Below are 55,421 nucleotides of genomic sequence, written 5' to 3' on the forward strand. Positions count from 1 at the left end.
TGGCACCTCACCGAGTAACCCTGACGAAGCGTCACCGTCGGAATGAGCGCGCTGCCGGCCAACCTTGGCGAACTCGACAGGACTGGCGCGCTGAGGCAGCTCGACGACGATACCGCGAGCGCGCTGAGCAGCACCGGACTCGTCGAGGTGCATCCCGAGGGCGGCGGTTGGTGGCGCCTGCTGCCGACTGGCAAGGTCGGCGCGGTCCGGATCGGTGGACTCGACGTCCAGGTGCAGCCAAAGGTGGGGATCGCCCGACTGCTGTTCCTGCTTGGCTACGCCCTGGATCCGGGGTTCCGACCAGAAGACGTCACCGCGATACCCGAACCAGATCTGTGGCCGGCGCTGTCCGAGTCGCTGATCCGGCAGGCTGAACGCGCGCTCGCCCCAGGCGTCCTACAGGGGTACGTGTCGGTCGACGAGTCGCTGCCGCTGGTCCGCGGGCGGATCCGGTTCGCGGATCAGTTCGCCCGCCGTCCCGGCGTACCGCTGCCGATCGAGGTCCGCTTTGACGAGTACGCCGCGGACATTGCCGAGAACCAGATCCTGCGCACTGCTCTGCGGCGCATGATGGCGGTTCCCCGGTTGCCGGCCGGCGCGCGAGCCCGCCTCGCCCATCTGGACGGTCGACTCGACGGCGTGCGGGTGCTTCCGTATGGAGCGCCCCTACCGGCCTGGCGTACGAGTCGGCTGAACGCGCGGTACGCGCCCGCGCTCAGGTTGGCCCAGCTGGTCCTCCGCTACCAGTCCGCAGAGCCTGGGCCTGGCGACGTCACCATGGCCGCGTTCGTCGTGAACATGGCCAAGGTCTTCGAGGACTTCGTCACCACCGCCCTGCGCGAGGCGCTGGCCCCGTATCCGGGGCACACCGATGGCCAGTACCCGGCGCACCTCGACGTTGACCGGACTATCCCCATCCGGCCCGATGTTGTCCACGTCGTCAACGACCGGCCCGTCGCGGTCTTCGACGCGAAGTACAAGCTTGAAGGCGCCAGCTCCGGCTACCCAAACGCTGACGCCTACCAGATGCTCGCGTACTGCACGGCGCTGAAGCTGCGCCTTGGGTGGCTCATCTACGCTCAGGGCACGTCGGAGCCCGGCCGCCGCCGGATCCGCAACACCGAAATCGACGTCGTGCATCACCCGCTCGACCTAGGCGCGCCGCCGCGCCACATTCTCGTAGACATCGACGTCCTGGCACAAAAGGCTATGCACGAATACGCGGATACGCAGAGCCGCTGATTGCTCACGAGAGCTCAGGACCGCGTCGGTCGAATCCGACCGACGAGTCATGGCTCAGTCCCCGCGTTCCCCGACGGATACGGCGAGGGAACGTGGCACGCCGAGGCCGAGGCGGCAGGCGTACTTGGACGGGCGGTGCGCAGCCGCTAGATCGGCGCCGGTGTCCCCGACGACCCATGAGTCTTCTGGTCGAATGCGATGGCTTCCGATCGCTTCCTCGAAAGGGGAGGTTGGGGCTTGCGGCACGAGCAGGCAGCGCCGATATCGTGCGGGCAGACGTAGACGGGTATAGGCGGGCTCCGTGAAACGCGGCTTGCTGTATGAATTCTGCACACATCAAATGGAAGTACTCGATCGTGAAGAGTCCGTGGCTGATCCTTCCTTGGTTTGTGATTATTGGGCAGATGTAGTTTGAGGCCGCAAGGTCGGCGAGAGCCTTGAATGTCCGCGTTTGGCAGCGGCGAGATGGCTCGTTCCCCTCGATCACCGATGGGCTCGGCAGGAGCCGTTGAGGTCGCAGAAGACGGCTCGCATGCTGCCGAGGATAGACTGTCCGGGCGGGTGGCGCGAAGAAGGAACGCGGGAGTATTCGGTGACGGGTGCCGAGGATCTTCAGTTAGTTCGAAAGGTAGTCCAGGCAGGCATGCAGGACCTCTGATTGCGGCTTGTTCGTATCGATGACGAGTTTGGGGCCCGGGATGGGGTGGGCTTGGGCCTTGAGGGTGCTGTGGAGGCTCGGGTCCCGGTTGGCGGCAGGGTGGTTGTCGGCGGTGCGGTCGCGCCGGAGCCGGTTGCGAGCGGTTGTGTCGTCGCAGCGACACTCGATGATCTTGAGGGGCTGACGGAGGCTCGTTGCGAGACGACGAACAGCCTCAACCTGGTAGGTCTGGCTGTAGGTTCGGCCGTCGAGGATGACGGTTCGGGTGGGATCTTCGGCGAGGAGTCGCGCGGTTGTTCGGTAGATGATCCCGACGACGAAGTCGTCTTGACCTCTCGTGTAGGTGGTGCCTTCAAACCCGAAGAGTGCGGCGCGGATGTGATCTTTGTCGAGCACCCGTGCGTGCAGGGCCTTGGCGAGTTGCCTTGCGAGGGTGCTCTTGCCGGTTCCAGGAAGTCCCGTGATGGCGATGATCATGATTGGTTGCCGTACAGCAGGGTGGCCAAGTCGTCGGCAACGTGGGGTGCCGGCGGCCCGATTTGGGGGTCAAGTTTCAATGCGTTGGTGATGTTCGATCCCATGGCCCTGTCGAGGCGACGGAATACCCAGTCGGCTTGGGATCGCGCATTGTGGTCGACGATTACTTGGCGGGCAGCATCGGCCTCGCCGGCTTGGATTGCGTGGTGCCAGAGCCGTAGAAGGTCCGCGCAGGAGAGCAGGGTGAGTTGGCGCGACCGGTGTGCCTTGTCCCAGAGGGCGATGGTGGCGTATGCGGCGTGGACAGCTCGTTGGGGCACGGAGAGGAGGACATCGGGAGATCCTGGGATTGGTTGTGCGGTGCGTCGGCGTACCATCTCTGCCATAAAAGGGGCGTAGTCGACCGCGACTTCGTTGAGCTGGTGGGTGAGGTCGACGACGATCCGGGGCACGAGCGGGTCGGCCAGGGTTCGGGTGTACGGGCCGACGCTGCGGCGGCGTGTTTGGCCGATTGGCTGGTATCCAAGCTTGGTCAGGACAGTGTCCGCAGCGGCCAACCGGGAGTGCTCGATGACGAGGTCGATGTCGCTGAGGGGCCGCTCGCCGCGGCCGTAGTACAGGGTTGATTCGACAGCGATGCCGGAAACGGCGGCATAGGGGATGCTCGCGTCAGTGAATGCCTGCGCGATTCGGGCGGCTTCGCGGCGGTGGTAGTGCAGGGTGTATTGATTGAGCCGGAGTTGGCGTGCGAGGAATCGGGCGCGGTGCGGTTTCTGCTCATGGAGCAGTCCGGTATGGGTGAGATAATCGGCAAGAAGGCAGAGCACCTTGTGGTCGACCGCCAGTTCGATTAGCCCTCCCCACCGCAGGTGCGGATGACTCAGGGTGAGGCTGGCGAGCGGATACGTCTGCTCGTAAGGAGTGGGTAGACAAACGAGTTCGAGCAGCGCGATCTCAGGATTGGCGGGCTGCTCAGGGCGTGGTGATGGGCTGGTGGGGACCATCGTTTACTCGGTCGAATCCGGCAAGTCGAGATGTCGACCTATCAGCCTCATCAGGTCGTCGATCGTGCGGGCTGTTCCGCCCCCGAGGGCGTAGTCGATCATGAGGTTGTTGGAGTCGGTGCCTCCGAAGCGGCGTGAGTCGGTTTGGAGGCCGAAGCAGGGCTTGTCCCAGGCGTATGCCATGCCGAGTTCCACGCAGCCTCCTTCGTCGGGTACGCGGCCGTCGAGGATGAATACCAGGAGGTCGCAGTCGCGGACGGCGGCGACGTCCCCCGCGAAGAGGCGGCTGCGAACGGTGTGCTCGTCAAGGCCCTGGCGGACGAGGGGGGCGGCCTCGCCTCCATCGCGTTGTGGCAGGTAGGTGCGTAGTCCGGCGTCGCGGAGCGCTTGGTCGACGGCGAGGTTGAACGCCTTCTCGGCGTCGTTGAACAGGGGGGCGGCGATGTAGGCGCTGGGCGTTGCCACGATTGCTCTCCTGGGGTGGTTCGGGTCGAGCGGCCGGTCAGGGGCGGATGCCGACGGTGGCGAGGGCGGAGACCAGCTCTGCGGCGCGGTGCTCGGGGTAGCGGCCAGCGCGCATGGCTGGCAGGTAGTAGTCGGTGACGCGGTGCCACTGCCAGGGCGGCGAGGCGAACTCTGCGGTGGTGATGTTGTTGTTGGCCAGGGCAATCCATCGCCGGAGACAACTCGGGCAGGTGCCGCAGTGCACGCTGGCGTTGCCGGACTCGGTGCACGAGAAGGTGAGTAAGAGGTTGTCGGCGGGCAGTCCTTGGGCGAGGTACCAGGCGACGATGTCGGTCTTGGTCATGTCCCAGAACGGGCTGGCGATGGTGATGGGTCGACCGGCGAAGGAGCTGAGGGACTGTGACATTTGCTCGAAGGCGTCGGGCGACTTGTCGAGGGTGTGGTCGCCCTTGACGCCGATGCACCAGATCGCGTCAGCGTGCCGTGAGGCGATCATGGCGAGGAAGACGTTGCGCATGGGGATGATCACGTCGTCGCCGTGCCAGGCGGACAGGTCGAGTTCGGTGCTGATGGTGAGGTTGATACCGCACCGGTCGGCGAGGGCGGCGATGGCCTGTAGCTCGGGTGCGCGGTAGCGATGGCGGATGTCGACGTATAGGGCGGGTGGTTGGCCGAGGTAGTGCCAGGCGGGAAAGCTGTCGAGGCCAGCAGAGAAGAGCAGGAGCTGTCGGTCGGTCATGGGGCTGGTCCTCATTCGGCGGGTACCTTCAGGAGGTGGCGGGCGTACTGGGCGGCTTTGCAGGCGACATCGTCGGCGTCGCGCAGGCCGACGGTGATGCGACGGACCGACCCGGGACGCTCGGCTAGGACGCGCTGGTAGTTCTCGGCCAAGGCGGGCAGGAAGAGCAGGCGCTCGACGGCGGCGGGGTTGCCGTCGCCCCTGCCGCGGGCGATGGCGCGTTCCCGGGCCAGGGGCCAGGGCACGTCGAGGTGGATGGCGAGGTCGGGGTGTAGCCACCACAGGTCGGTGCACGCGCGAAGTTGGGGCAGCAGGGTGTGTTGGGGTACGTCGGGGTTCCGCTCGGCGAGGATGGTCAGGTAGTAGGCCATCTTGAGGTAGACGCCGTGGTCGATGATTACTACCTGGTTCTCCCGGCATGCGGCCTGGTAGACCCGGGTCTGGTGGTCGGCTTCTCGGCACAGCCGCAGGAACAGGTCGATGATGGCGTGGTGCGGTACGGTGAAGCCGCCGATGCCGGTGCGGCTGCGTAGCGGGTGGTGTTCGAGGAAGTCGGAGAGGTCCGCGAGGACACCGTGGCGGGCGCCGTAGGCGACCACGCGGGTGGTGAACCCGAGTGAAGCGAGGTGTTCGCCGAGCCGGCGGGCGCAGGTGGTCTTGCCTGCACCCCATACGCCCTCGATCGTGATGACCGCGGCACGTTGTTGGACCGTCGTCCGGTCCCGCGTGCTTCTGGTATTGGCGGTTGACATCGTGGTCACTGGATCTCACTCCCGCTTGGATGTGGCCCTACCAGTCGACCAGTGGCTCGCGGCGGGGTGAAGGCTGGAGAGGCGTGAAAGTTGTGAATGTTGCCCGTGTATCGGGTGGTCGACCGGCTTGGGCGAGAAGACTGGTCGCGTGGATGTGCCAGACCAGGTGATACAAGCGGGCCGATCCCGTGAGGGGCATGATCTGGATGCGTGGTTGGCGGTGGCGCGCGCAGCGGTGGCGTGCGCGGCTGCCTACGTGCGCGACCACTTGCCGGGGGCGGTTGCGGCGAAGGGTGATCGGGATCTCGTGTCCGACGTCGATCTCGCGGTCGAGCGGCTGGTGCGGGACTTCCTTCATCAGCACGCACCTGGCGTGGCGTTCGGCGGCGAGGAGTACGGCTTCCCGCCGGGTGTGGTGGATGAGCAGTGGGTGCTGGATCCGGTGGACGGCACGGTGAACTTCGTCCACGGAATTCCGCTGTGCGCGGTCTCGCTGGCGCTTCGGCGCGGTGACCGGGCGGTGCTCGGGGTCATCGCGGCGCCGTTCCTGGGCACCAGTTACTGGGCGGCGGAGGGGCGGGGCGCGTTCCGCAATGGGCAACCGATCATGGCCTCTCGCCGGCATGCACTGGATCAGGCTGTTGTCGCGGTCGGTGACTACGGCACGGGGGCGGGGGCAGCGTCCCGGAACCGTGCGGCGGTGTCGTTGCATCGTCGCCTGGCGGACCAGGTCCAGCGGGTGCGGATGCTGGGGTCGGCGGCAATGGATCTGGTGTGGGTTGCCGAGGGTGCACTCGACGCGAGTATCACGCTTGGTAATCGGGTGTGGGACATGGCGGCGGGTGTGGTGATCGCGCGGGAAGCCGGGGCGGTGGTGGTCGACGTCGATGGATCGCCGCACGACTGCACCTCGGCGATCACGATCGCCGTGGCCGAACCCTTGGCTCTGCCAGTCACGGAGCTGGTGCGGGCGGCGATGCGAGAGGGCGGGCATCTGCCGGCCTGATTCCTTACCCGGTGGCACGCCAGATCACCTCGGCGAGTCCAGCCGCCGTGCCGGCAGGACTCGGTCCCACAGGGAGGCGGAAGCAGGGCACCGTATTTGCGACAGCTTCCGCCGCTGCCCGGATGTGCGCGTTCCGGTCCGATTCCGGCTGTGGGATGAGCCAGTGGTTGATGCGGGCGGCGTACCCGCGAGCCCGGTCGACGGTGAAGAACCGGGTGCCGATGAGGGTTGCGCGTACCTCTTCCGGCTCCACAGGCTCAGCGGCCCCAGGCGTTGGCTGATCGAGTGTCAGGGTCGGCCACAGCATGACCGTGAGGTGGCAGGCGTTGCGGATGCTGCCCGAGGTCAACAGGCCGGGGATGTCGGGTGGTTCGACCGTGGCTTTCGTGTCGGACGTGGCGGCGAGCGCGGTGAAGTCGGAGTAAGCGTGCAGCGTCCCGGCGCCGATGTGGAGCCGATGGGGCCATGCGTGTCCGACGAGCGTCTTGCCGTCGGTGTGCAGGAGGAGCCGGTCGTTGGTGACGAAGTCGGCGCCGAGGTGTCGTAGGGCGGCGATCAGTGTGGTGGTCTTGCCCGCACCCTTGAGCCCGGCGACGGCGATGCCCTGCCCGCGGTAGATGAACGCGGCAGCGTGGGCGTAAACGACGCCTTGTCGGAGTAGTTGGGCGGTCATAGCCTGCCGGGTCAGCCGGGTGGACCAGTCACGAGCGGCATCGGGCGGGCAGTTGACCAGGATGAGGCGGCGGCGGGGGTCGAGCCGGATGAGGCTCGACCGGTCCGGTATCCACCACACATCGAGCCCGAATAGCGCGAGCTTCCTCGCGGAGACGTTGGGGCCGATGTCGCGGGTGATGGTGCCGGCAAACGCGCAGTCCCACGCGGCGGGATTCGTGGGCGGTTCGGCGACGATGACGATCTGCCAGGCGGCGGGTCCGGCAGGATGGGTCGTGTACGAGTAGAGGGTGCTGGTCGCGGCTGTCAGCGCGGTGGGCAGGTCGCAGGTCAGGGCTACCGATGCCGTGTGCTGTCGGAAGACGATGGTGGTGGGGCTGGCCCCGGGGGCGGGAAGCTGCGAGATCGCGGCACGGAGCGGATCGGTCATCCGAAGGGCCAATCCTGGTTCTTCCAGGCCGTGTCGGCGGCGGTCATGAGTTGCTCCAGCAGTCCGACAGATCGGGTGATGTACAGCTCGCACAGCGACTTCTCTGGACCGAGGTTGTGGCTGAGCCAGTGCGGGATGCCGTCGCAGGGCTGCGGCCTACCCCACGGCGTGAGGTCGGGCCCTTCAAGGCATAGTCCGCCGTCGCGGTTGCGCATCGCGATACGGAGAGGATCGCGGCGCCCGTACTTGAACTGGCTGTCCTTGCCGGCGGCGCGGCTGCTGGGTCCGCGTGCGGGGCGGAGCCGATCGGCGTAGATGTTGAACACGGCGGTGGGGGCGTCGAGCACGTAGGTGAGGTGCCAGGCACCGAAGGGCACGACCACCAGGTCACCTGGCCCCGAGGTGTGCTGGTAGAGATAGCGGCTGCCGTCCGGCCGCCACCCACTGACGATCATGAGGTTGCGTCCGGCAAGGGTTTGAAAGATCTCCAACTGGTTCGCGCCGTTCCAGTGGCCTGTTGAGCGGATCGGCTCGCCGGTTGCGAGGACACCGGCCGGGTAGATCACCAGGTCGGCCGACCAGCCCTCGCCTATTTCCGCGTCGGTGCAGGCGGGTCGCTGCGGCAGGATGTCCCGGTAGGCGTCGTACATGACCGGGTTGTCTCCGGTCCGGACCGCCTGATGGAGTGCGGGGACGTCGAGGAAGTAGGGGCCGCCCGGTGGCCGGAGCATGTCGGCGAGGCGACGCGTGGTGCCGGCGTACGGTCGGCCGTTGAGGCGCAACCCGTGGCCGGGCTGGTAGGTGGCGTGGTGGAAGCCCCAGCCGAGCGGAAGAGCGGCGCGGAGGTCTGTGCCACGGCTGAAATTGGTAGCGGCAGTCACGAGATCGGGCCTCCTGCGACCTTCCGGGTGGGTCGGCGTGGGAATGGGGCGCTGTCGGGAGCGGTGGAGGGCAGGTCGAGCAGGGGCACGAGCATGTCGAACCGGGCGATGTCCTGGACGACTGCCATTGCCGGTGCCGTTGCGCCGGCAGGGTTGAACCAGACGGCCTGCCATCCGGCCTCGGTGGCGCCCCGCACGTCGGTACGCCAGTCATCGCCAAGGTGCAGGATCTCCGTCGGATCAGCGTGTACCTCATCGGCGACAGCGCGGAAGTAACTGGGATGCGGCTTGGCCACGCCCAGCTCGTCGGAGAAGTACACGCCGTCGACGAGGTCCGCAAGTCCCCGGTATTCGAGGATCGAGCGTACGACCTTTCCGACGCTGGTCAGCGTGTTCGAGCTGACCACGACCCGGCGGCCCGAATCGTGGAGCTGCCGCAGCACCTCATGGGCGCCCGGCGCCGGTTCCGGACAGGCCCGCAGGACGGCGTGTGTGTGAACGACGACCAGCACGTCCAGCAAGTCATCCCGGAACGGCACGTCCAGCCGGGCCAACACGTCGGCAATCTGGGCGCGCGGAGCGAGCTGTTCGCCGTGGTGCCGTTGACGACGCAGGTGCTCTCGGTGCGCGTCGTCGGTCGCTTCCTGTAGTGCTCCGGCGTCCACGGGATGGCCGAACTCCTCTAGGACGAGCGCGAACTCGCGCAGTCGCCACGCGCGGGCAGCGTCCCGGTCGCCCATGTCGATGAGGGTGCCCCACAGATCGAGGCTGACCACGCGGATCATGAGCCGGCCGCCCACAGACCGGCGGCACGCAACCAGTCAACCGTGTCGGCGGGATCGGGTGCCTCGAACACGAGCGAGCCGGCCACGACGGCGTGCACGCCGGCCTCAGCGAAGCGGGGAACGGTGTGCCGGCGGATTCCGCCGTCAGCGACGATCCGGATCGCGGCGCGGCGTGGGTGCTGGCTGATCAGGTGCCGCAGGGCCTGTATCCGCGCTGGCATTTCGGAGCTGGCGTCGGTGCCCTTGCTGCCCAGCGGGGTGCAGATCGCGACAACGGCGTCCACCTGGGCCAAGTGGTCGACGATGGTGGCGGGGTCGGTGTCGAGCCGCAGTGCCAGCCCCGCTGCCTTGCCGTGACTTCGGATCACGTTGATCGCCTGCGATACGTGCTCGGTTTCGGCGTGCACGGTGATGAGGTCGGCGCCGGCCTCGGCGAACGCCGGGGCGATGCGGGCAGGATTGTCGACCATGAGGTGGACATGCATTGGTGTGCTCGTCAGACGCCGCAGCGCCGCGACCACGTCGGGGAAGAACAGCAACTGGTCCACGAAGTGCCCGTCCGCGACGTCGATGTGGAACAGGTCGGCGAACGGGGCGGTGCGTCGGACGTCTGTGGCGAGGTCGGTCAGGTCAGCGGACCACAGCGACAGGTCGACCAGCAGGCGGTTGGAGGGGAAACGATTCCAGAACGACATCAGCGATACCTCATGAATGGGGCGGTACCTGGGTGCCTGGTCAGGCAGGGATGTACGGGGTGCAGTGGGCCACCGAGCTGAGCAGCGTGGCGCGCACCTGGTCGTCGTCGTCCTCGAACCGGGGGTAGATCTCCAGCATCACCGGGATGTCGGCCAGCCCAGCGACGTCCAGGCGGGCGGCGAAATCGGCGACGTCGAAGCGACCCCGCTCGTGCGGCCAGCCCCAGTGCGGGTCACCCTGACGGTCGGTGTTGTCGAGGTGAATCAGCTTGGTGTCGCTGGCGAGAGCGTCGAGCCAGTCCCCGACGTTCGCGTTCGGCCCGTACAGCGGCTCGTACACGGTGTGGCCGGTGTCCACGGCGAAGCCGAACGGCACCCCGCGCTCGTGCAGGTCGGCGGCGAGTTGCTTGCACTGGGCGACGTTGTGGGGGATCTCCCGGGCAATCGGGGTGGGTTCGATGAGCAAGTGGTCGAGTCCGGCCTGTCGCACCTGCCCGCCGATGACGTCGAGGGCGTCCAGCAGGTCCCGGTAGCGCTGCTCACGGTGGACGAAATCGGCGGCGTCACGCACGCTCATTGTGCCGAGGGGGCCACCCACGGCGGTGGCGCCCAGCTCGCCGGCCATGAACGCGGCTCGGGTCCACCACGTGATAGCCAGCCGACGGGCGTCCGGGTCCGGGTCCAGCAGTCCGGCGGGCACGTAGTGAGCCAGTCCGACGAACGCCGAGTGGATGGTGAGCTGCCAGTCGTCGGCAGCCTTACGGACCTGCTCGACGATCCGGGCACGGTCGTCGGCAGGCCACCACGGGTCGGCCAGGTCGAAGGTGAACTGCACGACGCTGAGGCCGAGGTCTTCCCGGACGAACCGGGCCCAGGCGTGCGGTTCGAGGTAGCGCTTGACGGCGAAGCACAGGTTGATACCGAGCACGAGAGGGTCCTCTCCAGGGTTGGTACCGCAACGGGGTCAGGGCAGGTCGGTGAACAGGTGCCGGACGCGGGTGAGTTGAGTGCCGAACTCCGCGGCTCGCTGGTCGCGTTGCTTCCAGAGCACGGCGAGCCAGCGCAGCGCGCAGGTGCGCTGGCAGGCGCGGAATCGTTGTTGTTCCTGTGGCGCGACGCCCAGCTCGGGTAGGAGCGCCTGCCAGATGTCGTCGGGGATCAGTCGGCCGCTGATGTGCTCGATCAGGTCCGCGGCGTCGAACACCAGGTCGCTGTGGCCGCAGAACTCGAAGTCGACCACCCGGATGGTGTGACCGTCCCACAGCCAGTTGATCAGGTTCGCGTCGCCGCGTGAGAAGGTGCGGGGTCGCCACTCGCAGGCCACGTCACCATCGCCGCTGCGGCGCCATCGGCCGAGCAGGCCACGCAATTCGATGGTCAGCTCGTCCCGCTCGTGCTGGAGCAGTTGCACCGCCCATGTGCGGTTGATCCGCTCGACGTAGTGCTCGGCAGAGTCGATACGGGGCAGCCGGGAGAATCCGGCCGTCAGCGGTGCGGCGTGGATGCGGCGGAGCAGGTCCGGCATCGCGGTGACCGCCGGTACCGGATCAGGCAGGTCGGGAACCGATGTTCCGGGCAGGAGCGTCATGCCGATCACCGGCATGGCAGGGTCATCGAGGCACCACAGCGGGCGGGGAATGCCGTCAACGCCCGCGCTGGCGAGCAGCGTGAGAGCGTTCCACTCCCGCTCCAGGCGGCGTCGTTCGTCGACCCGGTAGACCTTCACGCAGATCGGTGTGGCGTCGGCGTCCGACCACTGGTAGACGTCGTTGTTACGGCCGCCGGCGACGGGATCCAGGCCGAGGTCGCGCAACGCCTGCGCCTGATGCTCAGGCTGGTTGATACGTGCGTCGCGCAGCCCGCCCAGTAGCCGCCTTGCTCGGGCGGCTCGGGCTTGCTCACCCTGGGCGGTTACCAGGTTGTCGATCATGGCAATCTCCGACACAGCTCTTGGTAGACGTGCTCGTGCACCTGCTCGGGGCCGAGGTCGCGGACATCGACCGGAATGATGGAGGGGTCGTTCGCGGTGAGCTGTTCGTAGGCGCGGTCGACGTAGCTCAGGTACGACATCTGCTCACCGCTATAACCCAGGCCAGAGCGTAGGGTCGCGCGGCGGACCGCCGTGGCGACCGGCGGTCGCAGCCACACCACGATGTCGGCCCGTGGGCCGGCGAGCTCCCCCACCGAGCGCAGCCACGACTCCACGCGAGGTGCGTCGAGGTCCGGATAATCCCGCAGCGCGGTCGCGAGGCTGTAGGCGTACATGGTGTGCACGCCCCGGTCCTCGATGATCACGTCGTAGTCCGCCCGCGCCGGCTCGATGGTGGTAGCGACGATCTCAGCGCGGATGGCGGCAGCAAGGAAGCTGTCAGTGAGCAAGTCGCCGTGGCGGCGGAACGGGTCACCCGAGGACGCGAACAGGGCGTTCAACCGGTCGCCCACGCTGTCGAGTGACAAGGTGGCCAGGTCGGGCACGAGCGCTACCCGCAGTCCTCGCCGGGTGAGCCGATCGGCCAGCAGGGAACTCTGTGTGGACTTGCCGGAACCTGGAAGTCCTTCGAGGCTAAGCAACATCACGGACACCCCGGTTGCTCGCTACAGGTCGGTGCGGCGGAACGCTGGGCGTCGTGATGGTGCCTGTACGAAGCCGTGGCTGGGCGCCGATGACCTGTTCCAGATCGGCGATGGCATCTGCCACGGCAGGTGTACGTGCCTGCCGGATCAGATACTCGCGCAGGTGCCGCCGGAGGCGCTCGCACCGGCCGGATCGAACCGTGACCAGCAGCGGAGAAACGGCTCGCACAGTAGTTGCGGCTTCGTCGACAGCGTCAGTCATGATCTGCGCCTCTGCCAGCACCAGCCCGTAAAACAGCCGCTCCCGGGCGCTCAGCGATGAATTCGGGCAGACACGACTCAGCACATCCACGGCACTCCCAAGGAATTCGGCGGCATCGGGGTTCCGGCGTGCCAGCAGAGTCGCCGCGTGGGCCGACTCGACAGTGAGTCGGTTGCGCTCCGGATGGTCATCGACCATCCGGAGGTGACCAGAAATTACCTGAGCCATCGCAGAGAAATCACGCACATCACCATTGGCTGCTGCCGCCATAGCGGCACGGGTAAGAAGCCGCGCACGCAGCAGTGTCTCGCCACGTGGACACAGGCCGATGGCGCGGGTGGCTAGTTTCCTGGCTGCCTCTGGCTGTGGTCCATTGCAGACCACTTCGGCCAACGTGCCCAGCGTGGCAGCGATCCCTACGTGATCGGCGGCGGCATACCTGAGCCGAAGCGCGGACAACAGGTATCGCTCGGCGAACCCGTTTCTACCCGCATCAAACTCCATCTCACCAAGCAGGTGAGCGAGGTCAGCAACGACGACCAGTGTGTCGCTTGCTGGCACCTCAGCGGCGACGGCTGCAAGAGCGGACAACTCGGCCCCGGCGTAGTGCCGCGTGACCCGGTCACTGCCAACCGTTCCGAAAAGCTCACGCAGCCCAGAGGTGTGGGCGGCTACCAGCGGCAGCAACGGTGTGCTGTCCTCCTGCTCCTCACCAGGCCGCTCCTTCCAGCCCTCACCTGCTGCGGCCTCCACCGCAACGGCCAGCTCCATTGAGGTACTCATCCGCAGATGCCCAGCCCGGGAAGCCGCAGCCGCCGTTAGCTCACGAAGCGTCTGGGCCTCACCCTTCACGGATCTAGCTACGGCCACCATCGGTAGTCTCTCCAGCCGCCCCCCGACCTCGATATCAGGCCAGAGCTGTGACGCGGTGATCGGGACCCCGAGATGGTCGGAAAGCACGGCCGCTGCCGCGTATGCCGTGATCGGTCTGGGCCGCCGCCCTTCGCGTAACCACGAATACGGTGTCGTCTGGTGAATCCTGTCCCGCGCCAGTCCCTGCGCGGACATCCACTCATTGATCTTTGTGGCGAACTGCCGGGGTGTGATCGCCGCCCGGTGAAACGCATCCGCCAGGCCATTCACCTCAGCGTCCACGTTCGTCTCCCCACAGCAGGATGTGCAGGCGAGGAGTCAGGTTCCACCCACGCTGAATCACCGGCGCCGCAAGCGCCCGCAGGCGTTCCAATACCAGCTCGCCCGTGGTGCCCTCGGGCATCACCCAGACCGGCCCACCCCAGCCATCACTCCCTGCGCCGATCTGCGTAAGCAACTCGGACACCTCATCCAGATCGGGTGGGCCGGTAACCACGAACTTCCACACGACCTTGCCGGTATCCCGCAGCGCCCACAGCGGCTTCGGTCGGACTCGCCGGTGCTCTGCTAGGCCCGAATGCGCCAGCTTCGGCGAGACGTTGAACACCGTCACCAGCTCCACCAGATCCGCTCGCGGCTCCAACGTGCCCGACGTCTCTACCTCGACCCGGCAGCCACCCCCTTCGGCGGCCAACCGCTGCAGAAAGTTGACCAGCGCCGGCTGTTGAAGCAGCGGCTCCCCGCCGGTGACCACCACCAGGTCAGCCCGCTGCTCCAAAAACGTACTGACCAAGTCGTCAACGTCGACCGCACGCCGCTCGGCTGCGAGGTCGAACCGCCCCTTGTCCCACGTGTACGGGGTGTCGCACCAGACGCACGACAAATGGCAGCCGGAAAGCCGAACGAACAAGGCACGGCGCCCAAGGCTAGGCCCCTCGCCCTGAACACTTACGAACGTCTCAGCGACCCACAACGTCCGGTCGCCTGTTCGTGGCAGCAGATCCGTCACGACAGGTCCTTGCGTCGGTATTCAGCCCACGTCGAGGGCGTCTCCGAGACGCGGACCGCAGCCAATCGTACCTTCGGCAGATGCTCCTCACACCACGCGAACAGATGCTGCGCGAGATTCTCACTCGTGGGCGGGACCGGAAACCACTCGTTCAGATAGCGGTAGTTGAACCCTTCCTTAAGATAGTTATCCAGGGGAATCAGCATTTCGTCCGCGAAAGCGGTGCCGACATCAGGCGACTCGTCCGGGATGGCAAAGACCTGGTAGGTATGTCCGTGAACCCGCGAACACTTGTGTGCGTCCCCGAGGCCGGGAAGGTGATGGGCGGCCTCGAATCGTCGTCGCCAGGAGGTCAGAGGAACATCCTCCCAGCCCGTCCCTCCTTCGGAGACCACCACGCCCGCAAGGGTTACCCCATCCGGCAATTCGAGGTTGGACCTGCACCAACCCAACAAGTGAGTGGCGACATCTCTGCCGGCCGACATTTCCCCCAGGACCTCGTTGAGATTGCGGTGGTCGAGGGTCGCGTCGATGTAACGTGCGATGACCTTCAACGCACCGAAATCAACGACGAATCCCGGCGCGCGTAAGCGGTCGGCCTTGAGACGCGTCACGGCTGTAAACGTGTGGCCGTGCAGTCCGCGGGCAACCGCCGAGACGAGATGGGCTGCGTCGAATCGGTGGATCACTCCTATCGAATACACCGTTCTGCCTCCTTTTTCAAGCAGCGAGGGTACCGTCGGCACCAGTTCCGGCCAGCTCCAGTGATCTCAGACTCCGGTAGCGGCATGGGTCCGGCGAATGTAGTAGGGCGGCGGGGTAGGTGCCGCACGGATGAAGCCGGGCGTGTTAGGGGGTGGCCGGATATTCGGGGTCGACTGCGCTGGCTATATACGCAAGTGCGATCAATATGAGGAATAAGGCCAGCCCGGCGGTCAGGAGTCGGGCGAGACGCAGCCGAAACAGCGCCCATGTCACGGAGGAGGCGCCGGCCCTGGCTAGTGCGGCGACCAGCAACAGGACGCCGACAATGGCTGACAGTTCGCTCAACGTCTAATCCTTGTCTGAACGCGAAGAGATGCACCGGGGGTAGGGCTCGCGGTTTACGAGGTTCACCAGTTCAAGCGGGATCACTGTGGCGCGAGCGCCGTGAACATCGAAGATCCAGGGAGTTCGTCTGGGTGGCCTGCTTGGGTGAGAGTTGACGGGCGTTTGGGCGGTGGCGGACCCGCCCAGAGGGCACCGACGGGGCGGGTCCGCCACCTGGGGGTTAGGGCCGTGTCGCCCAGTGGAGGGCGGGTCATGCGGTGGACGACCGGACCGGGTTACCGCTGCTGGTTGCTGCAGGGACCTTGTGCGTCCGGCGCCGTTTGGGTTGGGCGCCACATCGGCGCGATCTGTCCCGCGTCGTCGGGTAGCGCGACGGGGTCTCGGCCGACGAAGCCGTGTTTGGTGAGCAGGCGGATGCCGGCTGGGCTGATGGCCTGGCTCCAGGCCGGCAGGCTGCCGGGCTCGTGGTGGCGCAGCAACGTGTTCGCGTGGCCCGCGCCCTGGTGGTCGGGGTGGGTGGCGAGGAAGACGAGGTGGTGGTGTGGCTCGGTGGGACGGGTGCTGTCGAGTAGTTCGTCCAGGATCTGGAAGCGGTGCAGGTGGGGGCCGCAGGCGTTGGTGAGCCGACGCTGGTAGTCGACTGGTGCGATGGTCGTGCGGTTGTGGGTGAGCCATACCGCGACGGCGGTGCGGGTGTCGTGGAGGTGGATGTGGCCCCAGAGGAAGGCGTGCTCGGTCCAGATCCGCGCCCATGCAGTCAGTACAGGTCCGCGGTGGTGCTCGTCGGGGACGAGCCAGGCGCCGAGCGGTTGTGGGTGGAGGGCGGCGGCGATGAGCGCTGCCGCGTCGCGGATCTCGATGGCACTGGCCCGCACGATCGGCAATACGGTGGTCACCGTCCGGCTCCTTCCTCGCCTGCCGCTGCTGGGTGCAGGTGCATGGGCCAGATCGGTGGGCCGTTCTCGGGCAGGTGGACCGGCCCGTCGGTGCGGTAGCCGTGTCGCAGGTACAGGTCCCGGTTCCTGCTGTTGCTGGCCTCGAGGTAGGCCGGCAAGCCGTGGGTGGCGAGGTAGGCGTGGTGGTAGTCGAGCAGGGCGCTGCCGATTCCCTGCCTCTGCCGGCCTGGGGTGACGGCCAGGAACGCCAGGTAGTAGTGCGGCAAGGTCGGGTGGTGCTCGGCGAAGATGTCGCCGAGCAGGTCGAACCGGCGCCACCACCGGCCGCAGGCGGCGGCGAGACGCCCGCCCTCGCCCGGTTCCGGTATCGGGTCGCGCATGTCGTACCACAGCGCCACCCCGGCAACGTCCTCGCCGAGCTTGACGGTGTCGACGATGCCGTACTGGAGCGCGTGCTCGGTCCAGATGTGGAAGTAGTCGCGGTAGACGGTGCGGCGGGCGGTCTCGTTGGGGACGAGCCAGTCCGCGACCGGACCGGGAAAGAATGCCTCGGCCAGCAGCTTGACGAGCTGACCGTGGTCGTCGCGGGTGGCGCGGCGGATCACCAGCGGCGGCGCGGTGTTGGTCATCGGAACGGGTACCTCTCAGGTCAGGCGTGGGTCGGGTCGACAAGTGGAGGACGGGTGGCGCCGAACGTGGCGCCGCTGTGCACGCCGAGGCCGATCGCCTCGTAGACGGCAGGGTTGGAGGCGCGGAGGATCAACGCCCAGCCGACCCCGACCAGCGCGGCGACCGCGTAGACGGCGGGAAATATCCAGCGCAGCGGCGAGGCTGGGGCGACGCCGAGGAGGGTGGAGAACTCGGCCAGGGTCACCCACACCACAACACCCAGAAGGGCCGTCGCCAGGGCGGGGGCGATGCGCCGGCGCCAGACGCTCTCGCCATGCCGCTCCCGGTTGAAGTAGCCGAGGACTGCGGCGGAGGTGCCGGTCATCAGGATCAACACGCCGAGGCCGCCGGTGACGGTCACCCAGAAGAACAGGTGGACGATCGGGTCCGCCCCGAGTGCCGCGTAGACGATCAGCGCCACGAGGGCGAGCAGGGTTTGGATGAGCGAGCCGGCGGCCGGGGCACCGCTGCGGCGGCTGGTCCGTCCCAGCCAGGCCGGTAGGACACCCTCGCGGCCGAGCGCGAAGCTGTAGCGGGCCACGGTGTTGTGGAAGCTCAGCAACGCAGCGAACAGGCTGGTGATGAACAGGACGTGCCCGCCGGTCACCATGCCCTGTCCGACGTGTGGGAGGACGAGGTTGAAGACCAGCTCGGTGCCGTCCTCGGTGGCTGCGGTGACGATCCGGTCCGGCCCAGTGGCCACCGACATCGCCCAGGCCGACAGGCCGTAGAGCAGGCCGGTGACGACGACGGCGATGTAGGTAGCGCGGGCAATCGTCCGCTTCGGGTCGCGGGTCTCCTCGGAGAAGACCACGGTGGCCTCAAAGCCCACGAAACCGGTGATCGCGGTGACCAGGGCGGCGCCGATGCCGGCCGTGACCAGGTGGTGCGGGGACAGCGTGGCCAGGCTCAGCCCGGCATCGGCCGGGTGGCTGACCATGACAGCGTCGAAGACGACCGCGACCAGGATTTCGGCGGTGAGCATCACCGCCAGGACCAGGCCGTTGAGGTCGACCCGCGATACCCCGAGGACGGCCACGATCGCCCAGGCGACGAGCGCGTACACCCACCAGCCGAGATCCAGTCCGAGGCGGGGGTTGAAGAAATCCGAGGTGACGGCGCCGAATCCGCCATAGAGGCCGATCTGCATCGCGTTGTACGCCAGGAGAGCGACCATCGCTCCGGCCACGCCGGCGGGTTTGCCGAGTCCGCGGCTGATGTAGGTGTAGAACGCTCCGGCGTTGAGGATGTGGCGGGACATGGCGACGTAGCCGACGGCGAACAAGGCGAGGATCGCGGCCGTAGCCAGGTACGCCACCGGGATGCCGGTCACCCCGGTGATCGCGTAGCCGGTGGTGGCGCCGCCTGCGACGACGGTCAGCGGCGCGGCGGCGGACATCACGAAGAACACGACGGCGGGAACGCCGAGCCTGCCGGCGGCGAGGGTGGCGGTGACGGTGCTGACTCTGGTCGGGGGGCTGGTCACAGGACAACTCCGGGAGAGGTGAGGGGTGATCGCAACAGCGGGTGAGGTTCAGGTGCGCTGAGCGAGGACCGCGTCGCCGATGGTCGCCTCGGTGTGCGCCAGCAGTTCTCGCATCGGGGGCCACAAATGCGCGGCCACGTACTGGAGATACTCAGAGGCTGCGGGTGGGGCGCCTTCCAGCACCCATTTGTCCAGGCCAGTCGCCAGAATGAACCCGGCCAGGCACGCGCCCGGGAAGTCCAGCTTGTGTCTCTCGCGTAGCCGCCAGGACAGCGAGAGCCAGGGCCAGGCCGCCTTGTTCATGTCGGTGGGGACGTATCTGGTAATTACCGGGCCCAGGAGACGGCGCGAGGTCACTGCCTGGAGGTCGCCGGAGCGCACCAGGCGTCTAGCCACGTGCGTCCGCGCATCCTTCTCTAGGTAGAGCAGCCAAGTACGTACGCTGTGTCGCTCCAGCTCCGCAAGGACGCTGTCCAGCACGGTGTGCGCTACCGCGTCCGTCGGCGGCGTGCGGTTCGCCGCCACCAGCTCGCCATCACGGATTTCCAGGTGGCGAGTGACGAGCAATTCCGCGATCAATGCGGCGGCCAAGCCGATATCGACTGCGCGGGCATGCAACCGGCGGCGGCCGTTAACATCGTGATGGGCCAATCGGAAAAAGTCATCAGCGAGCACAGCCCTCACATCCTTTCGCGGGCGAATGACGGTCGAATCGACTACTTCTGCCCGTCGCCAACTCCCACCTATTGCGGGACAGTGACGGACCTAAACATCAGATCCGCCAGACGCAGATAAGTTCGCTCGGCAGCGCTCCAATTCGGACGGCCACCAGTGTCCGCACGAACAACCATCCCCATTTCGCTTCCGGAACACCGTCGACCGGGACAAGGCCACGCCGATCGATTGCGTCGTAGGTCAGGCGTTCGACCTCGGCTGCGGAGACCGGGCTTAGCCGACAGCCACACGGCGAGCGGTAACAGCGCCCGTCAACCGTCGCCAGCGGACACAGACGCCGATCGCAACCATCGCAGACCAGCAATCCCCACAGGGGGTATGGACGATCTGAGCCAGGTACGCTGATCTCCATCGCGGTGAGGATCTTCGCAGAATAAAGCCGGCAACGGCACTCCGGGTGCCCGCAGGAGCACCCGTCCGCCGTTGGCTGATGCGCCTGGTAGACCGCGACCGCCATCCCTGCCATTGACGAACGCCGACTGGCAAGGGACCTCCTGGTGGCGAGCCTGTCGACCTGTCCTGTCGACCTGGTTGCAGACGTAACCCGAGTGCGGACCAGGGTTCGGCTTGCGGCGTTCACGTCGCCTCCTCCGCACCTCGTTGCTGGGGTGTGCCGCGATCCCATCGGATCGCTACGGCAGACAGAGATGTCCGCGTTTGAGTGACCTATGGCCCTTGCTCGGTGCGACGAAGGGCACTAACTCACAATCGGGCATAGCCAGCATCGGCGGGAATCCCGACCTACGGTTCGACCTTGTGTTCCGACCTACGGACCTACCAGCGCCTGACCTGCGGCTATGTGGAGTCGGGGCAGGGCAGCGAAGATCCACTGGCACGGAAGGCGGGGTACAGTCGTCCTACTCGATTAGCCCGGTGTCCACCGCGGCTCATGGATGTGCGGGAGGCTGCCGGTGACCGGCCCGAGTCCGTTCGTTCGACGCCGCTGGCTCGGACAGGAGATCCGTCGGCTCCGCGCCGAGCACGACATGAGCGCCGAGCAACTCGCCCGAGCCCTTGGCTTTCCTCGCCAACAGCTCAGTGCGCTCGAAAACGGCCACCGCGGACCCGACATCGATCTCGTGGACGGAATTTGCGACTACCTACGTGTGGGGGCGAAGCGGCGCGAGGAAATCATCGCCGCCGCGACCGACGGCTGGGCAATCGGATGGTGGGAGCCGGACGCGGCGAAGATGGGACATCGGCAGGCCCGATACGCCGACCTGGAAAGCGGCACCCAGTCGATCAGCGAGTACGCCTTGGCGTTGATTCCTGGCCTCCTTCAAACCCCGGAGTTCACCGACGCGCGCAACCGAGCCGACCCCGCACGTCAGCCCGACACGTTCGACCCCATGACATCGGTCCGCGCGCGGACACGCCGCCAGCAACTACTCCTCGCCCCTAGCGGACCTGTCTACGACCTTGTCCTCGACGAGATCGCCGTGCGCCGCTGCGCGGCCGAACCACCCATCGTCGCAGCCCAACTTCGACACATCGCCGACCTGTGCGCCACGCATCAAAACATCTCGGTGCGTGTCCTACCCGTTGATGCCGCCATCAAAGGCCACAGCGCACCGCGCTCCGCCTACTCGCTCTACCGATATCGCGATGCTAACGCCACGTTCGCCGTCGCCGTTGACACCCTCACCAGCGATCTCGTGCTCACCATGCCGGATGAAGTAGACGCATACCGGCAGTTGCACAGCCGACTGAAGGTCGTCACACTCACCCCGGAAGCAAGCCTGCGAATGCTACAGGACGTAGCGGAGCAGTTGGGACGAAAAGAAGGAGCACCATGATCCGGAATCTTCGGTGGCGCAAGTCGCGCCGCAGCGACGCGGGTGACAACTGTGTTGAGGTGGCCATCCCATCCCAGTCTGGGCTCATCGTGCGAGACTCCAAGGATCCCGGCGGCGGAACGCTCTCCTTCAGCAACAACTCCTGGAAGAAGTTTCTTGACGGTATTCGCTGCGGCACATTCATTCAATAGCGATACGGAGAGCTGATCCTGGTAAACCGCCAACAGCAGACACTGGCCAGGTATTGGAATAGGAAGCTTATCGGAGATGGAGCGGGGGCTCTGGGTGATTGGCCCGGGGCCCGCTCATTATAGGAGCCCGAAATCTTGTTCAACCTGTGGCGCCGACCGGCGCAGCCGCAGCCGCACTTCTGCACTCCGGGGCGAAGTGTCGAGCAACTCGAACCCCGCCGACGAGAGGGCTGGGATGACTGCCGCCAGGGCATCTGGTGGCGAGCTTCTCCGCACCGCAATAACAATCTCGTCGACACAGTCCAGATTGTCGTGGAGCAGGCCGGCATGACCATATCCTGTGAGGAGAACGCTCCGTGCTCCTGACGCATAGCAGGCTGACAACCATTGCCGCAGGTCGTTTTCCAGGGGGCCGGCTAGTATAAAGTGGGCGGAGGCGTGGCCACCGGGGACACCCTCCTCGGTCACCTTGTTCGCAAGTACGAGATCTGCTCCGCTGCGCAGGTCAGCGGCGAGTTGCTCACCAACGTGGTGGTCATCTTTCTCGTCGACGACGTAGGCCCACGTCAGGTACGGTCGGCGTCGCCGGGTTGCGATGAGCCAGGGGCCGAGAACAGCGAGCGTTTCGCCAGGCAGGACGTTGGTTTCGACATCGATGCCGTTGGCGGCGAGCACCGCGGCGCCCCCTTCGCCTCTGGACGTGGGGTCGATCACGCTGATGACGACACGGGATATGCCGGCGTTGATCAACTCTTGGCGGCAGGCCGGACTGACACCGACATGGTTGCAGGGTTCGAGCGTGACAACGGCAGTGCCACCTCGTGCCTCGGCGCCAGCTGCGGCGAGGGCGTGTACCTCGGCGTGCGACTCTCCTTTGCGTCGGTGGTAGCCAGCTCCGACGGCTATTCCATGGCGGTCGAGGATGACGCATCCAACGGGCGGGTTCGGGCTGGTGGTGCCCAGTCCGAGCGACGACAGCGTGATGGCTTGTCGCATCGCGCTCAGCTCGACTTTGGATGCCATCAGGCGGTCTCCTTGAGATCTTCGAGGAAGGCGCGAACGTCGGGGAGGTGACGATGCCCGCTGACCGCCGTGCCCAGTTGGGCGAGTTGCTGCACGAGTCGGCGTGACCCTGCCCGGCGGGCGATAGGCAGCGCGGTGTGCGCGGTGGCGGCAGCGAGGTCGGGCTGACTTGCTGCGGCGTGTGCTGTGGCTTTGTTCAGGAGTGCCGAGGCGAAGTCCTGGCGGTGTAGCGGCGGAATCATGGGCAGGGCATCGTCAAGCACAGTGATTGCCTCGTGTGGCCGCTGCGCCAATTGCAGACACGCCCCCCGGTGGACCTCGATGTACCCGCTGGTGCAGTAGGAGCCGTGCTCGCCCTCGGGCTTCCCAGGGTGGCGGTCCGCTGCCCAGCGATGCGCCTCGTCGAGCAGCCGCAGCGCCTCGCGGTGCCGGCCATTTGCGGCGAGGGCGTGAGCATGCTGGACGCGCAGCGCCGCCCGCATCGGTCCCGGCAACTTCTGGTCGTAGCGCAGCGCTGCTTCGGCCTGCTCAAGGGCTCGGACAGGGTCCCCGCTCGTCAACCACTGCTGGCTGCCGCGATAGGTCGCCCATGCAGTCATGGCCGGATCAGCAACCTGGTCCGACCAGTTGAGTGCTTTTCGGGTCCAGTGGTGTCCTGCGGAGTAGTCGTTCAGGGACTGGTTCAGCCAGGCCGCAGACTCGGCGTACTGGGCGGCCAGACGCACGAGGGCGGGCCGGAGCGCTTGTGGCACGTCGCGTAGGAAGCCACCTATGACCGTCAACTGACTGGTCACGCCGACGAGCGCGTACTCCGGGCCGAGTATCTTGTCGTTCTGGACCAAGAGGTGCCACTGTCCGCGCAGCAGGTAGATGGTCTCGTCCCAACTACCCGGCTGAGGATGGCTTGGATTGCCGGCAACCTGCTTGCTGTCGGTGCGACGAGGGCTGTAGAGGTCAAGGTCCGTATCAGTGGCCGTGCCGAGAACCTGGCGCAGCGCGGCGCGACGCGCAGCGCTGGGCCACCGGTGTTCGCCGCGCTCAAGTTTGCCCACCCAGCGGAAGTCGACGTAGTGGGCGGTGACGTCCCGGCCCAGGTAGATCCGGTCGAGAGCCGCGTTGATGGCATCCGCCAGTTCGCTACGGGACATGGACTGCCCGGAACGCTTGGGCGACGGCAACCGCTGGCGAGCGCCGCTGAGTACGGTATTCGGCGTGATCATCGCATCCGGATGGCGAGGCACGGTCTCTCCTCTCGGCCCACGTTCCGTTTCGCTGACTATGCCACCAGCTGTCTAGATCATTCAGCTGGCAGGGTCCTGGCAGGAGATGCGACACGCCTGCCGGATTGCGAAGTCGGACCACAAGTCGGTATTCCCTGTACGCCTACCTCCGGCAATCATGTGAGGCGAGCTCGCGCCGAGCGTGCCCTCGCGTCTGCTTGAGTCCAGTTTGGCCAGCTGAGAGGAGGGCCCGTGCCTCGTCATCCAGAGACGCTGATCACGCCGAACACGGCTCTCTCCGAGGGACGTGCGCGGTTGCCGTCGCCCCGGCGACCTGGGCAGCGCATGTCCCGGACGGAGCTGGCGGATGCTGTCAACGCCGCCCTGGATCGGCTCTACCCGGGCCGGGACCTTGCCGCCCACTACGTCGACCACCGCTGGGTCGGCAAACTGGAACGTGGCGAACACCGGTGGCCCAGCTGCGAACGCCGTACCGCCTTACGGCACGTCCTCGGCGTCACCACTGATACGGATCTTGGCCTCTACAGCCCACGGCGCTCCCGCAGTAGTCCGACAGCCGCCGTTGATCGGTGGCAAATGGCCCACTCCGGTCCACGGCCCGGCCTGCGTCCGGCCGGCGATCTGCTCCAATTCGGGAGTTCCACCACCGGGAAACAACTGCTGCCGAGCAGTGATCAATCGTGGTTCCGAGCGGTCTCGGCGCCGGGAGGAGAGCACTTCCCCGGAGCGGAGATCGACGTTGAGGTGTACCCGGCAACGGACGACGGCCGCGTCCTCGCCACCATCGGGCATGTGGATGCGGGACAGAGATGGCGCCGGCCCGTTCAGCGGCGGCTCGTCCTCGGACATGTTGACGCACCTGATGGTGTCGAGGTCTTTGCGCTGGACTCCCGGCAGGCGTACTGGTGCCTGGTCGCAGCCGGGCGGGGCGCCCGGCTGCTCATCCCTCGCGTGTACCAGCTCGATGCGATTACCACCGGGGTCCTGTGGGCAGTGGCGAACCTCGACCTGTCGCTCCTGCTGGACGACGCCCGGTTGGACGCTGCCCAGGCCGCTGCATCCCCGTACCGAGGCATGGCCAGATCCGCCGCCAGCCGCGACATCACCGAGGATCTGGACTCGGTGTCACGGTTGTGGATCGGCTCCGCGTTCTGCGCCGACTACATCCGTAGCCACTACGACATCCTGTCCGACGTACCGATCTACTGGACCCGGGAGCAACGCGGCGAGGAAGCGAGCACATGGCTGCTCTTCAGCCACAAGCTGCGGTACCTGCGCGAAACCGCCGAACAGTTCCGCAGCACCTCCCAGCCAATGACCAGGATGTTCTGCCTCCCCGAGCAAGCGGTGGCGACGTCATCAGTGCCTGAACGGATCCTGCTGCTGCTCGCCATGGCCTTGATGGAGTCCCTCGGGATCCAGACCGCAGTCACCGATGATCCGGAGTACATCGCGCTGCCTGGACTCGTCCTGGACCAGCGGCACATGATCATGGCCACCTGGATCCGAGCCGACGACGCATGGCACGTTGACGTCAGCGACCAACCTCACACTGTCGCCGCCTACCGCGACGCTCTCGGCCATGTCCAGGCCCACTCCGTGACCGCCGACGACACACCCGGCGGACGGCTACGGCACCTAGCCGACTACCTGAGCCTCGACTGGCACCGGCTGCAAGGTCGCTGTGCCGACCTCGGCCAGTATGGCTTCGCCGGCCTCGCCGAGCCCCGCAGCCGTCTGCTCTCCCTCGATGGCGTCAACCAAGCATGCCGCTTCATCGGCACCCTGCCGTAATAGGCTTCTGCGCACCACCCAGCGCGACTGTTGGAAGGAACTGCTGTGTCCTCGACCCCAGCCACACCCCCACCGCGGGTGGTGGTGTTCGGACTCGGCGGCACGATCGCCATGACCAGCGGCACCGGCGAAGGCGTCAGTCCCACGCTGTCCGCGCGTGACCTGGTTGACGCCGTACCCGGTCTGGCCTCGACCGGGATCGAGATCAAGGTGGTGGACTTCCGCCGCAGTCCGGGGGCGTCCCTCACGGTCGCTGACATCGCCGCGCTCGCCACCGCAGTTGCCCGCCAACTCGCGACGGGGGCAACCGGGGTTGTTGTCACCCAGGGCACCGACACGATCGAGGAGACCGCGTACCTGCTCGACCTGCTGCATCACCGACCCGAACCCGTAGTCGTCACCGGCGCGATGCGCAACCCCACCATGGCCGGTGCCGACGGACCTGCCAACCTCCTCGCAGCCATCCAGACCGCCGCTTCCCCAAATACCCGGGGCCAAGGTTGCCTCGTCGTTCTCGCCGATGAGGTCCACGCCGCCCGCTGGGTCACCAAGACCCACTCCACCAGTGGCGCCACGTTTCAATCGCTGGACACCGGGCCCATCGGCTACGTCCTGGAAGACGCCGTAAGGCTGCTGACCCGCGTGCCGTACCGGCTCACCATCCCTGCCCCAAGTCAGGTCGAGCGGGCCCGCGTCGGCCTCTACACGGTCACCCTCGACGACGACCCCACCTTCCTCGACGCCATCGGTCCCTGTTGCGACGGCCTCGTCGTCGCCGGGTTCGGAGTCGGTCACGTGCCCAAACCCCTCGTCGCCACCCTCACCACCCTCGCCGGACGAATCCCCATTGTCCTCGCCTCCCGCACCCCGGCCGGCCCGTTGCTCACCAGCACCTACGACTTCCCCGGATCCGAGCGCGACCTCCTCGCCCGCGGACTCATCCCCGCCGGCTGGCTGCACCCCTACAAGGCCCGCATCCTGCTCCGCGCGCTCCTCGCCGCCCAGTCCAAGCCGCAGGACATCGCCGCAGCGTTCGCCGTCGCGGGCAACCTCGGCGAACCTGCCTCATGGCCCTGGCCGACACCGAACGGAGACAGCAGCAGCGCATGCGTAGCCGCGACCTGACCCCAGGACGAATGATCGGCGTGGTCTTCGACCACGGCGACGACTTCTTCACCGCCCTCACCGACGCCTGCCGCGTCCACGACATCAAGCAGGGCTACGTCCCGATGTTCATCGCCGGTCTCTCCACGGCGAAGATCGTCGGCACGTGTCAGCGCCTCGACAACCCCGAGGCCCCTGTCTGGGCGCACGTCGACCTAACCAACGTCGAAGCACTCGGCGGTGGCACCATCGCGTGGGACGACACCAATCAGATGATCGTCCCGCACATCCACCTCACCGCCGGCCTCAAAGAACACAGCGCTACCGCACGCACCAGTCACCTGCTGGACGCCACGGTCCAGTTCCTCACCGAGATGCTCATCATTGAGATCAGTTCACCGGCCATGCGCCGGGTACCGAACCCGGACCTGTACGACGTACCACAACTGCGCCTCGGCTAACGATCGTCGAACGTTGCCTGCGGAGGAGCCGTAAGCCCCGCTCGTACTCGACCGAACTGAGATAGCCGGGGATGAAATTCCGGCGGCGAGGCATCCATCCGTTCCTCTCGGCATGCCGGACGTCCGTCGATCCGTCGGCCGATCGACCCCAAGCGACGACCCGCGGTGAGATATCGGCGCCGCCCAGACGGGCCATGGTCGGCAACTGGGGCTCGGGCGGGTGCAAGCCGGCACGCGACCTTCCCGGCCTGACCGCGACAGGATGCATGGCATCAGAAGCTGATCGACGCTCGAAAGGCGTGGACCACGCTCTCCCGCATCCCGTTCTCCGGTTGACGCGCGCGTCAACCGGAGAACGGGATAGCTCCGCAAACGGGGATTCGCCGCGACCTGTAAACGCAAAAGGGGTTTCGTTGCGGGCCGCAGCGCGGCCGGGAGCACAGGTCGGCTATGCCTGTGCTCCCGGCGCTAGCCGACTAACTAGCTGTCCGCAGCCGCTGAGCTGTCGTTCTCAGCTCGTGGTCGGCGGGCTGTGCCGAGGATCCGTACGGTGGTGCTGGGTTTGATCGGGGCGTCCTCCGGCCCTTTCAAAAATGGGTCGATATCGATCTTCTTGCGGAGGCTGCGGCCGGGGCCGTATGCCTGGTTGCGCTCGTGTGCGCTGACCCAGTAGCGGTGATCTGGTTTGGCTCTGCCGCTCGGGGTGCGGTCATCTGCGGTCGTGGGAGGAGGGCTTGGTCGGGAGGTGGCCGGTTTGATGCGGATGAGTCGGACTTCGGGTGGTGGCCGGTGTGCGCGGGCGTACGCCTTACGGATGGGCGGGTCGACCGGGGTCGGCTCGTCGCGGGTGAGCTGCTGGGCGATGATCAGCCAGGAGGCGACCAACGAGGCCAGGGGGTGGTCCCCGTTGACGGTCAGCTCCTGGCGGACGTATTCGACGTGGATGGGCACAAGCCAGCCGATTTCGTGCCGGACCGTTTCCATGACGGTGGGTAGTAGGTCGAGACCGAGGCTGCGATAGCAGACCATCTGCCAGCCGCCTGGGCGCGGGGTCCAGGAGGCGGCGGCGATGCGATGGCGCCGGTCGAGCGGGGCGGACCAGGCGAGCAGGCCGCTTCCGCCGGGCACGATCCGGTCGGTGATGTGGGTGGTGGGCAGGTCGGCGAGCACCTCCGCGACGAGGGTCGTGAACTGCGGGTCGATCCAGTAGAGCCGGGCCTGGTCGAGCCCGTCGGCGATGAGCCGGCGCGGTTCGGTGTGGTCGATTGGTGTGGGCAGGCCGATCGGTCCGCGCAGCAGCCCGGTCAGGCGGTCGCGGACCTTGGGCAGGGTCGACGCCTTCATCGGTGCCGGGCTCCAGCCACCGGTGGTGAGCAGGGTTCTGCCGGGCTCGCGCATCAGCACGATGGCGCGGTGGAGGACGGCGAGGATCTGTGCCCTCGGGTCGGTGCGACGCCAGCGCATGACGGCGATGCTGGCGTCGGTCAGCGTGCGGTGGTCGTCCTGCTCGATGAGCGCAGCACATCGACAGCAGACGTTCCACCGGGTGCTGTAGGTCTCCATGACCGGGCGGGTGCCGCCCTCGGCCAGGGCCTCGATCTCCGGCGTCCGGTACATCCACACGGGCGCGTTGGCGCTGCACAGGTGGCAACGCCGGAACACGTGAGCGAGCTGGTAGGCCGGCACCGGTACCGGGTCGTGGTCACCGCTGGTAGGTGCGACGGGGTGTTCGTAGGTGACCGTGCCGTCGTCGTCGATGGCGTTGAGCGCGTTGGTGCACACCACGCACGCCATGTCGTGCTCGATCATGCGGTCACCTCGCCGCCGAACTGCCCGTCGCTGTCTGCGGGGCGCTGGTCTCGCCAACGTGGCCCGTGCCGTCTGGCGTTGCGGGGCATCCGCATGTGCGGCTCGTAGGCGCGGTGCGTGCCGCGCTGCTGTTTGGCGTGGTAGAGGGCCACGTCGGCGTGGTGCAGCATCGTGTCGAACGTGCCGTAGTTGCCGTCGTAGACGGCGATGCCGGCGCTGGCTTCCGGATGCACGACGACTTCGCCGTCGTCGGTGGACAGCGTGGCGGGCTCGGCGAGCAGGTCCAGGATCGCCGCGACCGGCTCGACCCGATCGCTGTCGTCGTCGGCCGGCAGCAGCAGGAGGAACTCGTCCCCGGCGAGACGGGCCGCGGTGCCACCGTGGGATTTGACGGCCTGAGCCAGGCGTTCGGCGATGACGCGGAGGAGGTCGTCGCCGACGTGGTGGCCGTAGGTGTCGTTGGTGTGCTTGAACCGGTCGAGGTCGATCAGGGCCACGACGGTCGGCAGGCCCCGCATCTCCCGGATAAGGAAGACCTTCGCGGCCGACGACCGGTTCGGCAGACCGGTGAGCCGATCGTGCCCGGCCATGTAGGTGGCCAGGCGGAGCTGGATGTCGAGGTTGTCGATCAGTTCGCGGAGGTGCGCGTTCTCGGAGCGAAGCTTGCGGAACCCGGGTCGGGTGCTGAGCCGGCCCACGATGAAGCCGAACGCCGCGGTGGCGGCGAGGGCAGCGAGGATGGACACTAGAGTCCTCTCTTTCCGAGAGAACCCGGGACGCCCACGTTTCCTAGGCGATGGCGTCCCGGGTCCAAACAATGACGAAGGCCCGCCGGTTGGCGGGCCACTTTTTGTGTTTGCGCCGCCGATTGGCGGCGCGGCGCGCTCGGCGGTCCATTGCGCGCGAGGGGTTTGCCTCGCTGGTTATCGGAGGGGCTCGGGCCCGATCTCAACCAGCCGTCCGTTCGCGTAGTCGAACCTGGTGGCCGACATCCACGCGGCGGGCAGGAACATCAGGGCCGGTGGTTCGCCGATGGCCGCCACCTCGTACGCCCAGGTGACGGCGAGGATGACCGGGTCGGATTTCTCCATGTCGGTGAACCCCGGCGCGGCGGTGACTTCACTGAGCCCGCGGCGGCGGTGCCGCTCGATGGCCAGGTACGGGCACAGGTCCACGGCGGCTTGCATGCAGTTTGTTATCTCGACAAGCGGCCCGGTTCCGCATTGCTGGTACGCCTCGTTGGACTCGTCTGGGCAGTCGCTCGAGGAGTCCAGGAGGACAGTTGCAGGCGGTAAGAGTGCTCGACGAGCAGGGGATTCTGCGATGGCTGCTCGCCGACGAGGACGGAACGCCGGTGGAGATCGCGGGCCGGTTCCTGCGGTTTTTGCAGAACCGGCAGTTGTCTCCGAACACGGTGGCCGCGTACGCGCGGGATCTGACGTTGTTCCTCCGTTTCCTCGATCATCGTGGACTCGCCTATGAGGTGGTGGGCCCGGCGCTGGTGGTGGAGTTCCTGGACTTCTTGACGCATCTGCCCGTACGCCGGCCGGGCAAGCAGCAGGCCCTCGCCGTGGTCACGAGCGACGCGGCGGGCCCGGGTCGGCGCCGCGCGGGCAGCTCGATCAACCGCACAATGGCGGCGGTATCGAGCTTCTACGAGTTCGTGATCACCGTTGAGGCGTACGACGGCGACAACCCAGTACGCAAGGTCGACGACATCGCCTCCGGCCGGGTCGCCGAGCGGCATCGGCCGTTCATGGGCCGGGCCAGCCGTCAGCGCCCGGTGCGTCGGGCGGTCCGGGTCAGGACCGTGCAAGGCATGCCCCGGCCCATGGCGCCGGAGGACCTGACGGAGCTGTTCGCCGCGTTCACGACGCTGCGCGATCGGGCGATCTTCCTGCTGATGCTCGACGGCGGACTACGGCCCGGTGAGGTGCTCGGTCTACGCATCCCCGACGACGTCGAGTACGGCCGCCGCCGAGTCCACGTGCGTCACCGCGACGATCACCCGCGAGGCGTACGGCAGAAATCCCGCACCGACCGGGTGGTCGACCTGCACGATCCGCGCACCCTCACGGCGGTGTCGCAGTACGTGATGACCGAGCGTCCCCGCGAGTCCGGCTCACCGTTCCTGTTCCTGGTCGGCGGCAGGGGCCGCCGCCGGTGTGAACCATTGGGCTATCAGGCGTTATGGGCCAGCTTCACCCGCCGCTGCGCTCGGCTCGGCATCCGCACGCCGTGGACGACGCCGCACGCGCTTCGGCACACGCATGCCACGGCGATGTGGGAGTCAGGCATGCGGGAGTTGACCTTGCAGAAGCGACTCGGACACGCCTCGCCGGAGTCGACCCGGATCTACACCCGGGTCTCCGACCGGGAGGTGCTGGCCGACTACGAGGCTGCGACCGCGGCCATCACCGCTCGCAGCAGCGAAGGGCGGACCGAGTGAGCCGCGCGCTCGCCGTGGCCGGTCGGGGCTCGGCCTGGCTGCGGCACTTCACCGACGAGGAGTACACCGCGTTGGTCATCCCCGCCGATAAAGGCCGCTACGAGTCGGGCCGGACCCGACGACAGGGGCGCCGTGAGTTCATCGAGCGGTGGCCCGACCTCGGTGTCTGGATGGCCGCGCCGGTGGCGGACCGGCTGATGCACGCCCCGCCATATGCCGAGGCTCGGCACCGTCACGTGGTGGTCCGCGGGCACCGGCTCTACGCGAGCCTGCTGGCGATGCACGGCCGGCTCCCCCTCGACTACCCGTGGCTGTTCGCGAACTCGTTCAAGGACCTGCTCACCGAGAGCGGCAAGCTGCTGGGCATGGGGCCCGACTGGCTGACACCGCTGGACGTTGAGGCGCAGCGGATCGGCTACCGGCAGCCTGCGGCGCACCGCACTCTAACTGGAGCGAGCATCCGCATCGCGCTGCATCGCGGCAACCCGGACTGGCGGACCATCACCGTCGAAGACCTCGACCGGTTCCGCGCCGAGCTGGACGCCTTCGCCGCCCGCGACGATGTGCGCTCCCTACGGCCAGAGTTCGTGGCCGGTGGGAGAGTGCGAGAGTGGTACCGCAACCTGCGGACCAGCATCTACACCACCCAGGTCGTCCTGCACAGCCTCGGCGTGGTCGCCAAGCAGGTCCGCTACATCTCCACCGGAGGCCGGCCGCACCAACGCCCATCCGGGCCGCCAGCGATCGAAAAGGTCATCGACCGGTACATCGAACGCACCGCTCCGGCCCGCACCCACAACAACCTCCGAAGCCGGTTTCGGGTGTTCACCTCCTGGCTGACCGAGCACCATCCCGAAGTGACCAACCTCGCCCAGCTCACGCGAACCCAGCTGGAGGAATTCCTGACCTGGGTCGCCACCGGATACCGCAACTACCGCACTGGCCAGCCGGTCAGCGTCTCCACGCAGGTGCACACCATCTCGGCGCTCAACGTGTTCCTCCGCAAGACCCTCGCCTGGGGCTGGGACGACGTGCCGGACCGGCCATTGCTGAGCCACCTCGACATGCCCAAGCAGGTCAAGACGGTGCCCCGCTACCTACCAGCCCCGGAGCTCGACGCGATCGTCGAGGCCATCCACGCCCTGGCCGACCCCTACCAGCGAGCCGCCTGCCTGATCGCCCGCTGGGTCGGGCCACGCCGCAGCGAGATCCGGCGCCTAGAACTGGACTGCCTCGACGCCTACCCCGACGGACATCCACGACTGCGGATCCCGGCGGGCAAAACCTACACCGAACGCACAGTTCCCCTGCATCCCGAGGCCGCGGACGCATTGCGGGTATGCATCGAGCAGACCGGGGCACGTCACCAGCGGCCGCTCATCGACGAGGTCACCGGCAAGCCCACCCAGTACGTGTTCCAGCTGCGCGGTCGGCTGCTCAGCGACTACTTCCTGTTCGATTCCGCACTCCAGCAAGCCTGCGATCACGCCGGCCTCGTCGACGCCGACGGTGCGAAGACCGTGACCAGCCACCGATTCCGGCACACCGTCGGCACGCAACTCGCCGAAGAAGGCGCCCGCATCCAAACGATCATGGCCATCCTCGGACACACCAGCCCCGCGATGAGTCTCTTCTACGCCCGCATCAGCGACACGGCCGTTCTCCACGACTACCAGACCGCGCTGCAACCCGGCGCCCTCCTCGCCGGCCCCGCCGCCGAAGCCGTCCGCAACAACGAACTGTCCGAACAGGCGGTGAACTGGCTGTCCAGCAACTACTACAAGACCGCCCTCGAACTCGGCCATTGCCTCCGGCTGCCCGAGGAAGGCCCCTGCGAGTGCGTGTCCCGCACCGGGTTTGATGGAGACATCGAAACCTGGGAGGAACACCAGCGATGCCGGCACCGAAGAAGTACAACGATGAGCTGCGTGAGCGTGCGACCCGGTTGGCGGTCGAGGCCCGCCGTGATCCGGCGTCGGCGGTCGGAGCGATCCGTCGGATCGCTGGGCAACTCGGGGTTCACCCGGAGGCGTTGCGCACGTGGGTGAAGAAGGCCGAGACCGACGCTGGTGACCGTCCGGGCACCAACAGCAACGACGCGGAACGCCTCGCGGCCCTGGAACGGGAAGTGCGTGAGCTGCGGCGGGCCAACCAGATCCTGAAGTCCGCGGCGAGTTTCTTCGCGGCGGAGCTGGACCGTCCGTCGCGATGAAGGTCGACTTCGTCGACTCCCAGAAGGCCGAACACGGTGTCCAGCCGGTCCTGCGGGCGCTCGAAAGCACGCCGGCACAGATCGCACCGTCGACCTTCTACGCCGCCAAGACCCGCCCGGCCTCGGCCCGGTCGCGGCGCGACGAGGAGCTGACCGCGCTGATCGAGCGGATCCACGCGGCCAACTACGGGGTCTACGGCGCCCGCAAGGTCTGGCACGAGCTGCACCGCCGAGGCGTGCCGGTGGCCCGGTGCACCGTCGAGCGGTTGATGCGCGAGTCTGGGCTACGCGGGCTGCTGCGCGACAAGTCACCCCGTACGACCCGGCCCGCAGCCGAGACTAGCCGACCCTCTGACCTGGTCAAACGGGACTTCACCGCAGTGCGGCCGAACCAGCTGTGGGTCGCCGACCTGACCTACGTCCGCACCAGTGTGGGCTGGGTATACGCCGCGTTCGTCCTCGACGTGTACTCCCGCATCATCGTCGGCTGGCAGGTGTCCACGTCGCTCTACACGGATCTGGCGCTCGACGCGTTGAAGATGGCGATCTGGCGCCGCCAGAACCAGGGCACTGACCTGGGCGGACTCGTGCATCACTCGGACAGGGGAGTCCAGTATCGAGCGATTCGCTACAGCCAACGGCTCGCCGAGGCCGGCGCCGTCGCCTCGGTCGGGTCCAAGGGCGACTCGTACGACAACGCGATGGCCGAGGCGTTCAACTCCCTGTACAAGGCCGAACTCGTCCGCAACCGAGGTCCGTGGCGTGGACTCGACGACCTGGAGATGGCCACCGTCGAGTACATCGACTGGTACAACAACCGCCGGCTGCACGGCGAGCTCGGGCACATCCCGCCCGCCGAACACGAAGCGCTACACGCAATCACCCAGCCGGTCACCGGACCCCTGAAAACCAGCTAACCAACTCTCCATCAAACCCGGGGCTTGACAGCGACCTGTTCCTCAGCTGCTCCAAGTTCTTCACCACCGCGGAGTATCAACCCCGCCTACGCGACCGGCTCTGCCTGGAGCAACGTCTCGCCGAGGACGCCGCGCAGCGCGGCTGGCTACGTGAGGTTGAACGGCACAACGCCATCGCAAAACGCATAGCAGGGCTGCTGGACGAACTTGCTCCTTGAACCAAATCACGTCCCCTACCTCTCCACATTGGCGCACCCGACTCCGCGCCGGTGTTGCTGCGAAGCCTCGGGACGCTGCAACAGCGGGGGCGAGCGGGCGGCCCACGTCAGCTACTCACGATGAGTAATCGGTGGACGTGGGCTGGCGCCCGAAATGCAGTAAATGAGTAGACCCTCATCGAATCTTGGGCTCCCCTCATGAATAGGAGCCGTCCAGCCTTCAGGCGATCGGGTCGCAGTTACCGCAGTCTGCGAGCATTCGGGTGAGGAACGCGTTGCCTCATGTATGGCGAACGCATGAATACATAGACGTCAAAGGAGCTGAAGAGCGCTGCGGCTACGAGCGCGATATAGTTGACCGCCGCGGGGCGCAAAGCCGTCATACAGTAGATGATGCTGCCGATCAGGCCGATGAAGATGTACCCAAAACCCAGCTCGACAAGCGATTTCCAGGCTATATCGCGCCGGCGTAGGGGTAGCGCCCAGCTAAGATGATATGTGCGTAATGCGTGCTCAAAATCAGCGAAGTCACCGCGCCCGTCGGCCAGCGCAGTAAGAAGAGTCCGCTGAATCAAGCTCCACCTTGCAACGTTGATGTAGCCCTTGGCCGCCCTTGTTGTAAAGTGCGTCCCTAGTACGATTAGGGCTAAAAGTCCGAGCAGCGAGAAGAAGTCAGGGAAGTTCGACCGGCCAAGAATAAACAGGGCTCCGGTCGTGATAATGGTGAGGCCCCAGGTGGTGGCGTTCTGCAACTCGGCAAGCGAGCCGGCCTTTTCTGCGGCTAGAGACTCTAAATAGCTGTTCGCAAAACTGGGGGCGAATGGATTTGGATCGCGGCGAGAATTCCTGCGCCGAATAAATCTCTCGAGCATTCAATCAGCAACCTTGCTGTCGGTTGAAAGCACATGCGCAGTAGTCAACATGTTTTCCCTGCCCGGGAACACCGCCCAGTCCCACAGGTCGGGCTGGCCCTCCAACTCCAAGAGTAGGCGTCGCATGTACTGGGAAGGTAGCCGATCACGCGGAAAATAGGCTCTCATATCCTTGCCCTGCTCAACTAGCACATATGGCCTGCCAGCGGCGATGGAGGGCAGTTCAGCCAGATCGCGTACTCGCGCATATGGCATTCGGTCATCCATGCCGGACATGACGTCTACCGCCGATGGCACCAAATGGATATGCGCATGGTCAATGCAGCCGCCCGCCATGTTTGTACTTGTCCCGCCATGCTCGAACAAGACGGCGTCCCCGAAGTGCTCGTTTAGCATATTGAGCGACAAGCGCCGCCAGCCGTCGGCGTGTGAGGAATGCGATTGGGGTAACTGAGCAAAGCACGAAGCGTGCACCTTCGGAATGAGTAAGAGATACCCTGGACGGAAAGCGCCGATGCCGATAATCAGCGCGAACTCCGAATCCTCGGCCACGGTTCTGCTGACTAGCTCATCACGGGAGAACATGCGCCGAAAATCGCTCGCCTCCACGTCGGAAAGTTCTACGCAGAACGGACAATCAGACACGATGCCTTCCGGCCGGGGAGCTATCGAGTCAGTCATCGTCGCCTATTATCCTTCCCGCAGTAGAACAAAACCTTGATCGAACACTCCCCTCGATCGGGCCTTCTGTACTCGCATTTCTTCGAACGATTCACGCGAGCAGCCAAGCCGGTCAACTAAGGCGAATACGACTTCAATTATGTCGGCCAGCTCAGCAACGTCCTGTGACTCCAGGAACTCATCGACCTCTTCGAGCAGCTTGGCGCGTAGAAGCGTCATCATTTCCGAAGGTTCGGCCCTGCGAAAATCGCAGCTTCCGTCGGAAAAATCAACGATGGCCGGGATCTTGTCTCGGACAAGTTTTTCTGGCAAGACGGCCTCCATCTGGGCGGAGAGTTATGACTGTACTACGCAGTGGCACGCTCCCGCGCCGCAGCGCCATCGGTGTTGCAGACGTCCGGGCTCGACCTGTCATCGGCAGATCCGGTGCGCCGCCGGGCCGGGCGAGCGTCACTTTGTGTAGTCGATGATTTCTGCATGCGGGCGCGGTTCGCGCCCGAAGGCGTGGCAACCGGCAAGGTCTGGACCGCCAACGTCCTTACCTTTCGCCACGTCATCGAAGGCCGCACCGCCGCCGGAGCTGAAGAGAAGATCCGCCTCCTGTTTGGCAAGATCGGTGAGTTGATGGGTCAAGGAAGCGCCGGCCCTATTCGGCGACTACACCGTCCAGGACGGCGCATGGACCCCGGGCTGGCGGAAGGTCTGACGCAGGCCAAGCGCGTCGACCAGAAGGCCAGCTGCGTGTCAACGCCGCCGTCGCGACGGTCTCGACTACGCTCAACTCGCATACGTGCCTAGACCGATCCCAGCGTGGTCACCAGTCGGACTCTGCGGCCAAGTTGTCGAGATAAAGTCGACGTGGCCCGGCGGATCGGTGTACATCCGACGGCGGAACCCACCGAGTCCGCCGACGAACGCGACGCGGAAGTCCTGCCGTTGTCCGCACAGCCCGCACAGCCGATCCCGGACACACTCGAGAACCCGCCGTTGATGACCGCGAAGTTGACGCTGCCGTCGTTCTGCTCGCTGACGTACGGGATAGGCAACCCTCGACGCGGGTCGACGGGCCGGGCGGCAAGCCGCGCCGGGATCGCCGGCCGCTGCCCGCTCATCGGTTCCCTCCCGGCTGGGCCGGCTCGACGCGCCGCCACCCGTTGCTTTCGCACGCCCACATCTGGCCGTGCACGGTGACCGTGTCCCCGACGGACAGGCTCCGCAGCGGGTGGTCTACCTGTTCGGCGAGGGCGAGCTGGATGGCCCTGGCCGGTCCGGCGGGTGCCTGGCCCGGATAGTTGGACGCGACGAACGCCGCCTCAGCCCAGTCCTCTGCGCTGTGCTGCGACCCGTCGCCTTTCAGCGCGATGGTGACGGTCACTTGCCGCGCGCCGACCCGGTAGCCGTCGGAGAAGCTGATGTAGTCAGCGGCGCGGTCGGACTGGGTGAACCCCAAGACGATGATCACAGGACCACCTCGCCGGAGGCCACTGTCCACGGCCAGAGGTAGACACCGAGGGCGTACTGTCCGGCGGGGTCCGGGTGGACCCGGTCGATTTCGACCTTGCGGGTTTCGCGGCCGTCGTCGACCTCCCAGCAGATGACGGCGATGTCGCCGTGCCACGTGACGAGCGGGTGTTCACCGGGCATGTCGCCGACGCGGACGGTGTCCAGGATGTCGGCGATCTGTTCGACGGTGGCGCGGTCGAAGGTGGGCAGAACCCCGCCGAAGACGGTGTAGCCGTCCGCGACCAGGGCCGGCAGCTCGATATCGACCACCTCGCGACAGGTGACCGTGGCCGGTACCCAGGTCGCGTCCGGGGGTGCGATGTCGTCGCGGTGGTTGACGACGTGGAAGCCGTCGCTGGTGTGCGCGGCGCTCGGGTCGAGGACGAACCAGTGTCCGCCGGCCTTGGCGCCCCGGCGTAGGACCTCGATGAGCGGCTTGCGCCGACGGTCGCGGGAGCGGCGGTCGAGCCGCAGGAACCCGGCGGCACCGTCGGGTTGGCCGGGCGTGCCACGGGTTCCGGTCGGGGTGTGCAGCCAGGCGCGGGCCGGCACCCGGCGCGGGCTGCCGTCCTTGTCGTACCAGATGGGTACGCCGTTGCTGCCGAGCCAGTCGTCGTCGGGCTCGGCTTCCCAGATCAGCGCCGGATGGGTGGCCGAGCCGGCGAGTGCCTGCGCGCGGGTGAGCCGCCGTTCCGGGGCGGCCAGCGCGTGCTCCGCCAGGGGTAGTACGTCGTCCAGGTGCCACCACAGGCGGGTGGGCCGGTTGGTCATGGTGAAACTCCTCAGTGGATCGTGGGTGTGCCGGTTGCCTTGTGGCAGCGGCTATCCGCGTACGGCGATCGGGCGCACGCGGAGGATCTGGTGGGGCAGCAGCAGGGCCGCCGAGAGGTTGGTGATCGGGTCGGTGATGACGGTGTAGTCGCGTGCCCAGACGGCGTGCCACGGCTCGGCGGGCTGGCCGGCGCGGCGGCGGGCGTTGTCGCCGAGGACGATGCCGATGCCGGCGAACAGGTAGGTGTGGCCGCTGGCGCGGTAGTGGTCCATCCGCCCGGCTGTAGGGCACGCGGTGATCGAGTAGCCGACGCACTCGGGGTGCATGGCGGCTTCGGCCGCGAGCTGCCGGTCCAGATCGCGGTCACGCATGGCGAGCACGAACCGGGCGGTGATCCACGGCGCGACGAGTCCGGCGTACAGCGGCCGGTGCCGCAGCCGTAGCCGTACCGGTATTGGTGGAACGGCGGAGGCGTTCACGGCTGCTCGACCCGTTTCCAGGTCAGGCAACCTCCGTCGCCGAGGGCGTAGAGGCCGTCGTCGTCGGGCTGGTGCCGGGTGCGCCGCATCTTCGCGCGGTTGCCGCGCGACACGGTGAGCAGGTCGCCGGTGAAGGTGACGCTGAGGCGTTGCCCGCTCTGCCTATCCAGGTCGGCGCTGATGCGTTCGGCGGTGGTGCGGGTGAAGCGGGGCGGCGCATCCGGGTGGGCGGTGTTGGCCAGGGCGGGGTACACCTTGGGGCCTATTTCGGGCTCTACTGACGTTGTCGTGGGTGGTTTGAGCGTGCCGTAGCAGCGCACGCCGTTGCCCGGCCTACGGTTCCGGTTGTCGAGATCGGAATCGGGGCATATCGGGAAACGGCGTGCGTAATGCAAGGATATGGCAGCGGCTGCTGAGGCTGCCACAGGTGGTCATCGAATCGCTGACTGTCGAGGACGATGACGGCGGCGACGTGTTGGTCGTCGGGGTACGGGCCCGCAAGGGCGCGGCCCGCCGCTGCGGACGGTGCGGTGTGCGGGCACCCTGGTACGACCGCGGCGCGGGAGTGCGCCGCTGGCGGCATCTGGACTTCGGTGTCGTGCGGGTGGTCATCGAGGCCGCCGCACCGCGTGTCGGTTGTCCGGTCCACGGTCCGACCGTGGTGGCCGTGCCGTGGGCGCGGCATGGCTCCCGGTTCACCGCCGCGTTCGAGGACACCTGCGCGTGGCTTGCCGCCCACACCGCCGCGTCCACGGTCGGCGAACTGCTCCGTGTGTCGTGGCGGGCGGTGACCGGCATCGCCGCCCGAGTCGTCACCGAGGCGTGTGGCACGACTGATCGGCTCGACGGCTTGCGACGCATCGGCATCGACGAGGTGGCCTACCGCAAGGGCCAGCGGTACCTGACCGTCGTGGTCGATCACGACACCGGCCGTCTCGTGTGGGCCCGCGCGGGGCGGGACAAAGCCACCGTGGCCGCGTTCTTCGACGACCTCGGTCCCGAGCGAGCCGCCCAGTTGACCCACGTCTCCGCCGACGCGGCGGAGTGGATCAACAGCGTGGTCGCGCAGCGGGCACCGCAAGCGGTGCGCTGCCTGGACCCGTACCACCTCGTCGCGTGGGCCACGAACGCCCTGGACAAGGTCCGCCGCCAGGTGTGGAACACCGCCCGCGGGGCAAAGGCCGCCGCAACGCGACCTCCCGCATGCTCAAAGGCGCCCGCTGGGCGCTGTGGCGAAACCCGAGCAACTGACCGACACGCAGAAGCAGACCCTGGCGGCGATCCAGGCCACGAACAAGCCGCTGTACCGCGCCTACCTACTCAAGGAGCAACTCCGCGAGATCGTCGCGGTCAAAGGCGAAGACGGCAAACTGCTCCTCGCCGCATGGCTGCGTTGGGCGGCCCGTAGCCGGCTGCCACCATTCGTCAAGCTCGCCGCCACGATCCGCACCCACCTGGCCGCGATCCACAACATGCTCGACTGCGGACTGTCCAACGCCCGGATCGAGGCGAACAACACCCACCTACGGCTATTGACCCGCCAAGGCTACGGCTACCACTCCGCCGACGCCCTGATCACCATGGCCATGCTCCGCCGAGGCGGCCTATGCCCACCCCTCCCCGGACGATCATGAATCCGACCCACGACAACGTCAGGAGACCCCTATTTCGTGCCCGTGGACGCAGACCGGCGTCCAGCGTTTGTGGGCTCCGGTCGGCAGGCTGGTGTAGCCGACGTGGTGCGCGTGGGCGGAGAACGCGGTGATGCTCTGCCAGGCCAGGTCGCGGGTGGCAGCCAGCAACCGGACCGACTCGTCGAGGTCGCTGTTGCTGGTGAGCTGCGCGGCGAGGATCTCGTCGGTGTGGTCCAAGGCGGTGACGAACCCGGCCGCGTGGGCGGCGGCGAGCAGCGCGCTGGTGGACACATACAGCGGGAAGTCGGATCGGTTGGTGTGCAGGGTCAGGCCGTACCAGTCCCGGACCCATCCTTCGATGGTGGTCAACGGTGGTCCTTTCCGTCCGGATGTTTAAGGTGGGTGCGGGCGGGCGGCCCGCCACCGGGGCCGGTGGCGGGCCGCCCGTCCGGGATAGGGGTGTGCCGGGTGGCGGGGTTAGTGCCGGTTGCGGTGGCGGTGTTGTTCGGCGGCGGCCAGATCCGGGTGGGTGCGCCGCAGCGTGGACCATGCCTGGTCCAGCAGCCGGCTGGTCATCGGGCTCGCCGGGTTGGGCAGCGCTCGTCCATGCCGGCGTCGACGGTGAATGGCCCGGCGGCCAGCCGCCACTTGCCGTCGAGCCAGCCGGTCGGCACTTCGTGACCGGCGAGCATTCGGGTGGCCGGGCGGCGGCAGCCGGGGTGGGGGCAGTCGTCCGGGATGGCCGGAACGCCGCAGGGCCGGTACGTCTGGTACCAGTGCGCGCCCGTTGCCGCTGAGCGCCGTTGCGGGCGGTCGAGCGCGAGGCCGACGTCGATGGTGCCGCCGTCGGTCCACAGCGCCACGGACTTGCGGCACCAGCCGCAGGAGGTGCCGTGCCAGACGAACCGCACCTCGGCGATGACGGCGGTGTGCCCGGTGGTGGTTAGCACCGGCTTCGGTGCGGTGGCCACCCACGGGTTGAGGCCGCCGATGAGCTGTGGGCCGTCGGCGGTCACTGCGGGTCCTCGTCGTCGCCGGCCGCGTCGCGGGCGAGGTCGAGGAGCTGACCCGCCCAGGTGGTGAGTTTCTCGACACGGGCCAGCTCGGCGCCGAAGAGGCGGGCCGCGGTGGCGAACCCGACGGGTGTGGGCCGGATGTTGATGAAGCCGGGCTCCGACGGGTCGTCGGGGTCGGGCTGCTGGGCGGCGGCCTCGGCGGTCTGGATGGCTTCCCGCCACCGCAGCTCGGTGAGCATCAGGCAGTGCCGTAGGAACTCCAGGTCGTTGACGGTGAAGACGACCGCGATACCTTCGCCGGTCGCGACTCCGAGTCGGGCGAGCTGGATGGTGAGGTCGGTAATCCGCTGCCGGTACTCGGCGATGAGACCGGCGACGGCCTCGGTGGCGACCAGCCCGTCGAGGTCGGCGGGCAGGCTGCGGACGGGGACGTTGTGCCGGCGTACGCCGAGGTCGATGGTGTGGCCGCCGAGGGTGCCGACGACGCTGAACGTGACGGACACATTGCCCGGGGCGGCCGGAGCGTTCGTGGCGAAGTCTTCCGATTCGTACTCGACGTGGATGGTCAGCGCGAGGTCGCCGGTGGGGACGGGCAGTGGCACGGTGCCGATTGGTTTGGTCTTGCGCATGGGGGTTTCGTTCTCCAGACGTGCGAAAGGCCCACCCGAGATCGGGCGGGCCGGGCGGTGGGGTTCGACGGGGTCAGTCGCGGTCGGGATCAAGCCGGTGGTCGGCGTGCTCGCCGAGGTACACGGTGGTCAGCGGGACGGTGCCGATCTGTGGCAGCTCGTCGGCCAGGACGCTCAGTTGCAGCCGGACTGCCTGTTCGGCGAGCTGGGTGCAGTGAGCGGCGCGCAGGCAGACCAGGTAGCTGTGATGCCAGGTCACCCGGAAGCTGCGCTCACCGTCGGCGACGATTTCCGGGTCGCGGTGCGTGGAGCTGACGGTGATGGGCAGCCCGAACTGTGGGCAGGTGGCGGACGCGTCGCGCAGGATTCGGTAGGCGGCGACGCGGGCGGTTTGCGGGTTGTCGGCGGTCACGGTGAGCCGGATCGCCGTGGTGATCTCGTACTGGTGCGAGTGCGGCAGCCCGGGGAGCCCGAGGTCGCGCAGCAGGTCGTCGATCAGGCCGTACGGGGCGTGCCGGCCCGGTTGGGCGTCGAGGTCGCCGGTGACGAGCGCGTCGATGAGCGCGGCCCGCAGTTGCCCGGCCAGGTGGTGCCGTGCCTGCATGGCCAGGTACCTGGCGGTGCGCGCCTCGGTGAGCTGCCCAACGCCAAAGAACGGCGGCAACGGGTGTGGCTGGAACGGAGCGTCCGCGTCGACGTCCAGCTCGACCGGGGTGTGCTCGTCGGGTTCGACCTGCACCCTGGCCGCGTTGTCGAGGTCGGCGGTGACGCCGGCCAGTCCGGCGAGTTCGTCGAGCAGCCGGGTGACCGCTGTCGTGCGCGCCTGGTCACCGGTGTCGGCGCGTACCGTGGCGGTGATGACCGGTTGGCTCCACAGGTCGTAGGGCCGGCGGCCGGCGGTCTCGCGTGGGCCGGTGGCCCTCGCCCGCGGTGGCTGGTCGAAGGCGAGGGTGGCGGCCGGGCCGAGGGCCTGGCGCACCGCCACGTGCAGCTCGTCGCGGAACGTCTGCACTGCCTGGTCTGGGCTGGTGGCGCTGGCACGTCGGGTGATGGCCGGGGCGAGCTGGACCGCCCACATGCGCGGCAGCGGCGGCAGACCCGCACGCTGCAAGATCTGGCGCGCCACGCCCAGCGGCACGAGGTTCGCGCGTACCAGCGGGATCAATCGGCGGCGAACCTCGACGCCCAACGCGTGGGTCAGGCGCCGCCACGCGGCGACCTCCTGCCACACGACGGCCGTCGCGGTCACGGTCGCACCGGCGGGCGGCTCGGGACGTGCCTGGCGTGGCGCCGGGGTGTCCGGCGTAGTGGATGTCATGACTTCCTCCTGGTGTGATGCCGACAAGGGACAGCGGGGCGAGGCCGTGATGGCTCGCCCCGCTGGTCGGCGATGGCTTGGATGGATGGCTGAAGGGGTCTAACTCGTCGGCCTGCCGAAGGTGGTGTGAGCGGCCCGGACCGCGCACCGGTGCCGCGCGGTGGGGTCGGCTGCGTCCGGCAACGGCGGCTGCCGGTCGCTATGCCTGCTCACGGCGACGGGCGCGATCCTCGACCTCTTCGATGACCTTGTCCCGGCGGGCTGCGGGGAGGTCGGCGAGGATCTCGACGTACTGCTGTTCCTGGTCGCTGAGCGGCTCGACGAACGCCGCCTTGTAGGCCAGCCGCGCCGCCTCGTGTTCGGCCTCGATCGGCCGGCTGCCGTCGTAGCCGTAGGCGATCTCACGCAGTTGCTCGGCTGCCCGGACCGGGTCGCGGGACAGGGTGATGTCGTAGACGCGGAAGTTCGCCGGGATGTCCGCCGCTTTCAGCGCGGCGAGCAGGCACAGGTCGGCCTGGACGTGGTGGGCGAACGTGTCCGTACGGACGGGGGTCTCGCCACGGGCGCGCACGGCGGCGCGGTCGGCGTGCCAGCGCAGCCGAGTCTCTTTGGCGCGCTGAGCGAGGGCGAGCAGCATGCTGCGGACGGGGTCCACTGTGGTTCCTCCTGCTTTGAAGGGGTACCCCTGCCACGGGATGGCCAAGGGGCAAGGGGTTGGTGAAGAACGGCGAGCGGCGGGCGTCCGGCGATGGCCGGGATCGGGCGCCGTGCTCACGCGGCGCAGGCCGCTGGAGTGCGCTTCGCTTTCAGTCGCCGCTGATCGCCTGCTCGATCACAGACGGTGGAAGCCCGGCTCGGACCGCCGACAGCAGCAGGTCGGCGAGGCTGTACGTGGGATCGGCCTGAAGGGCGCGCTCGGCGGCCATGGCCGCGAGGCCGCCGTCACCGCAGCGCCACGCGGTGACGGCGAGCAGCGTCGCCGGTGCCGGTACCAGTGGCGGTTCGGCGCGGCGGGTGACCTCGGCCCAGAACGTGACGTGCCGGTCGTGCCGCTGGCTGAGTTCCATGGCCAGGTCCCGCACCGAGGTGTCCGCGAGGAGCAGGGTGAGCCAGGCCATCTCGTCGTCGGACAGGTATTCGCCGCCGTCGTGCTTGCGCAGCGCGTCGCGGACCGCTGCCGCGCCGGCCTCGTGCACGGCGTCGTCGCCGGCCTCGACCAGCGTTTCCAGGCGGTTGACCGCCGCGTCGGTGGCGTGGCGCATGCGCTCGCGGGCGTCGCCCTCGACCGGCGCGAACCGCGCTGCGATGGCTGCCCGGTCCGGCAGCGCGACTATCCCGGCGGCGGTGGCCTGGACCGCGATCAGGGACGTGGTCGGGTCGAACGGGGTTCCCTGCGGCGGGCAGCAGGCCGGGTCGTCGCAGGTGAGGCTGAACCACCGTCCGGCGGTGACTCGCAGCAGGTCCCGGACCAGCATGCCGGCGGCGGTGCACGCCTGCGCGACGGTGCGTAGGGCCGGGTCGACCCGTCCGGCGTCGCCGTAGCCGACGATGGCGGTGATGGGCTGCTGCTGCGCCACGATCGGGGTCAGGCAGGCGGCGAGTTCGCGCACCTCGCTGGCGGGGGCGTCGGGGTCGGGCAGGTCGACGCGGGCGACGAACACGATCCGGCCGCTGCCGACCACGACGACCACGAGACTGCCGTCATCGGGGTGGTGGCCGACGAGGTATGGCACCGCCGCCACCAGATCGGCCGGGGATCGCACCGCCAGCTTGGTGTTGGGGAACGCCTTCGTGGCGATCGACGCGTCGACCTCCCGGCACAGCTCGGCGATGGCTTCCTGGTACTCGGGGTCGGTGTGGTACTTGCCGTTGCCCTGGCGGCGGTCGAACTCGGCGACGTTCTGCGGGCGGTGCCAGTCGACGCGGGGGTCGCCGTCGCCTTTGTCCGGGGCGAACCACAGGTGCCCGTCCGGGCCTCGGAAGTAGGCCATGCCGGAGGCCACGACGAACACCGACGGGATCGGGTAGCTGTCACTGAACGCGAAGGTGGCGTAGTCGAACCCGGCACGCACGCCATAGGTGGTCGCCATTGTGGCGATGTTGTTGTCGCTCATGGTGAGTCTCCAATGGGTGTCCTGGGAGGAAGCCAGCGGGGACGGGCCGTCGCGGACCGTCCCCGCTGGGTGGTTGGGAGGTGGTCGATGACCGGTCGGCCGCGCCGGAGCCGGTCGACCAGTCAGGGCCTGGACTGGTGGGTTCAGGCGGCGAGCACCAGGTCGAAGGCCCGCTTCTTGGTGGCGGTCACCGTGCCGTCGGTGAGGACCTTGTTGGCGCGGTGGTGGTCGCTCTTGGCCGGCTGCCTGTGGTCGAGCCACTCTGTGATGGCCTGGTAGCCGGCCCACGCGGTGCCGCGGATGTTCTCCTGGGTGGGGGCGTCCTCGAACAGGTGCTTGAGGTCCCGATCGCGGGCCATCTTGCGCAGGAACGCGGTCTCCTTGTCGTCCTGGTCAAGGGGCCACAGTTCGTCGGCGATGCGCTGGAGCTGGTCCCATTCAAGCTGCTTTTCGATCATCTTCTCGGCTTCGGCCTGGAACTGGTCCAGGTACACCGGCACCAGCTTCAGCGCGTCGCGGACCTCGGTCAGCTTGCCTTCGATGTCGCCGGAGTGGCGCAGGGCGTACTCGCCGACGTTGTTGGCGAACGCGGCGGCCTGGGTGTTCGCGCACACGATCCGGACCGGGGTGACCAGCACCCGGGCCAGGCGGGAGCCGTCGTGGGAGGTGCACATGGCCAGGTACAGGTCCATGGCGTCGATGCCGGCGACCATCATCGAATCCGGCAGCTTCATCGTCACGAACACCTCGCGCCCGCCGCGCAGGCTGCCGGCGGTCTCGAAGTGGGCGCCGGTTTCATCGACGATGAAGTTGAGCAGGTCGCAGGCTTGCTCGTTCTGCACGACCTGATAGGACTTGCCGACCATGCCGAGGACTTCCCGCTTGCCGGTCTTCGGGTGGATGCGGGTGGTGGCCCACCGGTTGGGCACGGCCGCGCCGGACGGGACGGCCTGCACGGTTTCCTTGCGCACGTCCCAGCCGCCGAGGAAGGCGACGTCCATCACCTGCGCGGCGGTGAGGCAGTCGGTGGTGGTGGTGCCGAGCCGGTGCCAGGCGTCTTTGCGGGCGGTGAAGAACGCGGCGGTTCCGTCTGCGAAGGTTTCGATCTCGTGAGCCACGGAAGGCTCCTTCCTGTGTGGAAACGAAGACAGGCGCCACCCGGGATTGGGTGGCGCCTGCGTGGTGCCGTGATGTGGGGATTGCCGGTCGCCGCTGCCGGCGGCCGACAGGTTGGTTCAGTCGGTGTCGGGGTCGAGATGCTCATCGATGCCGTAGCCGACATGGGCGACGGTGACGTCCACCAGGTCGTGCTCGGTTCCGGCCAGTGTTCTGGCCAGGTCCGCGCGGACGAGGGCTTCGCCTGCCGCGGTCGCGTCGGTGGGCTCGGTGTGGCCGCGCAGTCCCAGCTCGTACTCGTGCCGCCAGCCGATGAGCCAGCGGCCGTCGTCGCGGACTGTGCTGCCGGTGAGCCAGCCGCTGGCTTTCCACGCCCCCGCGTTCGAGGGCCTGGCCGCAGTCGGCCGCATGGTCTTCCGCACGGCGAGGTACGCCTCGTGGCTGGTGGCCGTATGCACCCGCAGGCGCAGATCGGCGGTCACCGTGACGTGGTGCGCGCGGGGCAGGCCGGCGAGCCCGAGGCCGTGCAGGAATTCCTCGACGCGTTCGGCGGTCTCCTCGTACAGGCCACCGATCTCGTCGTCGGCCAGCGCGCGGATCGCCCGGCGGCGGATCTTGCGGCGCAGCTCGGCGAGCGCCTCGGTCGCCGCAGCGTGGGCGGCGGTCACGGCGGTCAGGTCGTCCCCGACATCCGGTACCGGCACGGTCGCCGGTCGCGGGTCAGGCTCGGCGGGGTGGATCAGGTCGTCGGGTGCGTCGTAGACCTCCCACGCCAACCCGGTCAGGGTGATGTCCGCGTCGGCCAGCTCGGGCAGCCGGGCGTTCACCAGCGCCGCCGCGCCGTCGATCGCGGCGGCCTGCGACGTGGCGGTGATCGGTGTGCGGAGAACGACCTCGACGGTGATCCGGTACGGGTGCGCCTCGGGGTAGTCGTCGCCGTCCGGTATCGGCGCCACCTCAATCACCCGCGTCGGCCACCCGTCCACCGTGGGCAACGGCCGGAACAGTTCGTCCGGCACGTGATGCCGCGCTTCGTCGCGGGCTTCGTCGTCGTCGGCGTGTATTCGCGTGTACGACAGCTGTCCGACGGCGGACATCGTCAGCTCGCCGGGCGGCGGCTCCAAACCCCAGCCGGTGAGGGCGTCCGCGCAGCCGTTGCGGCAGATCCATCTCTGCTCCCACGCGGCGATGAGCGCGCGGCGGGCTTCGGCGGCGAGCTGGTCGCGGTGTTCGATCGCGGCGATCGTCTCCTCGCGCAGCGCCCGAACCCGAGCCTGCACGTTGCTGGTGCTGGCGGTCATCGCCGCACCGCCGATGCGGTGGCCAGGTGGGCTTCCTTGACCAGGCCGGCGGACTCCTCCAGCCGGCAACTGGCCGCGGCGACGGCCTTGGTCAGCTCAGCGCGGTGATTCGCTGGCAGGGCCGAAAGGTCGGCTCCGGTGGCGGTGTCGACCTGGTAGGCCAGCCGGCCGCTGAGCTGCGCGAGGTAGGCCAGCAGCAGGTTCACGCCGGTGAGTAGCCGGGCGAACTGGTCGGTGTCGGCCACGGCGTGCCGGCCGCCGTGCGGGATGGCGTCGGACAGGTGCTCGGCCATGCGCAGCATGACCTCGACCGCCGTGGCGGTGTGCGCGGGGCTGATGCCGGCGTCGGCACCGAACAGCTCGTCCAGCGTCGCCATCAGCTCGCTCGCCTGCGGCAGGCGCGGGGCGTCGGGGACGCCGTCGAAGAAGTCGGCGTGGGTGATCAGGTACCAGGCGTTTTTGAGCATGGTGGCCCCTTCCAATGGGCACGACGAGGAGGACAGCCACCAGTGGTGGCCGCCCTCGCGGAACAGGGATGTGCCGGGTCGCCACGCGCGCCCGTTCGGGCGCGCGAGATCGACACGGTGTGGGAGATGGGTGCTGGACGGCTGTCAGCCCGAGCATCGGCGGCCGACCCCCGGCGGGGTGGGCATGGTGCCGGCGTCCGGCGGCTGTCAGGTCAGCACGAGGGGTGTTGCGAAAGGTGTGCACCGAGGCTAACTCGACGACCTGTCAGCCCAGACCAGCCCACGTCCGGCGGTCCTGACCGGAGCTGACAGCACCGTTCACGGGACCTGACACCGCAGGTCACCGCAGAGCCGGGCCAGGTGTCATTCGCCGGCGCCGGCCGGGCTCGGCGGTGCGGCGGAGCCGCCCCGCGGCCGGCGCAGCACGTACACGTCCTCATGAGCCACGAGCGCGACCGGGATGCCGTCGGCCCTCGCCTTGCGCGCGGCCAGGAGCCCGAACATGTTCGCCCGGTGGATGAGCTGCCCGTCGCGGACGGCGGCGAGCATGGCCACGCACCGCTCCACCGGCTCCAACCCCACCGACAGCGCCACGGCGAACAGCTCGCCGGGCAGGTCGATCAGGTCGTCCGGGGTACGGCGGACCGGGCGGCAGGTGAACACGAAGGTGCCGCCGGGCCGCAGCATCGTCATGCAGCCGGCCACGATCTGCCGCCACCCGTCCAGCAGCCGCTCCCAGCCGAGGTAGGCCAGGTTGCCGGCGCCCCGGTCGCCGTAGACGTGGTCGCGTTTGTGGACCCGCTCACCCGGGTTGGTGCGGACCAGGCCGTGGGTGCGCCGCCCGTACGGCGGTGAGGTGACCACGAGGGACACCTTGCCGTGCGAGCTGGCCGGCAGCAGCGCGGCCACGTCGCGGGCATCGCCGCAGGCGACCTGCCCCCACGCGGTGAACCCGTGTGCGGCGGCCAGGGCGAGGTTCGCCTGCGCGAGGGCGGTGAACTTCGGCTCGATGTCCACCCCGATGCCGTCGCGGCCCAACCGGACCGCCTCGACCATCGTCGTGCCCGACCCGCACATCGGGTCCATGACGAGGTCGCCGGGGGCGGTGTACGCCTTGATGGCGTGTGCCGCCAGGTCCGGCAGCATCTTCGCCGGATGCTTCGAGGTTTCCTCCACGTACCGGCCGCGCCGCTGGTCGCGGGCCGGTCGCTGGCAGGTCAGCCAGACCGAGGTGACCGGCAACAGCTCAGCCATCGGCGGACCCCCGCAACGCGTCCAGCGAGCTGCGAAAGATCAGCACGTCGCTGTGCACGGACAGGTGGGTGCCGTCGAGCTGCCCGCGCGGTGCGGTCAGGTCGTGCGCGGCCACGATGTGCTGCAGGTAGGTCAGCCCCGCCGCGCGGGCGGCAGCGATGAGGACCTGGTTGACGGTCAGCTCGGCGGCGCGCAGCACCACCGCGACGCAGCCGCCGACCATCACCCGCTGCGCGCAGTCGGCCAGGAACGGTACCGGCTCGGTGTCGCCGAGCGGCCACCCGGTGACGATCAGCGCCGCCCGGCGAATGCCTGCGCTCAGATCCTCGGGGATGTGCCGTGCGTGGTGCCGCTGTGCCGCCCGGACCGCGCGGGCCAGTTGCTCGCCGCTGGTCAGGTCGAGGACCAACCAGCGCCGCCGGGTGAAGTTGCGCACGAGGCGGTCGGCGAGCGTGACGGACATGGTGTCGCCCGCCTGCGGGGCGGGCGCCTGCCAGACGGTGATCGGCACCGGCGGCTCGCCGGGGATGATGTCGCCGACGGCTTCCGGTGCGGGATGACGAGTGGGTTCGGTCATGGGCGTTGGCCCCCGGACCGGGCGGGCGTACTGACACTGCACAGACGCGAGCTGACAGGCGAAACGAACTGCACGCCGAGCTGACAGCACCTGTCCGGGCCGGACCTGACAGGCCGCGAACCTGACCCGACCTAACCCGACCTGACAGAACCTAACAGCGGGCTGTGGTGACAGGTCCCGGTGGCGCAATGAGGTTCTTCGCCCCACACCCGGTGGGGCAGTCCTGCTTCAGGAGCCGCTATGCGCCGCACCGCCCTGACCGTCGCCGAGGACGCCTTCCGGCTGCTGGTCTGCGAACCAGCACCTCTCGCCTTCGACGGCCGCCCGATCGCCGGCCTCCCCGACCGGCACATCCCCCTGGACGAGCTGCGCACGATGCTGCGGGCACGAACGATGAGCCCCGACACGTCCGACGCCATCTGGCGTCAACTCGCCCACCAGGCCCGGCACTGGGGTCCGGCGTGGACCGTCGGTGCCGTCGGCGCCGCCCTGCCCGGCCTGACCCACCTCGCCGCTCGCCTGTCCAAAGGCTTCACGAAACTGGCCGACGACATCGACTCCGAACTGCTCGCCGCGTTCCTGCACGCGCTGCGCACCGACGACCTTCAGGCGCCGAGGGTGTGGCTGCGGCTGTGCTGGGCGGCGTGGCGGGCCGGGGTCAAAGTCCGACGCAGCGACGACCTGCTCGAGTTGCCGCCGGACGTGCCGGTCGGTTCCCGCACCCCGTACCGGCCCTACGGCCACCCGGACCTGGTCCTCGGCCGTGCCGTCGCCGCCGGCATCATCACCGAGGCCCAGGCCGAACTGATCGCCGCCACCCGGCTCGGCGACGTGCTGATCGAACAGATCGCCGCCGAGTGCGGTCAGCCCGGCTCCGCGATCCGGATGCGACGCAAGCGCGCCGAGCGCAAGCTCATCGCGGCGCTGCAACGCGGCGATCTTGCCGTACCGCGCCGGATCGCGACCGCCACCGCCTGACTCGCCACCGTTCGCGGCCCGAGCGATCCCCAGTCAAAACCGTGTCCGGCGGCCCCGTATGCGAGCATTGTCTCATCGGCGTTCCGCGATGGACGGATCTGATGGGAGCTGGTCGGATGGGCAATCGCAAACGAGGCTCACGCCGCCATCGCCGGGAGCCGATCCGGCGCCCGATCCCACCGGCGCGACCACCGGCTTTGAGGACGACGCCCCCGGACGCCTGGTTGATGCCGACGTACGAGCACAGCCCCATGTTCGCGCTCTTGGTCGAGGCACCGGTCGAGCTGACGCCGCTATACGCCGTGTTGGCCGGACTGCATCAAGCCATGAGCGGCAAACCCGTGGGCACCTGCGTGATCAGTTGCCACCAGATCAGTGGGGCACTACATCACCTCGGCTTCGAAGCCGAGCCCATCGCCGCGTGCGCCACGCTGTACCGGACCACCGGAACATTTACCGAAGTATCCGAGGTCGGCGTGTGGAAGCGCCCGCCCATCCTCCGGCTGGATGGCACCACGACTGGACACATGGTCGTCTGGACGCCCTCGTTCGCCCAGCTCATCGACCCGACGCTCGTCCAGGACCCGACGCTGTACGCGCTCGCCGCGAGAGACCCCGTCTACTCCATCCCGGTGTCCGTCGAGGTCTCGACAGATCGTGTCGAGGTGCTACGGACACGTCCGGTCGTGGCCTTGGACGAGCGGCTACACGCCTCGTGGCTTCTACTTCCGGAGTGGACCGAGGTCATGAACACGGTCCTTGACGGACCGGAAGGCACCGCGGCGACGCTCGGCGGGTTGGTGCTAGCCGCGGACGCGCTCGTCGCCCTACGGCACCTCGGACACGAGCGCGACCTGACCCAGCTCTCTGAACTCTATCCCCAGCTCGGAGCGCTCCTCGCCGGTCGGCGGCAGCTCCCGCCATTGCCGGCACAGGTGCCGCCTGAGCTTCTGCACGACTGATCGCGAGCTCGTGCTGCCGGGGCAGTCCTGCACCGCGGGCAACTGGCGGTCTGCGGTGATCTGGAACGCGCGGGCCGGCGGCGCGTACCTGCTCGGCCGGGATCTCCGCATTGCCCTCGAGCCCGTTCCAAGAGCCGAAGTAGATGTACGGCGGTGGGTGGCGCCAGGATTGGTGCCCGGCTGACGAACCCCTCCTTCGCCGCTGCCCAGGTGGACGTGGTTGAGGACATCGACCCGGCCGCGCAGCTTCACCTGCACGTTCGGCTTTTCCCCGACACATCCAACGCGAGTGACGCAGCGGCGTCCGTACCCGCCGCCTCGGCCACGATGCGGTCCAGTTCGATGTCCAGCCTCCGAATCGGTGGTCTCGACATACCGACGGGCTGACAGGCGTCTGCCGCGTCCAGGCGGATCCGCCGGTCCAGGAGCGCTGACCAGCGCGGTTAGGTGCTGTCAGGTTCGGTCAGGTGGGCGGCGAGTTCGTGCGGGCTGACAGCGGATGTCTGGGCGGGTGCATGCCGCTGATGGCGTGCCCGCCTCGGTGGGGACGCAGTATCCCTCTGGCGGTTGGCCGGATTCCCGGTGCGGCGTACTGACCACCAACCTTCGCACACCACGTAGGGAGGAGCGCCCCCACCGGTCAGCACCCGCACGGGGTTTCCCATCGAGGCGGTCCCACGAGTCCCTTGTGGAGACCGCCCATGCACGCGTACACCCTCGTCTCCGTCGCCGGAGACATGCTCGCCGCAGCGCCCGCACCGGATGTCCTGGCGGCGAAGACCATCCCCGAGGTCATCGACGGCCTCAAGTTGTGGATCATGGGGATTCTGGCGGCCGTCGCCACGCTTTTCCTCGTGATCGGTGGCCTGCGGTACATGACCGCCGGAGGTGACCCGGCCCAGGCGGAACAGGCCAAGGGCAACTTCAAGGCGGCCCTGGCCGGCTACGCCCTGGCCGTACTCGCACCCGTGATCCTGCAAGTCTTGCAGGGCATCGTCGGCGGCTGAAGGCCGCCATGACCGATTGGCTGTACAACGGCCTGATCGAGTGGCTCGCCGAGCGTGTCCAGGGCATGCTCGGCGGGCTGGTCTCGCTGCTGACCGCCACCTTCTTCACCAGCCCGGACGTCACCTACTTCCCGCAGGTACAACTGCTGGTGAGCAGGTCGATGGTGGTCGTCAACGCCGCCTTCGTGTTGGCGATCATCGCCGCCGGGGCCATCGCGATGACGCACGGCACCTTTCAGATCCGCTACCAGGCCAAAGAGCTGTTGCCGCGGCTGGTGTTCGGGTTCGTCGCGTCGAACTTCGGCGTCGAGCTGTGCCGGATGTGCATTGAGGCGGCCAACGCCCTGACGGTGGCGATGGTCGGCGAGACCGCGTCGGGTCCGCAGGTCATCGAGTTCGTCAAGGCACGCATCGTCGGGGCGTTGACCAGCCCGTCGTCCGCCGTCCTCGCGGTGGTGATCGGGCTGATCATCGTCGTGCTGTTCTACATGCTGCTGGTCGGCTGGTTCGCCAGGATCGCGACGCTGATCGTGCTCGCCGGGATCGCCCCGATCGCCCTCGCGTGCTACGCCCTGCCGCATACGCAGGCCGTCGCCGGGCTGTGGTGGCGCTCGCTGCTGGGGTGCCTTTCCACACCGCTGCTGCAAGCCATCTTCTTCACCACCGGCGTGAACCTGCTGCTCGACCCCGAGCACAACGTGCCGATCCTGCTCGGCCTGCCCGGCGGCGCGAGCACCGACGTGTTCAACCTGTTCATCGCCGCCTGCCTGCTCATGGTGACCGTGCGCATCCCGAAGCTGGTCGGCCGCTACGTCACCCGCTCCGGCCAGGCGTCCACCGCCGGAGTCGTACTGCGCGCCGTGATCATCCAGTCGATCACCCGCCGCATGCGCATCCCCGGACGCCGCCCCTGACATCCCTTGCTGACAAGGAGTTCCGCCATGGACGACGACATCCCTCGGGCCGCCGTGCCCGCAGACATCGGCACCCCCGACAAGATCGCCTGGGGTTTGACCTTCCGGCAACTGGCCATCATCGGCAGCGTCGCCGGTGCCAGCTGGCTGCTGTACACCAACTTCGGGCCGCTGCTGCCCCCGATGGCATGGGTGATCGCCGCGATCCCGGTCGCCGGGGTCACCGTGTTCGTGGCGCTCGGCCGCCGCGACGGCCTGCCCCTCGACGTGTGGCTGCGGCACGGGTTCGCGCTGCGGCGGGTGCCGAAGCTGCAAACCCCGGGCCGTGTGCGTGCCGGGCATCCACTGCTCGACACGGCGGCGCCGCCGAAGGTGCCGGCACCGCTGCGCACCGCCGCGACCAGCATCGCAGCCGACGGCACGCTCACCGTGGACGGCACCGCCCGGTCGGTGATCGCCTGCGGCACCACCAACGTGGTGCTGCGCACCGGCAAGGAACAGGGCGCCCTGCTGGCCGGCTTCGGCGCCTGGCTCAACGCGTTGAACGGCCCGGCGCAGATCGTGGTCTCCGCCCAGCGGCACGACCTGACCCCGTACGCGCAAGCCGTCGTGGACAACACCGCCCGGCTGCCGAACGAGGCGCTGCGGGCGGCGGCCGACGACTACGCGGCGTTCCTGCTCGACCTCGACCAGACCCGTCAGCCGCTGCGCCGCCAGGTCCTCGCCGTGGTCCCGGCAGGCCCGACCCGGGAGGCGACCGTCCGCGCGTTCGGCGCCCTCGGCGTGTCCGCCGACCCGCTCGACGGCGGCGCGGTCGCCGCCGCGCTCGCCAGCGCGGTCGACCCCTACCAGCCGCCGGTGCCCGGCCCTCGGGCTGTGCCCGGCATCCCGATCACCACCCGGAGGACGCCATGAGCCTGTTCACCCGCAAGCGATCCACCACCACCGTGAAGGCTCCGGCCGACCTGGCGCCGGCGCCAGCGGCGTTGGAGGTCACCTCGACCCATGTGCGGGTCGGAGACGACTACTCCGCCACCTACGCGGTGTGCGGCTACCCGGCCGAGGTCGGCCCGGCCTGGCTGGTCCCGCTGCTGTCCTACCCGGGCCGGGTCACCGTCGCCGTGCACGCCGAGCCGATCCCGGCGCCAATCGCCGCGCCGATGCTGACCAAACAACGCGCCCGCCTCGAATCGACCCGCCGCATCGACGCCGAGCGTGGCAAGCTGTCCGACCCGACCGTGGAGGCCGCCGC

General features: G+C 68.0%; 60 protein-coding genes and 1 pseudogene (1 of these 61 running past the window's edge). 17 read left to right on the forward strand and 44 right to left on the reverse strand.

The features are described 5' to 3' along the window. Window positions 1–42 precede the first annotated feature (42 nt). Window positions 43–1,242 carry an McrC family protein gene (locus Pma05_RS05370; RefSeq protein ID WP_203856177.1) on the forward strand — a complete coding sequence of 400 codons (1,200 nt, stop codon included), beginning with the start codon at window positions 43–45 and terminating at the stop codon, window positions 1,240–1,242. Window positions 1,243–1,858: 616 nt separating this feature from the next. Here Pma05_RS05370 and Pma05_RS05375 read toward each other — a convergent pair. Genes Pma05_RS05375 through Pma05_RS05395 form a run of 5 tightly spaced genes read right to left on the reverse strand, consistent with a single transcriptional unit; the run spans window position 1,859 to window position 5,337 of the window. Continuing rightward, window positions 1,859–2,377: a P-loop nucleotide/nucleoside kinase family protein gene (locus tag Pma05_RS05375; protein ID WP_203856178.1), complete on the reverse strand. Its 519-nt coding sequence runs from the start codon at window positions 2,375–2,377 to the stop codon at window positions 1,859–1,861. Beyond that, window positions 2,374–3,381 carry a nucleotidyltransferase family protein gene (locus Pma05_RS05380; RefSeq protein WP_203856179.1) on the reverse strand — a complete coding sequence of 336 codons (1,008 nt, stop codon included), beginning with the start codon at window positions 3,379–3,381 and terminating at the stop codon, window positions 2,374–2,376. The genes Pma05_RS05375 and Pma05_RS05380 overlap by 4 nt, the downstream gene beginning before the upstream one ends. Window positions 3,382–3,384: 3 nt before the next feature. After that, window positions 3,385–3,846 (reverse strand): nucleoside 2-deoxyribosyltransferase, encoded by a 462-nt coding sequence (locus Pma05_RS05385; protein ID WP_203856180.1) that lies wholly within the window; start codon window positions 3,844–3,846, stop codon window positions 3,385–3,387. A gap of 37 nt (window positions 3,847–3,883) precedes the next feature. Beyond that, entirely contained in the window at window positions 3,884–4,585 is a 702-nt protein-coding gene (locus Pma05_RS05390; protein ID WP_203856181.1) for a 7-cyano-7-deazaguanine synthase, read from the reverse strand. An 11-nt stretch (window positions 4,586–4,596) separates the two neighbouring features. After that, complete coding sequence (locus Pma05_RS05395; RefSeq protein WP_203856182.1) at window positions 4,597–5,337, reverse strand: nucleoside/nucleotide kinase family protein; 741 nt, start codon at window positions 5,335–5,337, stop codon at window positions 4,597–4,599. Between the two features lie 148 nt (window positions 5,338–5,485). Between Pma05_RS05395 and Pma05_RS05400 the strand changes: the two genes are divergently transcribed. Then, window positions 5,486–6,343: an inositol monophosphatase family protein gene (locus Pma05_RS05400; RefSeq protein WP_203856183.1), complete on the forward strand. Its 858-nt coding sequence runs from the start codon at window positions 5,486–5,488 to the stop codon at window positions 6,341–6,343. 4 nt (window positions 6,344–6,347) lie between these two features. On the opposite strand, the gene Pma05_RS05405 is transcribed toward Pma05_RS05400, so the two are convergent. From Pma05_RS05405 to Pma05_RS05475, 15 genes are all read right to left on the reverse strand, one after another. Then, window positions 6,348–7,445, reverse strand: a complete 1,098-nt coding sequence (locus Pma05_RS05405; RefSeq protein ID WP_203856184.1) for a hypothetical protein — start codon at window positions 7,443–7,445, stop codon at window positions 6,348–6,350. After that, the gene (locus Pma05_RS05410) at window positions 7,442–8,095 is read right to left on the reverse strand and encodes a cupin domain-containing protein (protein WP_203856185.1); all 654 of its coding nucleotides are present in this window, start codon (window positions 8,093–8,095) and stop codon (window positions 7,442–7,444) included. Before Pma05_RS05410 ends, Pma05_RS05405 begins: the two co-directional genes overlap by 4 nt. A gap of 227 nt (window positions 8,096–8,322) precedes the next feature. Continuing rightward, window positions 8,323–9,111 (reverse strand): HAD family hydrolase, encoded by a 789-nt coding sequence (locus tag Pma05_RS05415; RefSeq protein WP_203856186.1) that lies wholly within the window; start codon window positions 9,109–9,111, stop codon window positions 8,323–8,325. Beyond that, complete coding sequence (locus tag Pma05_RS05420) at window positions 9,108–9,806, reverse strand: ribulose-phosphate 3-epimerase (RefSeq protein WP_203856187.1); 699 nt, start codon at window positions 9,804–9,806, stop codon at window positions 9,108–9,110. The genes Pma05_RS05415 and Pma05_RS05420 overlap by 4 nt, the downstream gene beginning before the upstream one ends. 40 nt (window positions 9,807–9,846) lie before the next feature. Continuing rightward, the gene (locus Pma05_RS05425; protein ID WP_203856188.1) at window positions 9,847–10,734 is read right to left on the reverse strand and encodes a sugar phosphate isomerase/epimerase family protein; all 888 of its coding nucleotides are present in this window, start codon (window positions 10,732–10,734) and stop codon (window positions 9,847–9,849) included. 36 nt (window positions 10,735–10,770) lie between these two features. Beyond that, complete coding sequence (locus Pma05_RS05430; RefSeq protein ID WP_203856189.1) at window positions 10,771–11,736, reverse strand: aminoglycoside phosphotransferase family protein; 966 nt, start codon at window positions 11,734–11,736, stop codon at window positions 10,771–10,773. Continuing rightward, window positions 11,733–12,380: a dTMP kinase gene (locus Pma05_RS05435; protein ID WP_203856190.1), complete on the reverse strand. Its 648-nt coding sequence runs from the start codon at window positions 12,378–12,380 to the stop codon at window positions 11,733–11,735. The genes Pma05_RS05430 and Pma05_RS05435 overlap by 4 nt, the downstream gene beginning before the upstream one ends. Beyond that, window positions 12,370–13,797 (reverse strand): NsdA family TPR-like regulatory protein, encoded by a 1,428-nt coding sequence (locus Pma05_RS05440; protein ID WP_203856191.1) that lies wholly within the window; start codon window positions 13,795–13,797, stop codon window positions 12,370–12,372. The genes Pma05_RS05435 and Pma05_RS05440 overlap by 11 nt, the downstream gene beginning before the upstream one ends. Beyond that, window positions 13,787–14,524: a 7-carboxy-7-deazaguanine synthase QueE gene (locus tag Pma05_RS05445; RefSeq protein WP_203856192.1), complete on the reverse strand. Its 738-nt coding sequence runs from the start codon at window positions 14,522–14,524 to the stop codon at window positions 13,787–13,789. Before Pma05_RS05445 ends, Pma05_RS05440 begins: the two co-directional genes overlap by 11 nt. After that, a complete protein-coding gene (locus tag Pma05_RS05450) occupies window positions 14,521–15,270 on the reverse strand; it encodes a 6-carboxytetrahydropterin synthase (protein WP_307836837.1) in 750 nt (249 codons plus the stop codon). Before Pma05_RS05450 ends, Pma05_RS05445 begins: the two co-directional genes overlap by 4 nt. A gap of 103 nt (window positions 15,271–15,373) precedes the next feature. After that, window positions 15,374–15,574 carry a hypothetical protein gene (locus Pma05_RS05455; RefSeq protein WP_203856193.1) on the reverse strand — a complete coding sequence of 67 codons (201 nt, stop codon included), beginning with the start codon at window positions 15,572–15,574 and terminating at the stop codon, window positions 15,374–15,376. A 275-nt stretch (window positions 15,575–15,849) separates the two neighbouring features. After that, window positions 15,850–16,470, reverse strand: coding sequence for an N-acetyltransferase (locus Pma05_RS05460; RefSeq protein ID WP_203856194.1), 621 nt, complete (start codon window positions 16,468–16,470; stop codon window positions 15,850–15,852). Then, on the reverse strand, window positions 16,467–17,099 hold the full coding sequence (locus Pma05_RS05465) for a GNAT family N-acetyltransferase (RefSeq protein WP_203856195.1): 633 nt from the start codon (window positions 17,097–17,099) through the stop codon (window positions 16,467–16,469). Before Pma05_RS05465 ends, Pma05_RS05460 begins: the two co-directional genes overlap by 4 nt. A 20-nt stretch (window positions 17,100–17,119) precedes the next feature. Next, window positions 17,120–18,538 (reverse strand): APC family permease, encoded by a 1,419-nt coding sequence (locus Pma05_RS05470; protein ID WP_203856230.1) that lies wholly within the window; start codon window positions 18,536–18,538, stop codon window positions 17,120–17,122. A gap of 135 nt (window positions 18,539–18,673) precedes the next feature. Then, window positions 18,674–19,300, reverse strand: coding sequence for a GOLPH3/VPS74 family protein (locus Pma05_RS05475; RefSeq protein WP_203856196.1), 627 nt, complete (start codon window positions 19,298–19,300; stop codon window positions 18,674–18,676). 971 nt (window positions 19,301–20,271) lie between these two features. On the opposite strand from Pma05_RS05475, the gene Pma05_RS05480 reads away from it, so the two are divergent. Next, window positions 20,272–21,156 carry a helix-turn-helix domain-containing protein gene (locus Pma05_RS05480; protein WP_203856197.1) on the forward strand — a complete coding sequence of 295 codons (885 nt, stop codon included), beginning with the start codon at window positions 20,272–20,274 and terminating at the stop codon, window positions 21,154–21,156. Further along, window positions 21,153–21,347 (forward strand): DUF397 domain-containing protein, encoded by a 195-nt coding sequence (locus tag Pma05_RS05485; RefSeq protein ID WP_203856198.1) that lies wholly within the window; start codon window positions 21,153–21,155, stop codon window positions 21,345–21,347. Before Pma05_RS05480 ends, Pma05_RS05485 begins: the two co-directional genes overlap by 4 nt. Window positions 21,348–21,464: 117 nt before the next feature. Here the strand turns inward: Pma05_RS05485 and Pma05_RS05490 are convergent, their stop codons facing one another. Next, window positions 21,465–22,370, reverse strand: a complete 906-nt coding sequence (locus Pma05_RS05490; RefSeq protein WP_203856199.1) for a bifunctional diaminohydroxyphosphoribosylaminopyrimidine deaminase/5-amino-6-(5-phosphoribosylamino)uracil reductase RibD — start codon at window positions 22,368–22,370, stop codon at window positions 21,465–21,467. Next, window positions 22,370–23,611 (reverse strand): NsdA family TPR-like regulatory protein, encoded by a 1,242-nt coding sequence (locus tag Pma05_RS05495; protein ID WP_203856200.1) that lies wholly within the window; start codon window positions 23,609–23,611, stop codon window positions 22,370–22,372. Before Pma05_RS05495 ends, Pma05_RS05490 begins: the two co-directional genes overlap by 1 nt. 576 nt (window positions 23,612–24,187) lie before the next feature. Between Pma05_RS05495 and Pma05_RS05500 the strand changes: the two genes are divergently transcribed. From Pma05_RS05500 to Pma05_RS05510, 3 genes are all read left to right on the forward strand, one after another. Beyond that, a complete protein-coding gene (locus Pma05_RS05500) occupies window positions 24,188–25,405 on the forward strand; it encodes an XRE family transcriptional regulator (protein WP_203856201.1) in 1,218 nt (405 codons plus the stop codon). A 78-nt stretch (window positions 25,406–25,483) separates the two neighbouring features. Then, entirely contained in the window at window positions 25,484–26,530 is a 1,047-nt protein-coding gene (locus Pma05_RS05505; RefSeq protein WP_275414648.1) for an asparaginase, read from the forward strand. Beyond that, on the forward strand, window positions 26,512–26,970 hold the full coding sequence (locus tag Pma05_RS05510) for a PPC domain-containing DNA-binding protein (protein ID WP_203856202.1): 459 nt from the start codon (window positions 26,512–26,514) through the stop codon (window positions 26,968–26,970). Before Pma05_RS05505 ends, Pma05_RS05510 begins: the two co-directional genes overlap by 19 nt. A 480-nt stretch (window positions 26,971–27,450) precedes the next feature. Here the strand turns inward: Pma05_RS05510 and Pma05_RS05515 are convergent, their stop codons facing one another. The 3 genes from Pma05_RS05515 to Pma05_RS05525 form a co-directional block, all read right to left on the reverse strand. Then, complete coding sequence (locus Pma05_RS05515; protein ID WP_203856203.1) at window positions 27,451–28,779, reverse strand: hypothetical protein; 1,329 nt, start codon at window positions 28,777–28,779, stop codon at window positions 27,451–27,453. After that, window positions 28,776–29,525 (reverse strand): GGDEF domain-containing protein, encoded by a 750-nt coding sequence (locus Pma05_RS05520; RefSeq protein ID WP_203856204.1) that lies wholly within the window; start codon window positions 29,523–29,525, stop codon window positions 28,776–28,778. Before Pma05_RS05520 ends, Pma05_RS05515 begins: the two co-directional genes overlap by 4 nt. 177 nt (window positions 29,526–29,702) lie before the next feature. Continuing rightward, complete coding sequence (locus Pma05_RS05525) at window positions 29,703–29,966, reverse strand: hypothetical protein (protein WP_203856205.1); 264 nt, start codon at window positions 29,964–29,966, stop codon at window positions 29,703–29,705. Window positions 29,967–30,061: 95 nt separating this feature from the next. Here Pma05_RS05525 and Pma05_RS05530 point away from each other — a divergent pair, with 95 nt between their 5' ends. The 3 genes from Pma05_RS05530 (at window position 30,062) to Pma05_RS05540 (ending at window position 34,357) form a co-directional block, all read left to right on the forward strand. Beyond that, entirely contained in the window at window positions 30,062–31,228 is a 1,167-nt protein-coding gene (locus Pma05_RS05530) for a tyrosine-type recombinase/integrase (protein ID WP_239311725.1), read from the forward strand. 182 nt (window positions 31,229–31,410) lie between these two features. After that, window positions 31,411–33,276, forward strand: a complete 1,866-nt coding sequence (locus Pma05_RS42305; protein ID WP_239311727.1) for a tyrosine-type recombinase/integrase — start codon at window positions 31,411–31,413, stop codon at window positions 33,274–33,276. Next, window positions 33,174–34,357 (forward strand): IS3 family transposase gene (locus Pma05_RS05540; RefSeq protein WP_372441432.1). Its coding sequence is split into 2 segments (ribosomal slippage): window positions 33,174–33,402 and window positions 33,402–34,357, totalling 1,185 coding nucleotides; the frame shifts between segments, so codons are not numbered across the junction. The genes Pma05_RS42305 and Pma05_RS05540 overlap by 103 nt, the downstream gene beginning before the upstream one ends. A 457-nt stretch (window positions 34,358–34,814) precedes the next feature. On the opposite strand, the gene Pma05_RS05545 is transcribed toward Pma05_RS05540, so the two are convergent. From Pma05_RS05545 to Pma05_RS05580, 8 genes are all read right to left on the reverse strand, one after another. Further along, a complete protein-coding gene (locus Pma05_RS05545; RefSeq protein WP_203856206.1) occupies window positions 34,815–35,447 on the reverse strand; it encodes a hypothetical protein in 633 nt (210 codons plus the stop codon). Beyond that, window positions 35,448–36,128, reverse strand: a complete 681-nt coding sequence (locus Pma05_RS05550; RefSeq protein ID WP_203856207.1) for an HIT family protein — start codon at window positions 36,126–36,128, stop codon at window positions 35,448–35,450. A 9-nt stretch (window positions 36,129–36,137) separates the two neighbouring features. Then, on the reverse strand, window positions 36,138–36,452 hold the full coding sequence (locus tag Pma05_RS05555; RefSeq protein ID WP_203856208.1) for a nucleoside triphosphate pyrophosphohydrolase: 315 nt from the start codon (window positions 36,450–36,452) through the stop codon (window positions 36,138–36,140). A 126-nt stretch (window positions 36,453–36,578) separates the two neighbouring features. Further along, the gene (locus Pma05_RS05560) at window positions 36,579–36,761 is read right to left on the reverse strand and encodes a hypothetical protein (RefSeq protein ID WP_203856209.1); all 183 of its coding nucleotides are present in this window, start codon (window positions 36,759–36,761) and stop codon (window positions 36,579–36,581) included. A gap of 475 nt (window positions 36,762–37,236) precedes the next feature. Further along, a complete protein-coding gene (locus Pma05_RS05565) occupies window positions 37,237–37,590 on the reverse strand; it encodes a hypothetical protein (protein ID WP_203856210.1) in 354 nt (117 codons plus the stop codon). Beyond that, the gene (locus Pma05_RS05570) at window positions 37,587–38,402 is read right to left on the reverse strand and encodes a hypothetical protein (RefSeq protein WP_203856211.1); all 816 of its coding nucleotides are present in this window, start codon (window positions 38,400–38,402) and stop codon (window positions 37,587–37,589) included. Before Pma05_RS05570 ends, Pma05_RS05565 begins: the two co-directional genes overlap by 4 nt. A 51-nt stretch (window positions 38,403–38,453) precedes the next feature. Beyond that, window positions 38,454–38,882 (reverse strand): hypothetical protein, encoded by a 429-nt coding sequence (locus tag Pma05_RS05575; RefSeq protein WP_203856212.1) that lies wholly within the window; start codon window positions 38,880–38,882, stop codon window positions 38,454–38,456. Further along, window positions 38,879–39,136: a hypothetical protein gene (locus Pma05_RS05580; protein WP_203856213.1), complete on the reverse strand. Its 258-nt coding sequence runs from the start codon at window positions 39,134–39,136 to the stop codon at window positions 38,879–38,881. The genes Pma05_RS05575 and Pma05_RS05580 overlap by 4 nt, the downstream gene beginning before the upstream one ends. 128 nt (window positions 39,137–39,264) lie before the next feature. Here Pma05_RS05580 and Pma05_RS05585 point away from each other — a divergent pair. After that, window positions 39,265–40,516: pseudogene (locus tag Pma05_RS05585) on the forward strand (ISL3 family transposase). 18 nt (window positions 40,517–40,534) lie between these two features. On the opposite strand, the gene Pma05_RS05590 reads toward Pma05_RS05585, so the two are convergent. From Pma05_RS05590 to Pma05_RS05640, 11 genes are all read right to left on the reverse strand, one after another. Further along, window positions 40,535–40,885, reverse strand: coding sequence for a hypothetical protein (locus tag Pma05_RS05590; protein ID WP_203856214.1), 351 nt, complete (start codon window positions 40,883–40,885; stop codon window positions 40,535–40,537). A 203-nt stretch (window positions 40,886–41,088) separates the two neighbouring features. Then, a complete protein-coding gene (locus Pma05_RS05595; RefSeq protein ID WP_203856215.1) occupies window positions 41,089–41,532 on the reverse strand; it encodes a hypothetical protein in 444 nt (147 codons plus the stop codon). Further along, window positions 41,529–42,161, reverse strand: a complete 633-nt coding sequence (locus Pma05_RS05600; protein ID WP_203856216.1) for a hypothetical protein — start codon at window positions 42,159–42,161, stop codon at window positions 41,529–41,531. Before Pma05_RS05600 ends, Pma05_RS05595 begins: the two co-directional genes overlap by 4 nt. Before the next feature lie 73 nt (window positions 42,162–42,234). Continuing rightward, window positions 42,235–43,479, reverse strand: a complete 1,245-nt coding sequence (locus Pma05_RS05605) for a hypothetical protein (protein WP_203856217.1) — start codon at window positions 43,477–43,479, stop codon at window positions 42,235–42,237. Window positions 43,480–43,678: 199 nt separating this feature from the next. Continuing rightward, window positions 43,679–44,116 (reverse strand): hypothetical protein, encoded by a 438-nt coding sequence (locus Pma05_RS05610; RefSeq protein WP_203856218.1) that lies wholly within the window; start codon window positions 44,114–44,116, stop codon window positions 43,679–43,681. A 169-nt stretch (window positions 44,117–44,285) separates the two neighbouring features. After that, a complete protein-coding gene (locus Pma05_RS05615) occupies window positions 44,286–45,593 on the reverse strand; it encodes a DUF4192 domain-containing protein (protein ID WP_239311729.1) in 1,308 nt (435 codons plus the stop codon). 143 nt (window positions 45,594–45,736) lie between these two features. Beyond that, window positions 45,737–46,711 (reverse strand): DUF932 domain-containing protein, encoded by a 975-nt coding sequence (locus tag Pma05_RS05620; protein WP_203856219.1) that lies wholly within the window; start codon window positions 46,709–46,711, stop codon window positions 45,737–45,739. A 117-nt stretch (window positions 46,712–46,828) separates the two neighbouring features. Next, window positions 46,829–48,010: a hypothetical protein gene (locus Pma05_RS05625; protein WP_203856220.1), complete on the reverse strand. Its 1,182-nt coding sequence runs from the start codon at window positions 48,008–48,010 to the stop codon at window positions 46,829–46,831. After that, on the reverse strand, window positions 48,007–48,477 hold the full coding sequence (locus Pma05_RS05630; protein WP_203856221.1) for a hypothetical protein: 471 nt from the start codon (window positions 48,475–48,477) through the stop codon (window positions 48,007–48,009). The genes Pma05_RS05625 and Pma05_RS05630 overlap by 4 nt, the downstream gene beginning before the upstream one ends. Before the next feature lie 363 nt (window positions 48,478–48,840). Continuing rightward, window positions 48,841–49,731 (reverse strand): TRM11 family SAM-dependent methyltransferase, encoded by an 891-nt coding sequence (locus tag Pma05_RS05635; protein WP_203856222.1) that lies wholly within the window; start codon window positions 49,729–49,731, stop codon window positions 48,841–48,843. Next, on the reverse strand, window positions 49,724–50,308 hold the full coding sequence (locus tag Pma05_RS05640) for a hypothetical protein (RefSeq protein WP_239311731.1): 585 nt from the start codon (window positions 50,306–50,308) through the stop codon (window positions 49,724–49,726). Before Pma05_RS05640 ends, Pma05_RS05635 begins: the two co-directional genes overlap by 8 nt. Before the next feature lie 240 nt (window positions 50,309–50,548). On the opposite strand from Pma05_RS05640, the gene Pma05_RS05645 reads away from it, so the two are divergent. The 6 genes from Pma05_RS05645 to Pma05_RS05670 form a co-directional block, all read left to right on the forward strand. Then, window positions 50,549–51,286, forward strand: a complete 738-nt coding sequence (locus Pma05_RS05645) for an RNA polymerase sigma factor (RefSeq protein ID WP_203856223.1) — start codon at window positions 50,549–50,551, stop codon at window positions 51,284–51,286. A 227-nt stretch (window positions 51,287–51,513) separates the two neighbouring features. Continuing rightward, complete coding sequence (locus tag Pma05_RS05650) at window positions 51,514–52,248, forward strand: hypothetical protein (protein WP_239311733.1); 735 nt, start codon at window positions 51,514–51,516, stop codon at window positions 52,246–52,248. A gap of 701 nt (window positions 52,249–52,949) precedes the next feature. Next, window positions 52,950–53,255, forward strand: coding sequence for a pilin (locus Pma05_RS05655; RefSeq protein ID WP_239311735.1), 306 nt, complete (start codon window positions 52,950–52,952; stop codon window positions 53,253–53,255). 8 nt (window positions 53,256–53,263) lie between these two features. Beyond that, window positions 53,264–54,169, forward strand: a complete 906-nt coding sequence (locus Pma05_RS05660; RefSeq protein ID WP_203856225.1) for a conjugal transfer protein TrbL family protein — start codon at window positions 53,264–53,266, stop codon at window positions 54,167–54,169. A gap of 27 nt (window positions 54,170–54,196) precedes the next feature. Beyond that, window positions 54,197–55,084: a PrgI family protein gene (locus Pma05_RS05665; protein WP_239311737.1), complete on the forward strand. Its 888-nt coding sequence runs from the start codon at window positions 54,197–54,199 to the stop codon at window positions 55,082–55,084. After that, a protein-coding gene (locus Pma05_RS05670; protein ID WP_203856226.1) for a VirB4 family type IV secretion system protein crosses the window boundary here: on the forward strand, window positions 55,081–55,421 show its 5' portion. 1,438 nt of this gene lie beyond the right edge of the window; only the first 341 of its 1,779 coding nucleotides appear in the window; the start codon lies at window positions 55,081–55,083; its stop codon lies beyond the right edge, outside the window. The genes Pma05_RS05665 and Pma05_RS05670 overlap by 4 nt, the downstream gene beginning before the upstream one ends.

It is taken from the genome of Plantactinospora mayteni, from assembly GCF_016862935.1.
GTDB classification, from domain to species: domain Bacteria; phylum Actinomycetota; class Actinomycetes; order Mycobacteriales; family Micromonosporaceae; genus Plantactinospora; species Plantactinospora mayteni.

Excerpts from the sequence above, each read along its gene's own strand:
- Pma05_RS05370 (WP_203856177.1), top strand. The coding sequence starts at position 43 with ATGAGCGCGCTGCCGGCCAACCTTGGCGAACTCGACAGGACTGGCGCG.
- Pma05_RS05375 (WP_203856178.1), bottom strand. The coding sequence starts at position 2,377 with ATGATCATCGCCATCACGGGACTTCCTGGAACCGGCAAGAGCACCCTC.
- Pma05_RS05380 (WP_203856179.1), bottom strand. The coding sequence starts at position 3,381 with ATGGTCCCCACCAGCCCATCACCACGCCCTGAGCAGCCCGCCAATCCT.
- Pma05_RS05390 (WP_203856181.1), bottom strand. The coding sequence starts at position 4,585 with ATGACCGACCGACAGCTCCTGCTCTTCTCTGCTGGCCTCGACAGCTTT.
- Pma05_RS05395 (WP_203856182.1), bottom strand. The coding sequence starts at position 5,337 with ATGTCAACCGCCAATACCAGAAGCACGCGGGACCGGACGACGGTCCAA.
- Pma05_RS05405 (WP_203856184.1), bottom strand. The coding sequence starts at position 7,445 with ATGACCGATCCGCTCCGTGCCGCGATCTCGCAGCTTCCCGCCCCCGGG.
- Pma05_RS05410 (WP_203856185.1), bottom strand. The coding sequence starts at position 8,095 with ATGTACGACGCCTACCGGGACATCCTGCCGCAGCGACCCGCCTGCACC.
- Pma05_RS05415 (WP_203856186.1), bottom strand. The coding sequence starts at position 9,111 with ATGATCCGCGTGGTCAGCCTCGATCTGTGGGGCACCCTCATCGACATG.
- Pma05_RS05420 (WP_203856187.1), bottom strand. The coding sequence starts at position 9,806 with ATGTCGTTCTGGAATCGTTTCCCCTCCAACCGCCTGCTGGTCGACCTG.
- Pma05_RS05430 (WP_203856189.1), bottom strand. The coding sequence starts at position 11,736 with ATGATCGACAACCTGGTAACCGCCCAGGGTGAGCAAGCCCGAGCCGCC.
- Pma05_RS05435 (WP_203856190.1), bottom strand. The coding sequence starts at position 12,380 with ATGTTGCTTAGCCTCGAAGGACTTCCAGGTTCCGGCAAGTCCACACAG.
- Pma05_RS05465 (WP_203856195.1), bottom strand. The coding sequence starts at position 17,099 with ATGACCAACACCGCGCCGCCGCTGGTGATCCGCCGCGCCACCCGCGAC.
- Pma05_RS05470 (WP_203856230.1), bottom strand. The coding sequence starts at position 18,538 with ATGTCCGCCGCCGCGCCGCTGACCGTCGTCGCAGGCGGCGCCACCACC.
- Pma05_RS05485 (WP_203856198.1), top strand. The coding sequence starts at position 21,153 with ATGATCCGGAATCTTCGGTGGCGCAAGTCGCGCCGCAGCGACGCGGGT.
- Pma05_RS05490 (WP_203856199.1), bottom strand. The coding sequence starts at position 22,370 with ATGGCATCCAAAGTCGAGCTGAGCGCGATGCGACAAGCCATCACGCTG.
- Pma05_RS05500 (WP_203856201.1), top strand. The coding sequence starts at position 24,188 with ATGGCCCACTCCGGTCCACGGCCCGGCCTGCGTCCGGCCGGCGATCTG.
- Pma05_RS05510 (WP_203856202.1), top strand. The coding sequence starts at position 26,512 with ATGCGTAGCCGCGACCTGACCCCAGGACGAATGATCGGCGTGGTCTTC.
- Pma05_RS05515 (WP_203856203.1), bottom strand. The coding sequence starts at position 28,779 with ATGATCGAGCACGACATGGCGTGCGTGGTGTGCACCAACGCGCTCAAC.
- Pma05_RS05525 (WP_203856205.1), bottom strand. The coding sequence starts at position 29,966 with ATGCAAGCCGCCGTGGACCTGTGCCCGTACCTGGCCATCGAGCGGCAC.
- Pma05_RS05545 (WP_203856206.1), bottom strand. The coding sequence starts at position 35,447 with ATGCTCGAGAGATTTATTCGGCGCAGGAATTCTCGCCGCGATCCAAAT.
- Pma05_RS05550 (WP_203856207.1), bottom strand. The coding sequence starts at position 36,128 with ATGACTGACTCGATAGCTCCCCGGCCGGAAGGCATCGTGTCTGATTGT.
- Pma05_RS05555 (WP_203856208.1), bottom strand. The coding sequence starts at position 36,452 with ATGGAGGCCGTCTTGCCAGAAAAACTTGTCCGAGACAAGATCCCGGCC.
- Pma05_RS05570 (WP_203856211.1), bottom strand. The coding sequence starts at position 38,402 with ATGACCAACCGGCCCACCCGCCTGTGGTGGCACCTGGACGACGTACTA.
- Pma05_RS05600 (WP_203856216.1), bottom strand. The coding sequence starts at position 42,161 with ATGCGCAAGACCAAACCAATCGGCACCGTGCCACTGCCCGTCCCCACC.
- Pma05_RS05605 (WP_203856217.1), bottom strand. The coding sequence starts at position 43,479 with ATGACATCCACTACGCCGGACACCCCGGCGCCACGCCAGGCACGTCCC.
- Pma05_RS05610 (WP_203856218.1), bottom strand. The coding sequence starts at position 44,116 with ATGCTGCTCGCCCTCGCTCAGCGCGCCAAAGAGACTCGGCTGCGCTGG.
- Pma05_RS05615 (WP_239311729.1), bottom strand. The coding sequence starts at position 45,593 with ATGAGCGACAACAACATCGCCACAATGGCGACCACCTATGGCGTGCGT.
- Pma05_RS05625 (WP_203856220.1), bottom strand. The coding sequence starts at position 48,010 with ATGACCGCCAGCACCAGCAACGTGCAGGCTCGGGTTCGGGCGCTGCGC.
- Pma05_RS05630 (WP_203856221.1), bottom strand. The coding sequence starts at position 48,477 with ATGCTCAAAAACGCCTGGTACCTGATCACCCACGCCGACTTCTTCGAC.
- Pma05_RS05635 (WP_203856222.1), bottom strand. The coding sequence starts at position 49,731 with ATGGCTGAGCTGTTGCCGGTCACCTCGGTCTGGCTGACCTGCCAGCGA.
- Pma05_RS05640 (WP_239311731.1), bottom strand. The coding sequence starts at position 50,308 with ATGACCGAACCCACTCGTCATCCCGCACCGGAAGCCGTCGGCGACATC.
- Pma05_RS05645 (WP_203856223.1), top strand. The coding sequence starts at position 50,549 with ATGCGCCGCACCGCCCTGACCGTCGCCGAGGACGCCTTCCGGCTGCTG.
- Pma05_RS05650 (WP_239311733.1), top strand. The coding sequence starts at position 51,514 with ATGCCGACGTACGAGCACAGCCCCATGTTCGCGCTCTTGGTCGAGGCA.
- Pma05_RS05655 (WP_239311735.1), top strand. The coding sequence starts at position 52,950 with ATGCACGCGTACACCCTCGTCTCCGTCGCCGGAGACATGCTCGCCGCA.
- Pma05_RS05660 (WP_203856225.1), top strand. The coding sequence starts at position 53,264 with ATGACCGATTGGCTGTACAACGGCCTGATCGAGTGGCTCGCCGAGCGT.
- Pma05_RS05665 (WP_239311737.1), top strand. The coding sequence starts at position 54,197 with ATGGACGACGACATCCCTCGGGCCGCCGTGCCCGCAGACATCGGCACC.